49 protein-coding genes (2 of these 49 only partly in view) are annotated in these 56844 nt (G+C 68.4%); 28 read left to right on the top strand and 21 right to left on the bottom strand.

Annotated elements, in window-relative coordinates; genetic code table 11:
- From GVY41_RS16180 to GVY41_RS16225, 10 genes are all read right to left on the bottom strand, one after another.
- Positions 1-551, bottom strand: the 5' end (the start) of a protein-coding gene (locus GVY41_RS16180; protein ID WP_161348222.1) for a PQQ-dependent sugar dehydrogenase. The gene continues 748 nt to the left of window position 1, outside the view; 551 of the gene's 1299 nt are visible here — the first part of the coding sequence; its start codon is at positions 549-551; its stop codon lies off the left edge, out of view.
- Between the two features lie 428 nt (positions 552-979).
- On the bottom strand, positions 980-1357 hold the full coding sequence (locus tag GVY41_RS16185; protein ID WP_161348221.1) for a DUF1850 domain-containing protein: 378 nt from the start codon (positions 1355-1357) through the stop codon (positions 980-982).
- Positions 1354-3453 carry a TRAP transporter permease gene (locus tag GVY41_RS16190; protein WP_161348220.1) on the bottom strand — a complete coding sequence of 700 codons (2100 nt, stop codon included), beginning with the start codon at positions 3451-3453 and terminating at the stop codon, positions 1354-1356. Before GVY41_RS16190 ends, GVY41_RS16185 begins: the two co-directional genes overlap by 4 nt.
- A gap of 119 nt (positions 3454-3572) precedes the next feature.
- Positions 3573-4532 carry a TAXI family TRAP transporter solute-binding subunit gene (locus tag GVY41_RS16195; protein WP_161348219.1) on the bottom strand — a complete coding sequence of 320 codons (960 nt, stop codon included), beginning with the start codon at positions 4530-4532 and terminating at the stop codon, positions 3573-3575.
- 210 nt (positions 4533-4742) lie between these two features.
- Positions 4743-6071, bottom strand: a complete 1329-nt coding sequence (locus GVY41_RS16200; RefSeq protein ID WP_161348218.1) for a sigma-54-dependent transcriptional regulator — start codon at positions 6069-6071, stop codon at positions 4743-4745.
- Positions 6068-7861, bottom strand: coding sequence for a sensor histidine kinase (locus GVY41_RS16205; protein WP_161348217.1), 1794 nt, complete (start codon positions 7859-7861; stop codon positions 6068-6070). The genes GVY41_RS16200 and GVY41_RS16205 overlap by 4 nt, the downstream gene beginning before the upstream one ends.
- Positions 7862-7932: 71 nt before the next feature.
- Positions 7933-8592 carry a sulfite oxidase-like oxidoreductase gene (locus GVY41_RS16210; protein WP_161348216.1) on the bottom strand — a complete coding sequence of 220 codons (660 nt, stop codon included), beginning with the start codon at positions 8590-8592 and terminating at the stop codon, positions 7933-7935.
- A gap of 57 nt (positions 8593-8649) precedes the next feature.
- The gene (locus GVY41_RS16215) at positions 8650-9696 is read right to left on the bottom strand and encodes a YeeE/YedE family protein (RefSeq protein WP_161348215.1); all 1047 of its coding nucleotides are present in this window, start codon (positions 9694-9696) and stop codon (positions 8650-8652) included.
- 46 nt (positions 9697-9742) lie between these two features.
- A complete protein-coding gene (locus GVY41_RS16220) occupies positions 9743-10063 on the bottom strand; it encodes an ArsR/SmtB family transcription factor (RefSeq protein ID WP_161348284.1) in 321 nt (106 codons plus the stop codon).
- 77 nt (positions 10064-10140) lie between these two features.
- Positions 10141-10542 carry a thioredoxin fold domain-containing protein gene (locus GVY41_RS16225; protein WP_161348214.1) on the bottom strand — a complete coding sequence of 134 codons (402 nt, stop codon included), beginning with the start codon at positions 10540-10542 and terminating at the stop codon, positions 10141-10143.
- Between the two features lie 111 nt (positions 10543-10653).
- Here GVY41_RS16225 and GVY41_RS16230 point away from each other — a divergent pair, with 111 nt between their 5' ends.
- The 13 genes from GVY41_RS16230 to GVY41_RS16290 all read left to right on the top strand — a co-directional run bounded on the left by GVY41_RS16230 (position 10654) and on the right by GVY41_RS16290 (position 22626).
- Positions 10654-11397, top strand: coding sequence for a cytochrome c biogenesis CcdA family protein (locus tag GVY41_RS16230; protein WP_161348213.1), 744 nt, complete (start codon positions 10654-10656; stop codon positions 11395-11397).
- Positions 11398-11415: 18 nt separating this feature from the next.
- Positions 11416-11976, top strand: coding sequence for a SoxW family protein (locus GVY41_RS16235; RefSeq protein WP_161348212.1), 561 nt, complete (start codon positions 11416-11418; stop codon positions 11974-11976).
- Positions 11977-12087: 111 nt separating this feature from the next.
- Positions 12088-12573 carry a sulfur oxidation c-type cytochrome SoxX gene (gene soxX, locus GVY41_RS16240; protein ID WP_161348211.1) on the top strand — a complete coding sequence of 162 codons (486 nt, stop codon included), beginning with the start codon at positions 12088-12090 and terminating at the stop codon, positions 12571-12573.
- A 34-nt stretch (positions 12574-12607) separates the two neighbouring features.
- Entirely contained in the window at positions 12608-13024 is a 417-nt protein-coding gene (gene soxY / locus GVY41_RS16245) for a thiosulfate oxidation carrier protein SoxY (RefSeq protein ID WP_161348210.1), read from the top strand.
- Between the two features lie 22 nt (positions 13025-13046).
- Entirely contained in the window at positions 13047-13376 is a 330-nt protein-coding gene (gene soxZ, locus GVY41_RS16250; RefSeq protein ID WP_161348209.1) for a thiosulfate oxidation carrier complex protein SoxZ, read from the top strand.
- Positions 13377-13478: 102 nt separating this feature from the next.
- Complete coding sequence (soxA, locus tag GVY41_RS16255) at positions 13479-14342, top strand: sulfur oxidation c-type cytochrome SoxA (RefSeq protein WP_161348208.1); 864 nt, start codon at positions 13479-13481, stop codon at positions 14340-14342.
- A 159-nt stretch (positions 14343-14501) separates the two neighbouring features.
- The gene (gene soxB, locus GVY41_RS16260; RefSeq protein WP_161348207.1) at positions 14502-16193 is read left to right on the top strand and encodes a thiosulfohydrolase SoxB; all 1692 of its coding nucleotides are present in this window, start codon (positions 14502-14504) and stop codon (positions 16191-16193) included.
- A 91-nt stretch (positions 16194-16284) separates the two neighbouring features.
- Positions 16285-17571: a sulfite dehydrogenase gene (gene soxC, locus GVY41_RS16265; protein WP_161348206.1), complete on the top strand. Its 1287-nt coding sequence runs from the start codon at positions 16285-16287 to the stop codon at positions 17569-17571.
- Positions 17555-18676: a c-type cytochrome gene (locus GVY41_RS16270; protein WP_161348205.1), complete on the top strand. Its 1122-nt coding sequence runs from the start codon at positions 17555-17557 to the stop codon at positions 18674-18676. The genes soxC and GVY41_RS16270 overlap by 17 nt, the downstream gene beginning before the upstream one ends.
- A gap of 1 nt (position 18677) precedes the next feature.
- Complete coding sequence (locus tag GVY41_RS16275; protein WP_161348204.1) at positions 18678-19394, top strand: c-type cytochrome; 717 nt, start codon at positions 18678-18680, stop codon at positions 19392-19394.
- Positions 19395-19457: 63 nt separating this feature from the next.
- Positions 19458-20717, top strand: a complete 1260-nt coding sequence (locus GVY41_RS16280) for an NAD(P)/FAD-dependent oxidoreductase (protein ID WP_161348203.1) — start codon at positions 19458-19460, stop codon at positions 20715-20717.
- A 50-nt stretch (positions 20718-20767) separates the two neighbouring features.
- Positions 20768-21685, top strand: coding sequence for an MBL fold metallo-hydrolase (locus GVY41_RS16285; RefSeq protein WP_161348202.1), 918 nt, complete (start codon positions 20768-20770; stop codon positions 21683-21685).
- Positions 21685-22626, top strand: a complete 942-nt coding sequence (locus GVY41_RS16290) for an MBL fold metallo-hydrolase (RefSeq protein ID WP_161348201.1) — start codon at positions 21685-21687, stop codon at positions 22624-22626. The genes GVY41_RS16285 and GVY41_RS16290 overlap by 1 nt, the downstream gene beginning before the upstream one ends.
- Positions 22627-22628: 2 nt before the next feature.
- Here GVY41_RS16290 and GVY41_RS16295 read toward each other — a convergent pair whose 3' ends face one another.
- The 6 genes from GVY41_RS16295 to GVY41_RS16320 all read right to left on the bottom strand — a co-directional run bounded on the left by GVY41_RS16295 (position 22629) and on the right by GVY41_RS16320 (position 32330).
- Positions 22629-23690, bottom strand: coding sequence for a YeeE/YedE family protein (locus tag GVY41_RS16295; RefSeq protein ID WP_161348200.1), 1062 nt, complete (start codon positions 23688-23690; stop codon positions 22629-22631).
- 73 nt (positions 23691-23763) lie between these two features.
- The gene (locus tag GVY41_RS16300) at positions 23764-25119 is read right to left on the bottom strand and encodes a cytochrome c (protein WP_161348199.1); all 1356 of its coding nucleotides are present in this window, start codon (positions 25117-25119) and stop codon (positions 23764-23766) included.
- Positions 25120-25131: 12 nt separating this feature from the next.
- On the bottom strand, positions 25132-26901 hold the full coding sequence (locus GVY41_RS16305; RefSeq protein WP_161348198.1) for a GMC family oxidoreductase: 1770 nt from the start codon (positions 26899-26901) through the stop codon (positions 25132-25134).
- 2 nt (positions 26902-26903) lie between these two features.
- Positions 26904-27599 carry a gluconate 2-dehydrogenase subunit 3 family protein gene (locus GVY41_RS16310; RefSeq protein WP_161348197.1) on the bottom strand — a complete coding sequence of 232 codons (696 nt, stop codon included), beginning with the start codon at positions 27597-27599 and terminating at the stop codon, positions 26904-26906.
- Between the two features lie 291 nt (positions 27600-27890).
- Positions 27891-31154, bottom strand: a complete 3264-nt coding sequence (locus GVY41_RS16315) for an efflux RND transporter permease subunit (RefSeq protein ID WP_161348196.1) — start codon at positions 31152-31154, stop codon at positions 27891-27893.
- A 9-nt stretch (positions 31155-31163) separates the two neighbouring features.
- Entirely contained in the window at positions 31164-32330 is a 1167-nt protein-coding gene (locus tag GVY41_RS16320; protein ID WP_161348195.1) for an efflux RND transporter periplasmic adaptor subunit, read from the bottom strand.
- A gap of 244 nt (positions 32331-32574) precedes the next feature.
- Between GVY41_RS16320 and ku the strand changes: the two genes are divergently transcribed.
- Both ku and ligD read left to right on the top strand, forming a co-directional pair.
- The gene (gene ku, locus GVY41_RS16325; protein WP_161348194.1) at positions 32575-33465 is read left to right on the top strand and encodes a non-homologous end joining protein Ku; all 891 of its coding nucleotides are present in this window, start codon (positions 32575-32577) and stop codon (positions 33463-33465) included.
- Positions 33466-33470: 5 nt separating this feature from the next.
- Complete coding sequence (gene ligD / locus GVY41_RS16330) at positions 33471-35903, top strand: DNA ligase D (protein ID WP_161348193.1); 2433 nt, start codon at positions 33471-33473, stop codon at positions 35901-35903.
- A 3-nt stretch (positions 35904-35906) separates the two neighbouring features.
- Here ligD and GVY41_RS16335 read toward each other — a convergent pair whose 3' ends face one another.
- Positions 35907-36611: a ribonuclease activity regulator RraA gene (locus GVY41_RS16335; RefSeq protein ID WP_161348192.1), complete on the bottom strand. Its 705-nt coding sequence runs from the start codon at positions 36609-36611 to the stop codon at positions 35907-35909.
- 19 nt (positions 36612-36630) lie between these two features.
- Positions 36631-37323 (bottom strand): fumarylacetoacetate hydrolase family protein, encoded by a 693-nt coding sequence (locus GVY41_RS16340; RefSeq protein ID WP_161348191.1) that lies wholly within the window; start codon positions 37321-37323, stop codon positions 36631-36633.
- Between the two features lie 397 nt (positions 37324-37720).
- On the opposite strand from GVY41_RS16340, the gene GVY41_RS16345 reads away from it, so the two are divergent.
- From GVY41_RS16345 to GVY41_RS16355, 3 genes are all read left to right on the top strand, one after another.
- Entirely contained in the window at positions 37721-37909 is a 189-nt protein-coding gene (locus GVY41_RS16345) for a zinc-finger domain-containing protein (protein ID WP_161348190.1), read from the top strand.
- Positions 37910-37998: 89 nt separating this feature from the next.
- Entirely contained in the window at positions 37999-40836 is a 2838-nt protein-coding gene (gene polA, locus GVY41_RS16350) for a DNA polymerase I (protein ID WP_161348189.1), read from the top strand.
- 327 nt (positions 40837-41163) lie between these two features.
- Positions 41164-42093, top strand: a complete 930-nt coding sequence (locus GVY41_RS16355) for a cation diffusion facilitator family transporter (RefSeq protein ID WP_161348188.1) — start codon at positions 41164-41166, stop codon at positions 42091-42093.
- Here GVY41_RS16355 and GVY41_RS16360 read toward each other — a convergent pair.
- The gene (locus GVY41_RS16360; protein ID WP_161348187.1) at positions 42090-42851 is read right to left on the bottom strand and encodes a hydroxypyruvate isomerase family protein; all 762 of its coding nucleotides are present in this window, start codon (positions 42849-42851) and stop codon (positions 42090-42092) included. The genes GVY41_RS16355 and GVY41_RS16360 overlap by 4 nt on opposite strands.
- Positions 42851-43468: a DUF1285 domain-containing protein gene (locus GVY41_RS16365; RefSeq protein WP_161348186.1), complete on the bottom strand. Its 618-nt coding sequence runs from the start codon at positions 43466-43468 to the stop codon at positions 42851-42853. The genes GVY41_RS16360 and GVY41_RS16365 overlap by 1 nt, the downstream gene beginning before the upstream one ends.
- Positions 43469-43528: 60 nt before the next feature.
- Here GVY41_RS16365 and GVY41_RS16370 point away from each other — a divergent pair, with 60 nt between their 5' ends.
- From GVY41_RS16370 to GVY41_RS16385, 4 genes are read left to right on the top strand one after another with little or no spacing between them, the layout of a single operon-like run.
- A complete protein-coding gene (locus GVY41_RS16370) occupies positions 43529-44551 on the top strand; it encodes an AAA family ATPase (RefSeq protein ID WP_161348185.1) in 1023 nt (340 codons plus the stop codon).
- A 53-nt stretch (positions 44552-44604) separates the two neighbouring features.
- Positions 44605-45441, top strand: coding sequence for a DUF58 domain-containing protein (locus GVY41_RS16375; protein ID WP_161348184.1), 837 nt, complete (start codon positions 44605-44607; stop codon positions 45439-45441).
- Positions 45441-48218, top strand: a complete 2778-nt coding sequence (locus tag GVY41_RS16380) for a DUF4159 domain-containing protein (protein ID WP_161348183.1) — start codon at positions 45441-45443, stop codon at positions 48216-48218. Before GVY41_RS16375 ends, GVY41_RS16380 begins: the two co-directional genes overlap by 1 nt.
- Entirely contained in the window at positions 48218-50308 is a 2091-nt protein-coding gene (locus GVY41_RS16385; RefSeq protein ID WP_161348182.1) for a hypothetical protein, read from the top strand. Before GVY41_RS16380 ends, GVY41_RS16385 begins: the two co-directional genes overlap by 1 nt.
- Here GVY41_RS16385 and GVY41_RS16390 read toward each other — a convergent pair.
- On the bottom strand, positions 50305-51012 hold the full coding sequence (locus GVY41_RS16390; protein WP_161348181.1) for a DUF599 domain-containing protein: 708 nt from the start codon (positions 51010-51012) through the stop codon (positions 50305-50307). The genes GVY41_RS16385 and GVY41_RS16390 overlap by 4 nt on opposite strands.
- 97 nt (positions 51013-51109) lie before the next feature.
- On the opposite strand from GVY41_RS16390, the gene GVY41_RS16395 reads away from it, so the two are divergent.
- From GVY41_RS16395 to GVY41_RS16420, 6 genes are all read left to right on the top strand, one after another.
- A complete protein-coding gene (locus GVY41_RS16395) occupies positions 51110-52543 on the top strand; it encodes an FAD-linked oxidase C-terminal domain-containing protein (protein ID WP_161348180.1) in 1434 nt (477 codons plus the stop codon).
- A gap of 12 nt (positions 52544-52555) precedes the next feature.
- Complete coding sequence (locus GVY41_RS16400) at positions 52556-53650, top strand: FAD-binding protein (protein ID WP_161348179.1); 1095 nt, start codon at positions 52556-52558, stop codon at positions 53648-53650.
- A complete protein-coding gene (locus GVY41_RS16405) occupies positions 53647-53964 on the top strand; it encodes a hypothetical protein (protein WP_161348178.1) in 318 nt (105 codons plus the stop codon). Before GVY41_RS16400 ends, GVY41_RS16405 begins: the two co-directional genes overlap by 4 nt.
- Positions 53965-53971: 7 nt before the next feature.
- Positions 53972-55255, top strand: a complete 1284-nt coding sequence (glcF, locus tag GVY41_RS16410) for a glycolate oxidase subunit GlcF (protein ID WP_161348177.1) — start codon at positions 53972-53974, stop codon at positions 55253-55255.
- 424 nt (positions 55256-55679) lie between these two features.
- Positions 55680-56504 (top strand): trypsin-like serine peptidase, encoded by an 825-nt coding sequence (locus GVY41_RS16415; RefSeq protein WP_161348176.1) that lies wholly within the window; start codon positions 55680-55682, stop codon positions 56502-56504.
- Positions 56505-56641: 137 nt separating this feature from the next.
- On the top strand, positions 56642-56844 hold the 5' portion of the coding sequence (locus GVY41_RS16420) for an Hsp20 family protein (RefSeq protein ID WP_161348175.1). The gene runs 286 nt beyond the window's last position; only the first 203 of its 489 coding nucleotides appear in the window; its start codon is at positions 56642-56644; the stop codon falls past the right edge of the window.

Raw genomic sequence — 56844 nt, forward strand, 5'->3', positions numbered from 1 at the left:
CCTTCCTCATCGGGCACCAGCGTCGCCGATGCGACCGAGGTGCCATTGCCGCCCTCGCGGGGCTCGGCGTAGGAGAAGTAGATGCGGCTGCTTTCCTCGAAGTCGGGGGCCAGCGCCACGTCCAGCAGGCCGCCCTGACCGCTCGCCTCCACCTCTGGCACACCCTCGATGGCGGGGCCGGCCTCGCCCTCGGCGCTGACGATATGCAGCGCACCTTCCTTGGCGGTGACCAGCATCCGTCCTTCGGGCAGGAACTCCAGCGCCCAGAGCTGGGGCAGCCCCTCTGCCACGACCTCTTGGGCAACGCCGGGCATTTCGGCCGGTTGCGGGGCGCGGGTCTGGCCGATGAAGGCGGGTTCCTGATCGGGCGCATTCGGTTCGGCGGTTTCCACCGGCAGGCCCGAGGGCGTGCCCTCGTCGCCCTCGGCGGGCGGCGTGCCCTCGACCTGATCGGCGGGGGTGGTGTCGTCGGCGGTCTGCGCAAAGGCGGGAAGCGCAACAAGGCTGGTGGTAAGCAGGGCGCTGGTCAGCAGCTGTGGCAATCGGGTCATCTGGAACTCCCTCCGGGATATGCGCCCCGAACGGCCGCGATTGCCGCCAAGGCAAGGCGGCACCATCGCCCCCTTGCACACATAACCCGTGGCTACGCCCTGGGTTACGTGAAAGCGGTTCAAGATGAAGTTATCTGGGGCATCCGGGGCATCCGGGGCATCTGGCGCGCCAGGGCGCGGATGCCGGGACCCAAGAAAACGCCCGCGGCAAACGGTACCGCGGGCAGCACTCTTTACGCGTCCCATTCGGTATATCGTATATGAACGGATGGCGAAAAAGGAACAATAATGCGAGCTGCGCGGTATTGTCGGCCCGAATGTGGCAGCCCCCGCGTCAATATTCGCGCCGGGGTTGAGCGAGCGCATCGGGATCTTCTCAAAGTTGTCAGTGCGGCCGGCTGGTGCTGCGCAGGCGCGCGGCAACAGGCTCAGCCATCCGCCCCGCATGCGTCCGCCTGCCACAGCCGCAGGGGCTCGCCCTCTGTTGTGCCGAGGGTCCGGCAATCCTCATCCACGCACAGCCGCCAGCCGCCCCCCGTCGCGCCGGATGCGGCAAGGAACACCTCACGCTGCGGCGGCAGATCAGGCCGGTAGTGCCAGCCATCGGCCTTCAACACCGCATCCGGGGGCGGTTCCATCCCCGCGCCAGCGCCCAAGATGCGCGCTTCGACCGGGCGCAGGCCCTCCGCCGTCACCTCCCATCGCTCCCACCATTCGGTATGGGCGGTGGAGTGGGACCAACTGAGGGTGAAGCTGCTGGCGACAAGGGCGATGACCTTGCCGCCGGCAGCGATGCACAGGCTCATGCCACGGTCGGGGTGGCGCGCCGCGCCCGCAGCCAGTGCTGCAGCACGAAGAGCGCGGCCAGGGCAAAGCCGATCTCATCGGTCAGCGGCAGCGCCACGATCAGCGACACCCCCGCGGCGAAGGCCAGCAGCCGCTCCCACCACTGCGCCGGGCGCAGGAAGTAGCCGACGACGGCGACCCCCCAGAGCCCGATGCCAAGGCAGGCCTTGGCGAAGATGAAGATCACCTCGACCGGGTAGCCATAGGCCTCGGCGATGGGGCCGGCGTCCTGCAGCATCAGCGCCGGGGTATAGACCGCCATGAACGGGATCACGAAGCCCGCTGCCGCCAACCGGATCGCCTGCAGCGAGATTTTCAGCCCCGACGACTTGGCAATCGGCGCTGCCGCGAAACAGGCCAGCGCCACCGGCGGCGTCAGGTCGGCCATGATGCCGAAGTAGAAGACGAACATGTGGCTGACCAGCAGTGGCACGCCCAGTTCCAGCAGCGCCGGGCCAGCCAGCGACGAGGTGATGATGTAGTTGGGGATCGTCGGGATGCCCATCCCCAGCACCAGGCAGGTCAGCATGGTCAGCACCAGCGACAGGAACAGGTTGTTCTCGCCGATGGCAATGATCGCGCCGATGAAGGTCGAGGCGATGCCGGTCAGCGTCAGCGTGCCGATGACGATGCCGACGATGGCGCAGGCGATGCCGACCGGCAGCGCGTTGCGCGCGCCCTGGGCCAGCGCATCGCGGACGATGCCAAGCGTGGGGCGGGTGCCTTGGAAGACGGCGCAGGCCAGCACCAGCGCGCCGATCACCAGCGCGAGGAAGTTCACCCCCAGCTCAAGGAACGCCGCCGAGGCAAGGCCAAGCGCGATCCAGAACACCACGCGGAAGGCAATCGGCCCGATCATCGCCGCCAGCGGCGTGCCAAGGATCAGCACCGTGACCAGCGCCAGGCCCATCGTCCCGGCAAAGATCGGCGTGTAGCCGGCGAACAGCAGGTAGACCAGCGCCGCCAGCGGCAGGATCAGCGGCCATTGCTCGCGCACCGCCTGCCAGGGGTTCGGCAGTTCGGCCTTGGGCAGCCCCTTCAGCCCGGCGCGCCCGGCCTCCAGATAGACCATCCAGAACACCACGCCGAAATACAGGATTGCCGGCAGGATCGCTGCCTTGACCACGGCGGCATAGGGCACGTTCAGCGTTTCGGCCATGATGAACGCGACCGCGCCCATCACCGGCGGCATGATCTGCCCGCCCATCGAGGCCGTCGCCTCGACCCCGCCGGCAAAGGACGACCGGAAGCCGAAGCGCTTCATCAGCGGGATGGTGAACTGGCCCGAGGCGACCACGTTGGCGACCCCCGACCCCGAAATGGTGCCCATCAGCGCCGAGGACAGGATCGCCACCTGCGCCGGCCCTCCGCGCACGCCGCCGACAAGCCCAAGCGCGAAATCGTTGAACAGGTTGAGCATCCCGGCGCGTTCGAGGAAGGCCGCGAACACCACGAAAATGAAGATATAGGCGCTGCTGACATAAACCGGCGTGCCGTAGATGCCCTCGGTCCCGAACGAGAAATGCTCGATGATCTGCGCGAAGTCATAGCCGCGATGGATGAAGGGCGAGGGCAGATGCTGGCCAAGGAAGCAATAGGCCAGGAAGATCCCGGCGATGATCGCCAGCGGCCAGCCCATCAACCGCCGCGCCCCGATGAACACCAGCACGATCAGCGCGGTGCCCGCCACGAAATCGGCCGTGGTCAGAAAGCCGGTGCGCTGGATGATATCCTCGTAGAACACCCATTGGTAGATCCCGGTGGCGAAACCAAGCACGCCAAGCGTCCAGAAATAGACCTGCCCGATGCGGTTCTTCGCGATCAGGTTGCCGACCAGCCCCAGCCCCAGCAGCAGCAGGAAGCCCACATGCATCGCCCGCACGATCTGGCTGGGCAGGGTGCCATAGGCGGCGACCCACAGCTGGAACAGCGAGAAGACGACGGCGAGCCAGAAGGCGACCGATCCCATGATGCCGGTGCCGAAACCGGGGGGAAGGCCCTCGACGGCCTCTTCGGCCTCGCGCGGATCCTGGGTGGCGTGGAGCGTGGCGGACATAGGGGAAACTCCGGGGAAAATGGAACAGCGCGCCCTGCGCCGGGGGCGCTGAACGGGGCGGCAAAATGGGGGGGCTGGCGGGTCCGGGCGGCAGGGCGCCGCCCGGACAGCTTTGCCGGTTACTGGATCAGGCCGATTTCGCGGTAATAGCGCTCGGCGCCCGGATGCAGCGGGATCGACAGGCCTTCCAGCGCGGTTTCCGGGCTGATGTTGGCCGCGGCGGAGTGCGAGGCCTTCAGCCGCTCGAGGTTGTCGAACATCAGCTTGGTCATCTGGTAGGCGGTTTCCTCGGACACGTCCTCATGCGTCACAAGGATGTTGCCCACGGCAGCGGTCGGCACATCGGCTTCCTGCCCGGTATAGGTATTGGCCGGGATGACGGCGGGCACATAGGGCGCGCCGATCGATTCCACCACTTCCGCCGGGATGCCGACAAGGGTGATCTCATGGGTGGCCGACAGATCCTTGATGAAGGCAACGCCAAGGCCCGAGGATTGCAGCGTCGCCTGCAGCTGGCGGTTCTTGATCAGCTCGGCCGATTCCGCATAGGGCAGATATTCGACCTTGCCGAGGTCGTCATAGGTCATCCCCGCCGCGGCGAAGATCGCCCGCGCGTTCAGCTCGGTGCCCGACGCGGGCGCGCCGACCGACAGGGTCTTGCCGCGCAGGTCTTCCAGCGTGGTGGCGCCGGCCGAGGCTTCGGCGACGATCTGGATGTAGTTCGGATAGATTGCCGCGATGGCACGCAGGTTGGTCAGCGCGCTCGGGAAGCCGGCTTCGGCATTGCCCTCCCAGGCAAATTTCACGGAATCGCCAAGCGCGAAGGCCAGCTCGCCCTTGCCCTGCGCCAGAAGGTTCAGGTTCTCGACCGAGGCCTTGGTGGCCTGCACCTGGGTGCGCGCGCCCTCGATGTTCTCCGCATAGATCTCCGACAGGCCGACGCCGAGCGGATAATAGACGCCCGAGGTGCCCCCCGTCAGGACGTTGATGAACTCCTGCGCCAGCGAGGCTTGCGGCGCAAAGCCGAGCGTCGCCCCGAGGACGGCAGCAGGCACGAATTTCCCGGTGAAGTTGAACATGCAGTTTCCTCCCGTAGCATGGTCGATGATCGCAAAAGCCTGCACCGGGGCGGCGCGTGGGCAAAGCACTTCCGGCGGAAGGCCGCGCATTTCGGGAATGTAAAATTTTCGTTTATCACATGGGCGTTACGCGGAAGAAGGTGGCAATCGGCGGACGTGGTCTGGCGAGATGTTGCCAGGATGCGCGAACTGCAGGCGAATTTTCGCCAGCTATTCGTCGCCCCGCAGCCCGTGGCGCGCGATTTTCTCGTTCAGCGTCCGGCGCGGCACCCCCAGAAGATCGGCCGCCGCAGCCGAGGATCCGCCCGCCTGCCGCAGCGCCTCGGCGATGGTTTCGGCCTCGAACCGCGCCATCCGCTCGGGCAGCGTGCCGCCCGCCGCCTCTGCATCGCCCGGCGAGACGCCACGCCGCAGGCCCAGCACATGCCGTTCCGCCGCCGCCTTCAGCTCGCCGACATTCCCCGGCCAGTCCTGCCCCTGCAGCAGCCGCAAATCGCTCTCCAGCAGGTCCGGCACCGCCCGGCCAAAGCGCTCCGCCGCATCCTCGGCAAAGCGGGTGAACAGCAGCGGGATATCCTCGCGCCGGGCGCGCAGGGGCGGCAGCGCCAGCTCCACCGTCGCCAGCCGGTAGAACAGGTCGGCCCGGAACCGCCCCGCGCCAACCTCGGCCCGCAGGTCCAGCCGTGTGCCGGCGATGATCCGCAGATCCACGGGGCGCGCGGCGTTGGACCCGATGCGCTCCAAGCTCCGGTCCTGCATCACCCGCAGCAGCTTGGACTGCAGCGCCAGCGGCAGGCACTCCACCTCGCCCAGAAACACCGTGCCGCCATTGGCATGTTCCAGCTTGCCGATGCGCGCCGCGGCCGTGCCGGCCAGAAAGCCGCGCTCATGTCCGAACAGCTCCGCCTCGAACACCGGCTCGGGGATACCGGCGCAGTTGATCGCCACGAAGGGCCGCCGCGCCCGCCGCCCGAAATCATGGAAGGCGCGGGCCAGTTCTTCCTTGCCGGTGCCGGTCTCGCCGCGCAGCAGCAGATCGACGTTGATGTCGGCCAGCTGCCGCACCGCATCGCGCAGGGCGGCAATGGCGGGGGCGGTGCCGGCCAGCCGCGCCTCCAGCCGGGCCGAGGCGATATCTGACCAGCGGGTGCTGCGCAGCTCGCGCCGCATCCGCCGCAGCTCCACCGCACGGTCGAGCACGGCCACCAGATGCTCGGCGCCGTAGGGCTTTTCGATGAAGTCATAGGCGCCCTCGCGCATCGCCTCCACCGCCACCGGCACGTCGCCATGCCCCGAGAGCAAGATTACCGGCAGGTCGGCATCCGCGGCCCGCAGCTGCGCCAGCACCTGCTGCCCGGTCACCCCCGGCATCCGCAGATCCGTCACCACGCAATCGCAGCGGGCGGGGTCGATCTCGGCCAGCGCGCGGGCCGGATCGGGATAGGTGGTGACGCGGAAGCCCGAGGCGCCGAGCCAGTCGGCCGCCGCCTCGCAGAGCCGCGGCTCATCGTCGATGAAGGCGATGGTGCCGCGGGTCATCGGGCGGCCTTGCTGGCGGCGGCGGGATGCAGCGGCAGATCGACCAGCGTGAGGGTGCCGCCGCCCGGGCGGGGGGCGAAGGTCAGGGTGCCGCCGGTCTGCTCCAGGATGGTGCGCACGATCGACAGGCCAAGCCCCAGCCCCTCGCCGGTGACGCGGGTGGTGAAGAACGGCTCCATGACCTTCTCGCGCATGTCCTCGGGGATGCCGGGGCCGCGGTCGGCAATGGTCAGGCGCAGGCCATTGGCGTGCCGGTCCAGCGCGGCGGTGATCGTCACCGGCCCCGTCCCCGCGCTCGCCTCGGCAGCGTTCAGCAGCAGGTTGGTCGCCACCTGCTCCAGCCGCACCGGGTTGCCGCTGACGGGGGGCAAGCTGGCCGGCGCGGGCAGCGCCAGCCCTACCCCCAGTTCGCGCAGCCGCGGCTCCAGGATCTCGGCCGAGGCTGCCAGCACGGCGGCCATGTCCACCGGCTCGGGCGGAGTCAGCTTCTGTTTCGCCCCGAAGGTCTTCAGGTGCCGCACCATCGTCTGCATCCGCCGCAGCAGGCCCCGCGCCGACCCGAGGCTGTTCGCCGCCCGCTCCGTATCCCCGCGGCTGAGGTGCAGTTCCGCCGCCGCAAGGGTGTTGTCCAGCGCCGACAGTGGCTGGCTGACCTCATGCACGATGGCCGCCGACATCCGCCCCAGCACCGCCAGCTTGGCGGCATGGACAAGGCTTTCATGGGTCTGGCGCAGCTCATCCTCGGCCCGCCGCCGCTCTTCGATCTCATGTGCCAGTTCCACCGTGCGCTCTGCCACCCGCCGTTCCAGCACCGCGTTCTGGTTCAGCTTCAGCCGGATCAGCTGCCGCCGCTGCCACAGGATCAGCGCCCCGACCGAGGCCAAGAGCCCCGCCAGCGCGGCAAGCCCCGCCACCTGCCACGCGCTGCGCAGCACCGGCGCGGAGGGCAGGCCGACGACGATCTGCCAGCCATCGGGCTCCAGCGCGGCGCGGGCAATCCGCAAGGGCTCGCGCGTGTCCGAGGTGATCGCGCCGGTCAACGGCTCGGCCGCCGCGATGTCGAGCCCGTCATAGCGCCGCTCGGCCAGCATCCGCTCCAGCGCCGGGGCGGCCAGCGGCTCCAGCGGCCGGTATTTCCAGTTGCGCAGCCCGGAGAGGAAGATCACCCCGTCGGGATCGGCCAGCGCCACATGTTCGTTGGCGCGGACCCATGTGCCCTCCAGCGTTGCCATGTCGACCTTGACCACGGCCACGCCCGTGGGCGCGATGGCGGGGCCAAGCCGCGCCGACAGGAAATAGCCGGGTTTGCCGGTGGTCACGCCCACAGCGTAATAGCGCGCGGCACCCTCCAGCATCGCGCCCTGAAAATAGGGGCGGAAGGCGTAGGAATGGCCCAGAAAGCTGCCGGGCTGGTTCCAGTTGCTGGCGGCGACCGTCAGCCCCTGCGCGTCGGTCACGTAAAGCTCATCCACCCCCGACAGGTCACGCACCGTCTGCAGATAGGCATTGGCCGCATCCGCCGCCGCGGCATTCCCCGGATCGGCCAGCAGGGCGCGCACCCTTGCATCCTGCCCCACCACGGCGGGCAGGTAGCGGAAGCGCTCGATCTCGGTCACCACGCTGTGCCGGGTCACGGTCAGCCGGTCGCGCAGCTCTGCCTCCAGCCGGGCGCTGGCGGTGTACTGTGCCAGCGCGAAGGCCGCCGCCGACAGCAGCGCCGTCATCGCCAGCAGCCCCGCGATCAGCAGGGCCGGGCGGGGAAGGCTCGCAAAGGGCAGGGGGCGCGACATCGCGGCTCCGGGTCAGGGTGCGCCACCATCGCAAACCAGGGGGAGGGGTTGCAAGCCCACAGAGCCTGCGCTCAGTCGTCGGAATAGCGCTGCTCGCGCCAGGGGTCGCCATACATGTGATAGCCGTTCCTCTCCCAGAACCCCGCGCGGTCGGCCCCGATCAACTCGATCCCCTTCAGCCATTTGGCGCTTTTCCAGAAGTAGAGGTGGGGCACCACCAGCCGCATCGGCCCGCCATGCGCGCGGGTCAGCGGCTGGCCCTGCCAGTGGGTGGCAAGCATCGCATCCTCACTGGCGAAATCCTCCAGCGGCAGGTTGGTGGTGTAGCCGTCATGCGAGGTCAGCAGCACGAAAGCCGCCATCGGCAGCGGCTGCACAAGGTCCAGCAGCGCCCGCACCGGCACGCCCTGCCAGTCGTTATCATAGCGCGACCAGGTGGTGACGCAGTGAATATCGCTGCGACGGGTGTGCTGGGTCAGGGCGGTGAACTGCTCCCATGTCAGCGTCAGCGGGCTAGCCGCAAAGCCGCCGACGCGCAGCTGCCAGGTGGCCAGCGGCACCTCCGGCTCCACCCCCAGATCCAGCACCGGCCAGTCGGTGACCAGATGCTGGCCGGGCGGCAGCCTTTCCGCCTCGGGCCGCGCCGCCCGGCCGGTCAGGAACTTGCCCGCCCCGGCCCAGGCCCGTTTGGTGCGGGTCAGCTTGCTGTCTTCGGGCAGGTCGTCTTGCATGGGGTATCCTCGTCGCTGCCCGTGCAAGGTGGCAGGACGGCGGCTGGCGTCAAGGCGTCAATCCGGCTGAAACCCCAGCATCAGCTGCCGCAGCCCCAGCAGCGCGCCGGCGACGATGGCGGCCAGCGTCACCGGCCCCGACCACGCCAGCGTGGCAAAGGCGGTGACGCCCTGCCCGACCGAACAGCCCACCGCGACCACGCCGCCCACCCCCATCAGCGCCGCGCCGCTGACCTGGCGGCCAAGCTCTCGCGGGTCATCGCAGGCCTCCCAGCGGAACAGGCCGCGAATGGTGGACCCGGCCAGCGAGCCCAGAAGCACCCCGGCGACGGAGCCGACGGAAAAGGTGATCCCGCCAGCGGTGGAGGTCATCAGGAAGATCAGCGTGCGGCCGATGGGGGCGGTGAAGGACGGCCCCTCGACCTGCACCGCGCCAAAGCTCTGCTGGTTGACCCAGGTGGTGCCCGCCAGCGTCCAGACCACGGCCACCCCGGCGATCACCCCCCAGGCCAGCATCCGCGGCGAGCGGCGCAGCGGGTCATGCGCCAGCGCCCAGACCATCAGCCCGGCGGCGAGCGCGGCGGCGGCCAGCGTCGCGGGCAGGCCGGTCAGCGCGGTGAAGCTTGCGCCGATGCCCTGCGGACCCGAGGACATGTCCTGCGGGAACAGCCAGATCCGCAGCGGCGCCAGCGGCCCCGACAGCGCGATAAACCCGGCGATGGCCATGACCACCACCACCACCATCGACCGCAGATCGCCGCCGCCGAACCGCACCAGCGCGCCAAAGCCGCAATTGCCCGCCAGCGCCATGCCATAGCCAAACACCAACCCGCCAATGATGCTGGCCCATGGATTCCAGGCGATCTGATGGTAGTAGCTTCCCGCCAGGTCGATGGCGCCCGCCGCGGCCCCCAGCTGGGTGCCGAGAATCGCCGTTCCCAGCACGACGCCCCACAGCCGCAGCCGTCGCTGATCCTCGCCGTACACCGCGCTTTCGATGGCGCCGAGCGTGCAGAAATTCCCCAGCCGCGCGGCCAGGCCAAGCGCGATGCCGCCTACGAGGCCCACAAGGGCGGCAATCGCCCCGTAATTCAGCTCGTCCATGTCGTCTCCCCCCTCGTCCGCGCCCCGGCAGCGTGCAGTGGGCCTGTCAGGGCTCCGCTGGCGGATCGCGGAACATGTCGGCGACCAGCGCCACGGTCCGCAGCACCTTTGGATCGGCGATGGCATAGTAGATCGCCTGCCCCTCCCGGCGATAGGTGACCAGCCCCTCATGCCGCAGCCGCGCCAGATGCTGGCTGACCATTGCCTGCCGGGTGGAGAGCAGCTTTTCCAGCTCCGTCACACTGCGCGGCCCGCCCGACAGATGGCACAGGATCATCAGGCGGCCTTCATGCGCAAGCGCTTTCAGGAACCCGGCGGCATCTTCGGCGCGCAGCCCCTCGATCGGCGCGGGCCGACCGTCGCACATGTCCAGCGGCAGGTCTTCGGGCGCCGCGGCGCTCTCGCTCGCCCGCTGGCCGGCGCCGGTCCAGACAGATGCCGTGGTCACTCGGTCGCTCCTTCCTCCACCGCCGTTGCTTCGGCGATCATCTGCCCCAGCAGCCCCCAGAAGAAGGCCTCGCCGGGATATCCCGTGATCCGCGACAGCTCTACGCCATCCTCCGCCAGAACGAAGGTCGGCGTGAATTGCGGCTGCGAGGCCACCGTCAGATCGGGCGGCAAGGGGTCCCGAATGTCAAGGTGAACCAAAGGTGCAGCCCGGCCCTCGGCGGTGTTGGGATAGGCGGGGCCGACCTCGCGCTCCCATTGCAGGCAATAGGGGCAGCCGGGGCGGTCGAACATGTAAAGCTGCAGGTCCGCCAGCGCGGGGCCGGCCCATGCCAGAAGCGCCGCCGCGGCGAGGGCAGGGCGCAGGGGCCGGAAGGGACGGGACAGGACGCGAAGCATGTTGACGGATACCTTGATATATCGAAATATCGTAAAGTGTTCTTGCCGACGTGCAAGAGCGTTCGGCGCCCGGGGAGGGGTGCCCGAGGAAAGACGTCCCGGGAGGACCCAATGCTCGACATCACCTATGGCGGGGCGGCGCTGGCCGGCCTGCTGTCGTTCCTGTCACCCTGCATCTTGCCGATGGTGCCGTTCTACCTGTGCTACATGGCCGGCATCTCGATGCAGGAACTGCGCGGGGATGGAACGGGCGGCCTGCGCCCCGGCGCGCAGCGGCGGCTGGTGATCTCGGCCATCGCCTTCGCGCTCGGGGTCACCACCATCTTCGTGCTGCTGGGGCTGGGGGCAACCGCGCTTGGCCAGGCCTTCATCCAGTGGAAACAGCCGCTGTCCTATGTTGCGGCCGCCGTCCTGATGGTGTTCGGCCTGCATTTCCTCGGTGTGATCCGGGTGCCGTTCCTCTACCGCGAGGCGCGGATCGAGTCGAAATCCGAGCCCACCACCCTTCTGGGCGCCTATGTCATGGGCCTCGCCTTCGGCTTTGGCTGGACGCCCTGCGTCGGCCCGGCGCTGGCGGCGATCCTGTTCGTCGCCTCGGGCAGTGGCGATCTGGTGCGCGGCGGCCTGTTGCTTCTGGTCTACGGCCTGTCGATGACGCTGCCCTTCGTGATCGCGGCGCTGTTCGCGCGGCCCTTCCTTGGCTGGGTCGGCCGCAACCGCCGCTATCTGGGCTTCGTCGAAAAGGCGATGGGGGTGATGCTGATCGTTTTCGCCATCCTGATCGCCACCAATTCCGTCAACTACATCGCTGATTTCATGATCCGCAATTTCGACTGGAGCGGCACCCTCAAGTGACCGCCGGAAGGAGAGACCATGCGCCATCTGCTGACGACCCTCGCCACCCTGCTGGCCCTCGCGCTTCCCGCCGCCGCCGTCCCGATGGGCGATGACGGGCTGCACAAGCCGGACTGGCTGCGCGATACCTTCAAGGACATGCGCGAAGACCTTGCCGAGGCCAATGCCGAGGGCAAGCGCCTGCTGATCACCTTCGAACAGCGCGGCTGCATCTATTGCGCCGAGATGCATGAGAAGGTGTTCCCTGATCCGAAGATCGACTCGCTGATCCGCGAGAAGTATTTCGTCGTGCAGATGAACCTGTTCGGTGACGTCGAGGTGACCGATTTCGATGGCACAGTGCTGCCCGAAAAGGACATGGCGGTGCGCTGGGGCGTGGTGTTCACGCCGACGCTGATCTTCCTGCCCGAAGAGGTGGCCGAGGACACGACCGCCGCCAAGGCGGCCGTGATGGTGATGCCCGGCGCCTTCGGCACAGGCACGACCGAGGCGCTGCTGACTTGGGTCGCGGACCACGGCTATGACAGCGGCGAGCATTTCCAGAAGTATCTCGCCCGCCATCTGGCCGAGCAGAACTGAGGCATCGGAAAATGCTGCACCTGCGAGACATGCAATAATCGCAATATAACGATTGCGCGACATGTCGTCTCTCGCCTACAGTCCGAGTCGGGAGAATTCAGGGAGGATCACATGAAGCGCCACGTTGCGCACTGGGCCATGGCCCCCGCGCTCGCAGCCACGCTTGCAGCCCTGCCCGTAGCCGCCGAGACGGCTCCGGGCACGATCGCCTTTGACGGGGGCGCTGTCGCGGCCTCGCTGACCGGCGCGCCGGGAGATGCCGCCGCCGGAGCCAAGGTCATGACCACGGCTGCCTTGGGCAACTGCGTTGCCTGCCACGAACTGGCTGCGATGCCCGACGTGCAGTTTCAGGGGAACATCGGCCCCGCGCTCGACGGCGCGGCCGACCGTTGGACCGAAGCCGAACTGCGCGGCATGGTCGTCAATGCCAAGATGACCTTCGACGGAACGATGATGCCGGCCTTCTACAAGACCGACGGCTTCATCCGGCCTGGCGACGGTTACACCGGCAAGGCCCCCGAGGCCGAGCTTCCACCCGTCCTGACCGCACAGCAGGTCGAGGATGTCGTGGCCTATCTCCTGACGCTCAAAGAGTGACAGGCGCAGGCCCAACCAGTTCGAGGAGGACATGATGAACATTACCAGACGCAACGCCCTCGCGCTCGGCCTTGGCGGCCTTGCCGTCGCGGCGCTGCCGCTGCCGGCCCGCGCCGCTGTCGAGGATGCGGTCGCGGCCTTTACCGGCGGAGCCGCACCCGGCACCGGCGGCATTACCCTGACCGCGCCCGAGATTGCCGAGAACGGCAACACCGTGCCGGTGGCCGTCGATGCCCCCGGCGCCGTGTCGATCATCGTTCTGGCGGCCGGCAACCCCGAGCCGGAAGTGGCGACCTTCACCTTCGGCCCCGCCGCGGGCTCGCAGATGGCCTCGACTCGGATTCGCCTTGCCCAGACGCAGGACGTGATCGCCATCGCCAAGATGCCCGATGGCAGCTTCGTGCAGGCGCAATCCACCGTGAAGGTCACCATCGGCGGCTGCGGCGGCTGATCCCGGTTATTGGAGAGAAACAATGGCAAACGATGTAAAACCCCGCGTCAAGGTGCCGAAATCGGCCGCCGCCGGCGAGGTGGTGACGCTCAAGACCCTGATCAGCCACCCGATGGAATCCGGCCAGCGCAAAAATGCCGACGGCACGCTGATCCCGCGGTCGATCATCAACCGTTTCACCTGTGATTTCAACGGTGTGAACGTGATCGACATTGCCATCGACCCGGCGGTTTCGACCAACCCCTACTTCGAATTCGACGCCAAGGTCGATGCGGCAGGCGAGTTCAAGTTCACCTGGTATGACGATGACGGCTCTGTCTACGAGGACGTGAAGCCGATCGAGATCGCCTGACGGGCAAGCGGGCCACGGCCTGCGGCGCGAGGGAGCGCGCGACCAAGGACAGACCATCCGCGCCGGGGGCGCGGGCGGTCCCACCCAGGGAGGATGAGAAAGATGCGACTGCCTTACCGCAGCAAACTTGCCGCCGCCTCCGTGCTGGCCGTACTGGCCGCCGGTGCAGCGTTTGCCGACCCGGTCCCGGATGCGGAACTGGTCGTGAACGAGGAAATCGAACTGGTGACGCGCGTCGCACCCGGGCCCGCCGTGGCCGATGTGCTGACCGAGGTCTATTCCGGCTGGCTCTACCGCGAGTCGGAAACCCGCGCGATGCAGATGGACGATTTCGACAACCCGGCGATGGTGTTTGTCGATCAGGGCCTTGACATGTGGGACACGGTTGACGGAACCGAGGGCAAGAGCTGTGCCTCTTGCCATGAGGGCATCGAAAGCATGAAGGGTGTGCGCACCTCGATGCCGAAGATGAATGGCGCCGCGACCGACCTGTGGTCGCTCGAGAACTTCGTGAACGATTGCCGCACCGAACGGATGGGCGCCGAAGCCTGGAAGTGGAACAGCAACGACATGAAGAACATGACCTCGGCCATTTCGCTGCAATCGCGCGGCGAGCCGATGAAGGTCTCGGTCGAGGGCGCCGCGGCGGATTGGTGGGAGCGGGGGAAAGAGATCTACTACACCCGCTACGGCCAGCTCGAACTCGCCTGCGCCAACTGCCACGAGGCCAATGCCGGCTACATGATCCGGGCCGACCACCTCAGCCAGGGCCAGATCAACGGCTTCCCGACCTACAGGTTGAAGGATGCCGGCGTGGTGTCGATCCACCAGCGCTTCGTGGGTTGCGTGCGCGATACCCGCGCCGAAACCTTCGCCGCCGGCTCGGAAGAGTTCCGCGCGCTGGAGCTTTACGTCGCCTCGCGCGGCGAGGGGCTTTCCATCGAGGGCGTCTCGGTCCGCCCGTGATCCCCGGCGCCCGGCGGCACTTCGCTGCCGGGCGCACCTGACACCCGGCGGCGCGCCGCAGCGCCGCCCCCGCCAGCCTTACGACCCTTGGGCCACCGGCCCGGCGCGCAGCTTGCGCGGCCGCCACCGGCTTGCCTATGATGATGGAGCGACACCAAGATGATTTCCCGCCGCGAGTTCCTTCAGGCCAGCATGGCCGCCTCGGCCCTCTGGGGCGCGTCAGGCTTTGGCAACTGGTCGAAACTGGCGGCGCAGCAGGCGCTGACCCAGGACCAGCTGCTCCAGTTCGACGATTTCGGCAACCTGACGCTGATCCACATCACCGACATCCATGCCCAGCTGAAGCCGATCTGGTTCCGCGAGCCCGAGATCAACATCGGCGTGGGTGAGGTCTCGGGCAAGCCGCCGCATGTCACCGGCAAAGACTTCCTGCAGATGTTCGGTCTGCCCCCCGGCTCGCCCGACGCCTATGCGCTGACCCATGACGACTTCACCGCGCTGGCCCGGACCTATGGCCGCATGGGCGGCATGGACCGGGTGGCGACGGTGGTGAAGGCAATCCGCGCTGCGCGCCCCGACTCGATCCTGCTCGATGGCGGCGATACCTGGCATGGCTCGATGACCTCGCTGGCCACCAAGGGCCAGGACATGGTCGATGTGATGAACGCGCTTGGCACCGAGGCGATGACCTCGCATTGGGAATGGACACTCGGCCAGGACCGCGTGAAGGAAATCGTCGAAGGCCTGCCCTTCCCGTTCCTCGGCGCCAACATCTTCGACGTGGAATGGGACGAACCCGCCTTCGAGCCCTACCACATCTTCGAAAAGGCCGGCCTGCAGGTCGCCGTTATCGGCCAGGCCTTCCCCTACATGCCCATCGCCAATCCCGGATGGATGTTCCCCGACTACTCCTTCGGCATCCGCGAGGAACGGATGCAGGAGATGGTGGACGAGGTCCGCGCAATGGGCGTCGATCTGGTGGTGTGCCTGTCGCATAACGGCTTCGACGTCGATCGCAAGATGGCCGGCCGGGTGAAGGGCATCGACGTGATCCTGACCGGCCACACCCATGACGCCATCCCCGAACCGGTGGTGGTGGGCGAGACGATCCTCATCGCCTCGGGCTCCAACGGCAAGTTCGTCAGCCGCGTCGATCTCGACGTGCGCGACGGTCGCATGATGGGCTTCCGGCACAAGCTGATCCCGATCTTCTCGGATGTGATCCAGCCCGATCCCGAGATGGCCGCGCTGATCGACACCGGCCGCGCGCCCTTCAAGGATCAGCTGGAAGAGGTGGTCGGCCAGACTGAAAGCCTGCTCTACCGCCGCGGCAACTTCAACGGCACCTGGGATGACCTGATCTGCGATGCGATCCGGTCCGAACGCGACACCCAGATCGCCATGTCGCCGGGCGTCCGCTGGGGCACCACGCTGCTGCCGGGCGACCCGATCACCCGCGAGGATATCCACAACGCCACCTCGATGAGCTATGGTGCGTGCTACCGGACCGAGATGACCGGCGAGACGATCCTGACCATCCTCGAGGACGTCGCCGACAACATCTTCAACACCGATCCCTACTACCAGCAGGGCGGCGACATGGTCCGCGTCGGCGGCCTCGGCTACCACATCGACATCTCCAAACCCATCGGAAGCCGGATTTCCAACATGACCCTGGTGGATACCGGCGAATCCATCGAGGCGTCGAAATCCTACACCGTCGCCGGCTGGGCCAGCGTCAACGAGGGCACCGAAGGCCCGCAGGTCTGGGACGTCGTCGAAGCGCATCTGCGCAAGATCGGCACCGTGAAACTGACCCCCAATACCTCGGTCGTCGTCACCGGCGCCTGAGGCAGCAGCCTTGCGCCGCTGCCTCAGGGCGGCTGGCGTGTTCCGCAACCCGGCCCGCATAGGGGGCCGGAGACAGCAAGGAGAGTTTGTCATGACTGACGAACCCGAAATCACGAAGGCGCCGCAGATCGCCACCACGCGCCGGGGATTCCTCGGTGCCGGTGTCGCGGCCGGCGGGGCCCTGCTTGGCGCCGGTGCGGCCCGCGCCGCGGGGCCAGACCCGCTGATCACCGAGGTGCAGCCCTGGGCGCAGGGCCTCGGCGACGGGGTCGATGCCAGCCCCTATGGCCTGCCGATCCGGTTTGAGGGCGACGTGGTGCGCCGCAACGTGGAATGGCTGACCGCCGACACCATCTCGTCGATCAACTTCACCCCGATCCACGCGCTCGACGGCACCATCACCCCGCAGGGCTGCGGCTTCGAGCGGCACCATTCCGGCGCCATCGAGCTTTCCAAGGACGATTACCGCCTGATGATCAACGGGCTGGTCGATACCCCGCTGGTCTTCACCTATGCCGATCTGGAGCGGTTCCCGCGGGAAACCCGCACCTACTTCCTGGAATGCGCCGCCAATACCGGGATGGAATGGGCCGGCAGCCAGCTGAACGGTGCGCAGTTCACCCACGGCATGATCCACAACATGGAATATACCGGCGTGCCGCTGCGGCTGCTGCTGGAAGAGGCGGGGGTCAAGACTGAGGGCAAATGGGTGCTGGCCGAGGGCGCCGATGCCTCATCGAACGGCCGCTCGATCCCGCTGGAAAAGGCGATGGACGATTGCCTCGTCGCCTTCAAGGCCAATGGCGAGGCGCTGCGCAAGGAACATGGCTATCCCGTCCGGCTTTGCGTGCCGGGCTGGGAGGGCAACATGTGGGTGAAATGGCTGCGCCGCATCGAAGTCGGCGACCAGCCCTGGGAGCAGCGCGAGGAAACCTCGAAATACACCGACACGCTGGCCGACGGCACCTCGCGCAAATGGACCTGGGTGATGGACGCCAAGTCGGTCGTCACCAGCCCGAGCCCGCAGATGCCGATCAAGCACGGCCCCGGCCCGCTGGTCATCACCGGCCTCGCCTGGTCGGGGCGCGGCTCGATCACCCGCGTCGATGTCACCGTCGATGGCGGCAAGACCTGGATGCCCGCCCGCCTTGCCGCGCCGGGGCAGGACATGGCGGTCAGCCGCTTCTACTTCGACCATGTCTGGGACGGGTCGGAAATGCTGGTGCAATCGCGCGCCATCGATTCCACCGGCTATGTGCAGCCAACCAAGACAGAGCTGCGGGACTTCCGCGGCCTGAACTCGATCTATCACAACAACTGCATCCAGACCTGGTGGGTGAAGGCGAACGGGGAGGCGGAGAATGTCGAAGTTTCGTAAACGGGTGATCGGCACCACGCTGCCCTCGATCCTTCTGGCCTCATCGCTGCTGGCCACCCCGGCGCTGGCCGACAAGCTGGGTATCGGCCGTGCCGCCCTGCCCGAAGAGGTGGCCGCCTGGGACCACGACGTGCGCCCCGACGGGCTCGGCCTGCCCGAAGGCTCGGGCGATGTGCTGACCGGCGAGGAGCTGTTCTCGGAATCCTGCGCGGTCTGCCATGGCGAATTCGCCGAAGGGGTGGACAACTGGCCCGAACTTGCCGGCGGGTTGGGCACGCTCGACCGCGAAGACCCGGTCAAGACCGTGGGCTCGTTCTGGCCCTTCCTTTCGACCACCTGGGACTATGTCCACCGCTCGATGCCCTACGGCAATGCCCAATCCTTGAGCGATGACGAGGTCTATGCCATTCTGGCTTACATCCTCTATTCCAACGATCTGGTCGATGACGATTTCGTGCTGTCGAAGGCCAGCTTCGCCGAGGTCGAGTTGCCCAATGCCGGTGGCTTCATCCTGGATGACCGCGACAGCACCGAGCTTCCGGTGTTCATCCGCGAGCCCTGCATGACCGATTGCAAGGCCACGGTCGAGATCACCGCCCATGCGACGGTGCTGGACGTGACGCCGAACGACACCACCGACGACGGTGCCGCCGTGGCCGAGGTAGCCGAAGCGGTGGCCGATGCCACCGGCGACGCGCCTGCCCCGGAAGCTGCTGCCGCCGAGGCTGCCCCTGAGGCTGTGGAACCGGCTGTCGCGGCACCCGTCGAGACCGCCGCGGCCGATCCCGAACTGGTCGCGGCCGGCGAGAAGGTGTTCAAGAAATGCGCCGCCTGCCACAAGGTCGGTGACGGTGCCAAGAACGCCGTCGGCCCGGCACTGAACGGCATTGTCGGCCGGCCCGCCGGTACGGTCGAGGGCTTCAAGTATTCCAAGCCGATGCTGGATGCCGGGGCCGGGGGCCTTGTCTGGACGCATGACGAACTGTCGGGCTATCTCGCCGATCCCAAGGGATACATGCCGAAGAACAAGATGTCCTTTGCCGGCCTGAAGAAGGACAGCGACCTTGAGGCGGTGATCGCCTACCTCTCGACCTTCGGTCAATGACATGGGCGGCGCAGGACGGCTCCTTGCGCTCCTCGCCCTCCTCGCCGCCGCGGTCTTCTCCCCCGCGGCGGCGAACCCAATCGGCGATGCCGAACGCGGCGCCACGCTGTTCCAGCGCCAGTGCTCTGCCTGCCACCGGATCGGCCCGGATGCCGTCAACCGTGTCGGCCCGCAGCTGAACGGCCTCTACGGGCGCCGCGCCGGCGCGGTAGAGGGGTTCAGCTATTCCAAGAGCATGGCGCGCATGGGCAGCGACGGGCTGACCTGGACGCTGGAAACCCTTGATGCCTATGTGGAAAACCCCAAGGCGCTCGTCTCGGGCACCCGCATGGCCTACAAGGGCCTGAAGGACGCGGGCCAGCGGGCCGACCTTCTGGCCTTCCTGCGCGACTATTCCGACCGCCCCCGTGACATCCCCGAGGCAGAGCCGACCGCGCGCAAGACCCTCCCCGACCTCGCGCCCGAGATCCTGGCGATCGAGGGCGATGCCGAATATGGCGCCTACCTGTCCAGCGAATGTTCCACCTGCCACCAGCGCGACGGGTCCGATCAGGGAATCCCGTCGATCACGCAGTGGCCGGCGGAAGATTTCGTCATCGCCATGCATGCTTACAAGGAGAAGCTCAGGCCGCATCCGGTGATGCAGATGATGGCCGGGCGCCTCTCGAACGAAGAGATCGCGGCGCTGGCCGCGTATTTCGCCACGCTGGAGGAGTAGCGGGGCAAGGCCGAAGCGGCGCCGACAGACGCGCCGTGGAACGATAAAAAGGGAGGAATTACAATGCTTAACAGACGGATCTTTATCGGGACTGCCGCGGCCGCCACCGTGGCCCTGTCGGCCCCCCGGGTTCTGGCCCAGACCAAGCCGCGCGTGGTGGTGATCGGCGGCGGCGCGGGGGGCGCAACCGTTGCCCGCTACCTGGCCAAGGACGCGGCCGGCGCGCTGGAGGTGACGCTGATCGAGCCAAACGCCACCTATTACACCTGCTTCTTTTCCAACCTCTACCTCGGCGGCTTCCGGGAGTTTGACAGCCTCGCCCATGGCTATGATGCCATCGCCGCCGGCGGCGTGACCGTGGTGCAGGACATGGCGGCGGGGGTGGACCCCGCGGCCCGCACCGTCACCCTCGCTGGGGGCGGGGTGCTGCCCTATGACCGGCTGGTGATCTCGCCGGGCATCGATTTCGTGGATGGCAGCGTGCCGGGCTGGAGCCTCGAGGCCGCCGAGATCATGCCCCATGCCTACAAGGCCGGCCCGCAGACCCAGCTGCTGAAGGCGCAGATCGAGGCGATGCCGCAGGGGGGCCTGTTCTGCATGGTCGCCCCGCCGAACCCCTATCGCTGCCCGCCCGGCCCCTATGAGCGGGTGTCGATGGTCGCGCATATGCTGACGCAGATGAATCCGACCGCCAAGATCCTGGTGCTGGACCCCAAGGACAAGTATTCCAAGCAGGCCCTGTTCGAGGAGGGCTGGCAGAAGCACTATTCGGGCATGGTCGAGTGGATCGGCCCCGACATGGGCGGCAATGTCGTCGAGGTCCGCCCCGAGAGCATGGAAGTGCTGATCGACGGCGAGGCGCAGAAGGTCGATGTCTGCAACGTCATCCCCGGCCAGATGGCGGGCGCCATTGCGGCGGCGGCGGGTGTGACCGACGCCACCGGCTGGGCGCCGGTCGATCCGGCGACGATGCAGGCGAAGGCCGATCCGAACATCTGGGTTCTTGGCGATGCCAGCGCGCAGGGCGACATGCCGAAATCGGCCTTTTCCGCCAACAGCCAGGCCAAGGTCGCGGCGATGGCGATCCGGGCAGAGCTGACCGGATCGAAGCAGTTCCCGGCCAAATACTCCAACACCTGCTGGTCGCTGATCGCGCCCGAGGATGGGGTGAAGGTCGGCGCGTCTTATGAGCCGACGCCGGAAAAGATCGCCAGCGTCGAGAGTTTCATCAGCCAGACCGGCGAGGATGCGGCCCTGCGCAAGGCGACCTACGAGGAAAGCCTTGGCTGGTACGAAGGCATCACCGCCGACATGTTCGGCTGAACGCTTGGGCCGGGGCCTTGCGCCCCGGCCCTTCCCCAAGGGAGAGAGACATGACCATCACCCGCCGCACCCTGCTGACCTCGGCCACCGCTGCCGGCCTGTTGCCGCTGCTGCCCCGCCGCAACTGGGCCAGCTCGACGCTGGCGCTTGGCCCCATGCAGATCGACACGCTGTCGGACGGGCATCTGGTGCTGCCCGGCGATTTCATCCTTGGCGGGATGCCGCAGGCCGAGATGCAGGACATCCTGACCCGCCATGCGCTGCCGACCGACCGGCTGGAGCCGCCCTGCAACGTGACGCTGCTGCGGGATGGTACCCATACCGTGCTGTTCGACGTGGGCGCCGGCCCCGATTTCATGCCCACCGCCGGCAAGCTGGCCGAGGCGATGGACGCGCTTGGCCTGACGGCGGAAGAGGTGACGCATGTCGCCTTTACCCACGGCCATCCCGATCACCTGTGGGGGCTGCTCGACGAGTTCGACGAGCCGCTGTTCCCGAATGCCACCTACCTGATGGGGCAGGCAGAGTTCGACTACTGGACCGACCCCGCCACCGTGGACAGCATCGGCGCCGAGCGCATGAGCTTCGCCGTGGGCGCGGCGCGGCGACTCGAGGTGCTGGCGGACAGCATCACCCTGATCGGCGATGGCGAGGAGATCCTGCCCGGCATCGCCGCGCGGCTGACCCCCGGCCATACGCCGGGACATATGGCGTTCGAGTTGCGCGGCGGAAGTGACTCGGTGATGGTGGTGGGCGACGCGCTTGGCAACCACCACGTCGCCTTCGAGCAGCCGGGCTGGCGCTCCGGCTCGGATCAGGACGCCGAGACGGCCGCCGCCACGCGTGGCCAGTTGCTGGACCAGATCGCGGCAGGGCAGATGCGGCTGATCGGCTTTCACTTGCCGGGGGGCGGCATCGGCCATGCCGAACGGCAAGGCGACAGCTACCGTTTCGTGGAGGAGGCATGATGCGCCGCCTTGCCCTGATCGCCCTGATGGCGGGCCCCGCCTTCGCGTCGGAGGACATTCCCGACCAATATCCCGGCTCGGTGCTCTACGCCAAGCCGGTGGAGGTGGCGCCGGGCGTGTATTCGGCCATCGGCGCCACCGCGCCGCCGACCTATGAAAACGCCGGGCACAACAACAACCTCAGCTTCATCGTGACCGGGGACGGGGTGGTGGTGGTCAATTCCGGCGCATCGTTCCTGCTGGCCAAGGCCCTGCATGAGGAAATCCGCGCCGTGACCGATCAGCCGGTGCGGCTGGTTATCGTGGAGAACGGGCAGGGCCATGCGATGCTGGGCAACGGCTACTGGACCGCGCAGGGCGTGCCGGTGCTGGCCCATGTCGATGCCGCCGAAGAGTTTGCCGATGGCAACGGGCAGGATCTCGCCTCGCTGCAATCCTACGCGCGCGAGAATGCGGAAGGCACGGTGCCCACGGCCCCGACCGAGACCTTCGAGGACCGGCGCGAGATCGTGATGGGCGATACCCACATCGAGGTGCTGCACCTTGGCCCCGCGCACAGCCCCGGCGATACGCAGGTCTGGCTGCCCGATCAGGGCGTGATGATCGCCGGCGACATCGCCTTTCACGAAAGGATGCCGCCGATCTTCGAGGGCACCTGCACGCTTTGCTGGATCGAGACCTGGGAGACGGCCTTCATGCCGCTGGACCCGGCGCTGGTGATCCCCGGCCACGGGCACCCGACCGACCTGGCCGAGGTCACGCATGAGACGCGTGACTACCTTGTGGACCTGCGCGCCAAGATCGGCGCGCATCTGGAGGCGGGGGGCGACCTGGCGGGGGCCTATTACGTCGATCAGTCTGAGTGGGCCTATCTCGATACCTTCGAGGAACTGGCGACGAAGAATGCCGGCGTGGTCTTTGCCGAAATGGAGTTCGAGTAGGCTCAGGCCGGCGCGGCTGCGCCCCGCGGCTCCAGCAGCCGGTCGGTCGCCATGCCGCCGATCCACATGCAGAGCAGCGCCAGCCAGGCGGTGCCGACAAAGATCGACCCGCCGGTGACGCCGGCGCCGATGGTGCAGCCGCCGGCGAGCATCCCGCCAAAGCCCATCAGCACCGCGCCGGCCATCGACCGGCGCATGGTGGCGGCGTCGTCAAAGCCCTGAAGCCGCAGCTCTCCCTTCAGCGCCGCGGACAGGAAGGCGCCGAGGAACACGCCGGGCACAAGGCCGACATCGAATTCCAGCACCGGCGCGGGGATCAGGAAGAACATCAGCGTGTTGGCGGACGGGCCGGTGAAGGTGGCCGAGGTCACCGCCATCGGCTCGAAGCTCGATTGCGCCAGGGTCCAGGTCAGCACCCAGCCAAGCGCCACCGCAAAGCCGACGCCCGAGGCGAAGACCATCTGCCGGACACCGACCTTGTTGCGCCAGGACAGCACCAGCGCGAAGGCCGAGAGCAGCAGGCCAAGCGCAAGGCCCGCGCCGCCCGGCAGGCCAAGGACCGCCAGCAGATCGACATTGCGCCCGCCCGGGGTGACGGCCAGCCCGGCCAGATATTCGCGGACCGGGGCGAGCCAGCCATGCAGGCTCATCTGCGCGACGACGGCGAAGATCAGGCCGGACACGACGGAGCGCAGGTTGCCGGTGGCGGCCAGCACCAGCAGGCGCCCGGAACAGCCGCGCGCCATCACCATGCCGGCGCCGAACATCAGGCCCCCGATGATGGCACCGGACCAGGACCCGGCGACCGCCATCATCCGCGCGTCGGTCGCCCGGAACAGGCCGAGAACCTGCGCGCCCTGCACCCAGGCCATCGCGGTCGAGAAGGTGAGGAACCAGACGGTGACCTTGGGGCCAAGACTGCCGCGGGCGAATTCCACCGCAGCGGCGCGCAGGCAGAAGGAGGATCGCTGCGCGGCAATGCCGAACACGGCGCCGGTCAGCAGCCCGAACAGCGCCGCGGTGGGGCCTTCGCCAAGCCGGTCGATAAGGGGTATGATGTCCATGCGCGCCTCCCTGCGGGCAAAGATGCCGCAGGGAGGTGCAATTTTCCTTGATCTGGGTCAGGTCAAGGTCGGGTCACTCGGCGGCGGCACGCTCTTCCGCCGTCTCGCGCCGCGCAGTGACATCGGCCGTGGTGACCGCATCGGCGCTGTTGGACCAGGCGCTGCGCAGGAAGGTCGCCAGTTCCGCCACCTCTTCATCCGACAGGCGATGGCCGAAGTCCGGCATCCGCAGCGAATAGGGGCGCACGGTGGTCGAGGGAACTTCCGCCCCGTTCAGGATCGTGTCGATCAGTCCGGTGGCAGAGGGGGCGGTCACCAGAGGGTTGCCGTCCAGTTCCGGGAACACCTGATCGGCGCCGCGGCCATCGACGAAGTGGCAGGCGTTGCAGTTGTCGAGGTAGAGCCGCGGGCCAAGCGCCATCCCCGGTTCGGCAGCGGTCAGCACCGCCTGAGTGCCGCCGGCCGACGGGTCGAGCCGGTCTGCGGTGCGGGGCGGATCGACCGGCGGGGCGTTGTCGCCAGCCGCCGGGTCCCCCAGGGCGCGCAGATAGGCGACCACTGCGTCCAGATCCTCGTTGGTGAAGTATTGCAGCGAATCGCGCACCACCAGCTGCATCTCGCCATTGACGCCGGCATGGTTGTTGCGGCCCGAGGCGAGGTAGAGCTTCAGATCCTCGGCCGACCAGTTGCGGATGGCGCTGTCCGGCCCGCGCAGCGGCGGCGCGGTCCAGCCGTCGATCTCGCCGCCCATCAGGAAATCGCCGTCCATCGCGGTATAGCCCGCCTCGCCCATCACCAGGTTGCGCGGGGTGTGGCAGGCGCCGCAATGGCCCGGCGCCTCGACCAGGTAGGCACCGCGGTCATAGGCTGCATCGCCGGTGGACGAAAGCTCGCCGGGCTCGCTCAGGGCCGCCCATTTCCAGGTGCGGATGCCCCAGCGTTGGTTGAACGGGAAGGGCAGGGCGGTTTCCGGCCCGGCATTGCTGACCGGCTCCACCTCGTCCATGAAGAAGGCATAGAGCGCGCGGACGTCTGCTTCCGACATCTTGCGATAGTTCGCATAGGGCATGGCGGGATAAAGATGCGCGCCATCCTGGCGGATCCCGTCATAAAGCGCGGCGCGGAACTCATCGAGGCTGTAGCTGCCGATGCCTGTGTCCTCGTCGGGCGTGATGTTGGTGGAATAGATCGTGCCGAGCGGGCTTTCGATCTTGCGGCCCCCGGCGAAGGGCACGCCGCCCTCGGCGGTGTGGCAGGCGGAGCAATCGGCCAGCCGCATCGCATATTCGCCCGAACCTTCGGGCGGGGTATAGTCCTCGGGCAAGGCGGCCAGCGCCGGCGTGGTGCGGACCGGCATGAAGAGGATGGCGGCCAGAACGACAAGGCCCAGAAGCACGAGGCCGGTGAGGATGCGCAGGAAGGTGATCATGATTGCGTCTCCTCAGACCAGGGGCCGGGGGTTGGGCAGGTAGTCCCTGGTGATCGCATCGGCGGCCCAATAGGCCAAGGCTCCCACCACCCCGGTCGGGTTGTACTGGATGTTCTGCGGGAAGGCCGCGGCCCCCAGCGAGAACAGGTTGTGCTGACCCCAAGCCTGCAGGTAGCGGTTCACGACTGATGTGTTCGGATCATCGCCCATGATCGCGCCGCCCACATTGTGCGTGGTCTGGTAGGGCCGCACGTCATACTGCGCGCCCTCGCCCTTGTAGGAGGATTGCCATGTGTCGGGGTTCATCGACTCGGCAATCGGCTCGATCTTGCTGCGCATGAACTGCGTCATGCGGATGTCGTTCGGCTTCCAGTTGAAGGTCATCCGCATCAGCGGGCGGCCATGCCGGTCGGTATAGGTGGGATCGAGGTCGAGGTAGCAATCGCGGTAGGCCATGTTCGACCCATGCGAGCCGATGGACATGGAGTGGCCATACCATTCGGTGATCGCGGTCTTCCACTCCTCGCCCCAGCTTGCCGTGCCCGAGGGCAGCCCGATGCCGCGGATCGGCTGGCCATTGGTGACTCCGGCGGTGATGTAGCTGCCGCCGATGAAGCCCTCGGCCGCGAAGTCGATCTGGTTGATGGCGAAATCATCCATCGACATGCCGTTGGCACCCGCGCCGATGAACGGGTTGAACAGCTTGTCCTTGAAGAACAGCGTGGTGCCGCCGTTCATCTGATAGGCATAGTTCTTGCCGGTGACGCCCTCGCCCGTCGCCGGGTTGTAGGGCTCGCCGATGCCCGACAGCAGCATCAGGTGGACGTTGTGCAGGGAATAGGCGCAGAGCATCACGATGTCTGCGGGCTGGAACACCTCTTCCTGCGCTTCCTCGTCCCAATAGGTCACGCCGGTCGCCGTTTGCCGGTCTTCGGCCAGATCGACGCGCAGCACCTCGGAATTGGTGCGGTAGCTGAAGTTCGGCATCCGGCGCAGCGCATCGAGGATACAGGTTTGCGGCGAGGCCTTGGAGTAGTTCAGGCAGCCATAGCGCTCGCAAAAGCCGCAATAGTTGCAGGGGCCAAGCTGCATCCCGTATTCGTTGGTCCAGACGCCCGAGGCATTGGCGGCCGGGCGCGGGAACGGGTGGTAGCCCATGGCGCGGGCCGCGTCGGCAAAAAGCGTGGCGTCATAGGTCTGCTTCAGCGGCGGCAGCGGGAAGTCGCGGCTGCGCGGCGCCTCGAACGGGTTGCCGCCCTCGATGATCTGGCCATTGACGTTGCCGGCCTGGCCCGACAGGCCAAGCATGTATTCGAAGCGGTCGAAATGCGGCTCCAGCTCGGCATAGGTCACGCCCCAGTCCTGGATCGTCATGTCCTCGGGGATGATGTCGGCGCCAAAGTTGTCCTCGACATAGCTGCGCAAGATGAATTCATTCTCCATCGCGCGCCAGTTGTGGCCGTTCCAGTGGATGCCGGCGCCGCCGACGCCGTCGCCGGGCAGAAAAGACCCCAGCTGCCGGTAAGGCAGCGCGGTTTCCTGCAAGGTGCGGCGGATGGTGACGGTGGAGTTGCGGGGCTTTTGCATGAAGCCGAAGCGCACCCCGTATTTCAGCTCGTCGATGACATCGGGGTAGCGGAAGTCCGGCACGGTATAGCGGTCAGCCCCGCGCTCCAGCGCCAGAACCTCCAGCCCCTGCTTGGCCATCTCGATCCCCATGATCGAGCCGGTCCAGCCAAGGCCGACGATGACGACGTCTTTTTTCGGTTCGGTTCTTGCCATGGTCAGCCCCTCTCGCCGGAAATCGCCACCGGCCCCAGCGGGTAGGGCACATTGTGCTTGTCCACCCATTCCAGAAAGCTCGCCCGCGCGCCGGGGAAGCCGATATGGGTCCAGCCGGCCATGCGGTGGTTGCCGCCGTATTTCGGGTCGGCGAAGAAGCCTTCCTTGGTGTTCTGCAGCAGCAGATCGAACAGGCCGCGCAGTTCGGGCGGCAGCGGCACCTCGTCTTCGCTCAGCGCCGTCATGACCTCTTGTTGCGTCTGGGGCAGCAGGTCGGCAAACGGGGCCTCATGCGTCTGCTCGCACCAGGCATTCACCGCGGCGATCCCCTCGCGGTAGATCTCGGCCGGGGTCAGCGGCGATTGCCAACCCAGCAGGGGATCGGCATCAGCAATATGGGGGCCGGCCATGTACCAGTCATCCGCGCTGCCAAATCCGCTGGCCAGTTGCAGGTCGATGAACACCGGCACCCGCGCCTCGATGGCGCCCGGGGTTGGGCCCGAGGGGATCAGCAGCGCGGTGGCCGACATCACGAACTGCCATTCTTCGGCTGTGAAATATTCGGGCGCGTAGTTTTCCAGCGGCTCCGGCTCGGGCGATTGCGCGTGAAGCGGCACGGCCATTGCTGTCAGCGCGGCGGCACCGGCGCCGCCTCCCAAGAATCCGCGGCGGGTTGTCTTCCAGTCTGGCAATGGCATCTGTGGGTCCTCGATCTTGTCCGTGGCTGTCAGGGGAACACGCGTTCCCAGGCGCTGCTGCGGCAGCGCGGATCATCCCGGATTGAGGAAGGGCAGGGCGGGGAAGGGCAGCGACAGGCGATGCACCGGCGGCCGTGAGGGACCCGGATGGGGCGCACCGCAAGCCATGGTTGCGGGCCGTGCTGTCGCGTGCTGCATCCTGCGGACTCCCGCCTTGTTCACGGGGTCAACGAGGCAGTTGCGGGATCGTTCCGCAAAAAGTGACTGCGGGATGCGGAACCGCTATGCGGGCTACTCGGCCGCGTGGCGCAGATCGCCGCCTTTGGCCGGGGCGCCGCCGGTTTCCAGCTTGTCGAGCCGGGACGCCAGCGCCTTCAGGTCGGCATCGGTGCGGGCCGGGTCGGGCGCCTCCGGCTCCTCCTCCTTCTTGCCGACGAGCCCGCCAAACAGCCGACCCAGCAGCCAGGAGATATCATCCATGATCAGGAAGAACGAGGGCACGATCACCAGGCTCAGCACGGTGGACACGATGATGCCGCCGATCACCGCCGTCGCCATCGGCGCGCGGAACGACCCACCCTCGCCCACGCCAAGCGCCGAGGGCAGCATCCCGGCCGACATGGCGATCGAGGTCATCACGATCGGCTGCGCGCGCTTGCGCCCGGCCTCGACCATCGCGTCGAAACGGTTCATCCCCTGCGCCCGCATCTCGATGGCGAAATCCACCAGCAGGATGGCGTTCTTGGTCACGATCCCCATCAGCATCAGGATGCCGATCAGCACCGGCATCGACACCGGGCTGCCGGTGACGATCAGCGCCGCCGCGACCCCGCCGATGGCGAGGGGGAGCGAGAACAGGATGGTGAAGGGCTGGATCACGCTTTTGAACAGCAAGATCAGCACCGTCAGCACCAGCATCAGCCCCAGGATCATCGCGTTGCCAAAGCTTGCGACCAGCTCCTGCTGCACCTCGGCATCGCCCGATTCCGCGATCCGCGCCCCCACCGGCAGCTCCACCCCCGCCGCGATCTCGCGGAAGCGGGCGCTGGCGGTATCCAGCGCCACGCCCTCGGGCAGGTTGGCGCCGATGGTGGCGCGCCGCTCGCGGTTCAGGCGGTTGATGGCGCTTGGCCCCTGCGACACGGTGATGTCGGCCACCGCGTTCAACGGCACGCTGCCACCCGCGGCGGTGGGCACCCGCAGCGCGCCGATGCTGGCCAGATCGTCCTTGATCCGGTCCGTCAGCTGCACACGCACCGGGATCAGCCGGTCATCGACCGCCACCTTTGCCAGCGCCGCATCATAGTCGCCAATCGTCGCCACCCGCACCGTCTCGGCAATCGCCGCGGTCGAGATGCCAAGCCGCGCCGCCTCGTCGCTGCGCGGGCGGATCTGCACCTCGGGCCGTGGCAGCGCTCCGGTGGCGGCGACATTGGCCAGCAACGGATCGCCGCGCAGCGCGGTTTCCAGCCGGGCGACGGCGATGTTGAGGTCAGCCTCGTTCTGGGCCAGCACCGAGAAGGTCAGGTCGCGCTCGCCGCGGTCATTGAGCTTGTAGGTGCGCAGGTCGGGGATGGCGGCCAGTTTGGCGAAGATCTCTGTCTCGATCTCGGCCTGCACGCGGGTGCGGCCATCCGATTGCACCGGCGGGATCATTCGGCCAAGGCCGGGAATGTCATGGCCGATCTCGGCCAGACGGTTCAGCAGCGAATGGTCCAGCCGGTCCAGCAGCACAGAGACGGCGGCGCGGCGGATGTCCATCTCGCCCGTCGGCGAGGAGCCTCCCAGGACGAACACGTCGCGCACGCCTTCGACCTCGGCAATCACCGCGCGCATCGCCTCGGTGCTGCGGTCGGTATCTTCCAGCGAGGATCCGGGCGGCAGTTCGACGCTGATGGAAATGCGGCTGACATCCTCGGGCGGCAGGAAGCTGCCCGGGATCCGCAGCATGAAGAAGATCGACACCGCCAGAACGCCAAGCGCGGCCAGCAGCGTCAGGTAGCGCATCCGCATCGTCGCCTTCACCACGGCGGTATAGCCGCGCATGATCGCGCCCTCGCGGTCGTCGCCGTGATGGGCGTCCGAGGGGCGCATCAGATAGGCGGCCATCATCGGGGTGATCAGCCGCGCCACCAGCAGGGAAAACAGCACCGAAATGGCGACGGTCATCCCGAACTGGCTGAAATACTGCCCCGGAATGCCGGGCATGAAGGACACGGGCACGAAGACCGCCACGATGGTCAGCGTGGTGGCAATCACCGCGAGGCCGATCTCATCCGCAGCGTCTATCGAGGCGCGGTAGGGCGTCTTGCCCATCTGGATATGGCGGGCGATGTTCTCGATCTCGACGATGGCGTCATCGACGAGGATGCCGGTGGCCAGTGTGATGGCGAGGAAGCTGACGAGGTTCAGCGAGAACCCCAGAAGGTCCATCACCCAGAAGGTCGGCACCGCCGACAGCGGCAGCGCCACCGCGGCGATCAGCGTGGCGCGCCAGTTGCGCAGGAAGGCCAGCACCACCAGCACCGCGAGGATCGCGCCCTCGATGAGGGTGTGCAGGGCGGATTCGTAATTGCCATAGGTGTAGTGGACGGTGTCATCGACGGGGGTGATCTGGATGCCCGGGTTCTCGGCGCGCAGGGCGGCGAGGTTTTCCTCCACGATCTCGGCCACGCTGACCTCCGACGCGCCCTTGGCGCGGAACACCGCGAAGGTCACCACCTGCTCGCCGTTGAACCGGCTGAACGAGCGGAGTTCCTCATAGGTATCCACCACTTCGCCAAGGTCCGACACCTTCACGAACCGGCCCGAGGGCAGCGCAATGGTGGTATCTGCCAGCGCCGCCGCGGCCTGTGCATCGCCTAGCAGGCGGATCGCCTGCTCGCCGCCGCCAAGCTCGCTGCGCCCGGCGCCCAGATCGGCATTGGTGGCGCGCAGCTGCTGGCTGACGGTGGCGGCGGTGATGCCGAGGCTGTTCAGCCGCGCGGGGTCCAGCTCCAGCCGGATCTCGCGGTCGGCGCCGCCATAGCGGTCGATGCGGCCCACGCCAACCTGACCTTGCAAGGTGCGTTTCACCCGGTCATCGACGAACCACGAAAGCTCCTCGATGGTCAGGCCCGGCGAGGCGACGGCAAAGGTCATGATCGCCTGCCCCTCCACGTCGATGCGGGTGACGATGGGCGCATCGACATCGCCGGGCAGGTCGCCGAGGATCTGGTCGATGGCGTCCTTGGTGTCCTGCACGGCCTTGTCGGTCGGCACTTCCATGCGGAACTCGACCGAGGTGGTGGACACGCCATCCGACACTGTGGACAGGATGTTCTTCACCCCGGTGATGCCCGCCACGGCATCCTCGATCTCCTTGGTGATCTGGGTTTCCAGTTCGGCCGGGGCGGCTCCGGCTTGCGCCACTGTCACGGCGACCAGCGGCACGTCGATGTTCGGAAAGCGGGTGATGGGCAGCGCGTTGAAGGATTGCCATCCCAGCACCATCAGCAGCACGAAGGCCAGCAGCGGCGCGATGGGGTTGCGGACGGACCAGGCGGAGAAGTTCATCGCGCGCCCCTATTGCGTGGCACGTGCCGGTGCCTCGGCTGGCACCGGGTTGATCCGGTCGCCCGGCCGCACGAAGGCCCCTGCGCGGGCCACGATCACCTCGCCCGCGAACAGGCCCGAGGTGATCTCGATCAGCCCGCCATCGCGGATGCCGGTGGTGACGGGGGCCTGCTCCACCGTGCCGCCTGACGTGACGCGCAGCACTTCGGCGGCGCCCATGGCGGCGACCGGCACCGCCAGCGCCTCGCGTTCAGCCACCAGAACCTCGGCCTCGGCGAACATGCCGGCGCGCAGGCGGTCGGGCATGTCGATGGCGATCCGCACCCGGCCGAGGCGCGAGGCGGTATCGACCGTGGGCTCGACCAGCCGCACCGTGCCGGTGAGCGGCTCGGCGAGCCCCGCAGCGCGCAGGCTGGCCGGTTGCCCCGGCGCCAGCCGCAGCACGTCGCGTTCCGCCACATCGGCGTGCAGCTCCAGCAGGCCATCGCGGATCAGGGTGAACATCGGCTGCCCGGCGGCGCTGGCGATGGCGCCAACCTGCGCGTTGCGGGCGGTGACCAGCCCCGCCACCGGCGCGATGACCAATGTGCGTTGCAGCTGCAGGTCGATATCGGCGATCTGGGCGATGACCTGATCGCGCTGCGCCTCGGCCGCCCGCGCGCCCTGTTCCGCCGCCGTCACCCGCGCCAGCGCCGAGGCCGCCTGCGCATTGGCCTGATCGGCCAGCGCCTGGGTGCCAGAGCCCTGTGCGCGCAGCTGTTCGGCGCGATTGCGAACGCGCACCGCCTCATCCGCCGTGCTTTGCGCCTCGATCTGCTGTGCCTCGGCCTGGGCGATGGCGGCCAGCGCCGCGGCGCGGCTCGCCTCCAGCTGGCCCTTGCGCAGGGTCAGCGCGGTCCCCGAAAGGCGGGCGAGGGGCTGGCCCTTTGCCACGGTGTCGCCCACGTCGACCAGCAGCGCATCAATCGGCTGCCCCTCGATCAGCGGCTGCACCTGAACCACCTCCACCGGGGTGACGAGGCCCGAGGCGATCACCCGGTCGCGCAGCACCGCCGTGCCCACCGTGGCGACGGTGATCGACGGCAGCGCGATCTCGGGGGAAGCCTCTTGCGCCGCGACCGGCAGCACGAACCCGAATGGCAGCAGAGCAAGAACAACAAGGGACAGTCGCGGCATGGGGGGTCCTGGGCAACGGAGGGCGGGCAACGACAGCAAAAAACATCATATAGCGGAGGCGAGCCGATAGTCAGCGGGAATGATTGTCACAGCGTTGCACCGTGCAAGCTTTCTTGTGCCGTATGGTCCCGTGGGCGGGGGCGACGTAGCGTCATCTCGGCATCAGGTTCGGGAATAACGAGTCCCCGCCGGACCCAGCGGCCGGGCAGCTGCGTTGAGGCCGATCTTGCACCCGGAGGATGGCATGGCATCGCGCGCAGTGTGGAAAGGCCAGTTGCGGCTGTCGCTGGTGTCTATCGCGGTGGAGATTCACAGCGCGACGCAGCCCGGGGCGCGGGTCAGCTTCCGCCAGATCCACGGGCCCTCGGGCAAGGCGGTGAAATATGAGAAGACCGTGCCGGGCATGGGGCCGATCGACACCGCCGATATCCTGAAGGGCTATGAGCTGCCGGGGGACGAGTACCTGCTGCTGCAGCCCGAAGAGATCGACGCGATCAAGCTGGAGACGAAGAAGACCTTCGAGCTGGTGCAGTTCGTCGGCGTGGATGAGATCCCGCCGCTGTATTACGACAAGCCCTATTACGTCGTGCCGACCGATGAACTGGCCGAGGATGCCTACCGCGTGGTGCGTGACGCGCTGCGCAAGGCGGGCAAGGTCGGGCTTGGCCAGTTGACCATGCGCGGCAAGGAGGCGCTGTGTGCCATCCGCCCCTGCGGCGACGGGCTGTTGATGGAGACGCTGTATTATGCCGATGAGATCCGGTCTGCCGAACCGCTGTTCTCGCAGATCGAGGATGCGCCGGCGGATGCGGATCTGCTGGCGGTCGCCACCCAGCTGATCGACCGCAAGACAGCCCCCTTCGATGCCAAGGCCTTCAAGGACCATTATGACATCGCCCTGCGCGCCCTGATCGAGGCCAAGCGCAAGAACAAGAAGACCCCGCGTTCGGCCGCGGGCGAGGATGCGGCGCGGCCGAAGGGCGAGAACGTGGTCGACCTGATGGAGGCGCTGCGGCAGAGCCTGAAGGCCAGCGGCGGCAAGGACGAGGGCAAGGCCCCCGCCAGGAAGGCGCCGGCGCGCAAGGCACCCGCGAAACCTGCCGCCAAACCTGCGCGCAAACCCAAGTCGGCCTGACGGCGATGGGCCTGCTTGACACATATCACGGCAAGCGCGATTTCGCGCAGACGCCCGAGCCTGCCGATGCGGGCCAGTCCAGCGCCACCGCCCTGCGCTATTCGATGCAGAAGCACGATGCGACCCGCCTGCATTGGGACCTGCGGCTGGAATGGCAAGGCGTGCTGCTCAGCTGGGCCGTGACACGCGGCCCCTCGGCCGACCCCGCCGACAAGCGGCTGGCGGTCAGGACCGAAGACCATCCGCTCAGCTACCTGACCTTCGAGGGCGTGATCCCGAAGGGGAACTACGGCGCGGGCACGGTGATGCTGTGGGATGTCGGCCACTGGCAGCCCTTCCACGATGTCGCGGACGGGCTCGCCGAGGGACACCTGCATTTCGCGCTGCACGGGCGCAGGAACACCGGCAACTGGTCTCTGGTACGGATGAAGGGCAAGCGCGCGGGCGACAAGGGGCGCGAGAACTGGCTGATGGTTAAGGACCGGGATGCGGCTGCCATCGAGAGCCAGCTGGTGGAGCGGCACCTGACCAGCGTCGCCACCGGCCGCGACCTGCCCGGGATCACGAAGGATGGCCCCGCCATCCCCTTCGGCCCGGCGCGCAAGGCCGCGATGCCGCGCTTCCGCGCGCCGCAACTGGCCACCGCGGTGAAGGGCCTGCCCGAGGGCGAGGCCTGGCTGCATGAGGTCAAGCATGACGGCTACCGCGCGCAAATCGCCATCGGGCGCGGCGGCGTGCGGATCTACACCCGCAGCGGGCTGGACTGGTCGGACAGGTTCGCGCCGCTGCTTCCTCCGATGGCCGAGCTTCCCGCCGAGACCGCGCTGATCGATGGCGAGATCGTGGCGGGCGCGGGGTTGCAGGGCTTTGCAACCTTGCAGGCGGCGATCAAGGAGGGCGGGCCGTTCGTGTTCTACGCCTTCGACCTGCTGCACCTGAACGGCACCGACCTTGCGCCGCTGCCGCAGGCAGAGCGGCGGGCTGCACTGGAAGGGTTACTGGAGGACGTCCCGGCCCGCGGCCTCGTGCAGCTCTCCCCCGCCATCGAGGGCGATGCGGCGCCGGTGCTGGAGGCGATCTGCGCGGCCGGGGGCGAGGGGATCATCTCCAAGCTCGCCAACGCCCCGTGGCGCGGGGGGCGCTCCAGCGCGTGGCTGAAGGTGAAGTGCAGCCGCCGGGCGGAGTTCGTGATCTGCGGCTGGCAACCCAGCGACAAGCGCGGGCGGGCGTTTTCCTCCTTGCTGCTGGCGACGCGCGAGGGCGGCGGGCTGGTCTACCGCGGCAAGGTCGGCACCGGCTTCGACGATGCCGCGCAGCAGGATATCGCGGAGCTTTTGGCCGCGCTGGCCCGTGCCAGATCGCCGCTCGAAAAGGCTCCGGCCGAGACGCGCGGGGCCAAGTGGGTCGCGCCCAAGCTGGTGGCAGAGGTGGTCTATGCCGAGATCACCCCCGAAGGCCGCCTGCGCCATGCGCGGTTCATCGCGCTGCGCGAGGACAAACCGGCGAAGGAGGTGCAGATGGAAACCGAAATGCCCTCGGGCGACCGCACCCTTGTGCGCGGTATCGGGATCAGCAGCCCGGACCGGGTGATCTTTCCGAAACCCAAGACCACCAAGCTCGACCTCGCCCGCTATTACGACGCGATGGCGGACCGCATCCTGCCGACGCTGGCGGATCGGCCCGCGTCCTTGCTGCGCCTGCCAAGCGGGTTGGAGGGCGAGCGGTTCTTCCAGAAGCACGCCGGCAAGGGCTTCCCGAAGGCGATCCGCAGCCTGCCCATCGAGGAGAAGGATGGCGGGACCGAGGAGTATATCTACCTGTCGGATGCCGAGGGGCTGGTGGGTGCAGCGCAGATGGGCACGGTGGAGTTCCACCCCTGGGGCGCGCGGCGCGACCGGCTCGACCGGCCCGAACGGCTGGTCTTCGACCTGGACCCCGATGAGGGGCTCGGATTTGCCGCCGTGCGCCGCGGGGCGTTCGATCTGCGGGACAAGCTGGAGGATCTGGGGCTTGGCTCCTGGCCGATGGTGTCGGGCGGAAAGGGGGTACATGTGATCGTGCCGCTGCGCCGCACCGCCGGCTGGGACACGGTGAAGCTGTTCGCGCAGCTGTTCGCCACGCTGCTGGCGACGGGCCAGCCGGACCGCTACACCGCGACGATGGCGAAGGCGGCGCGCAAGGGGCGGATCTTCATCGACTGGCTCCGCAACGAGCGCGGCGCGACGGCGATTGCGCCCTTCTCGGTCCGCGCCCGCCCCGGCGCGCCGGTGGCGGTGCCGGTCAGCTGGGATGAGCTGGCCAAGCTGCGCCGCGCCGATGGCTTCGGCATGAAGGCGGCGCAGGACCGGTCATGGTCCGACCTGACCCTGCCCGCCGATGCCACGCTGGGGGAGCCGGTGCTGGCCCGGCTCGAGGCGCTGCGCGGCAAGCAGGGCTGAGGATTACTGCGCGTCTTTCCAGGCCTGATAGCGCGCCTTGGTCCCCTCGTTCATCGGGTAGAGGCCGGGCAGGGGCACGCCGCGGTCCACTTCCGTCATGATCCAGGCCTCCATCTGCTCCTGCTCCGGCGCCTCGGCCAGAACCGCGTCCAGATAGGCGGCGGGGATCAGCACCGCGCCATCCTCATCCACCACCACCACATCGCCGGGGAACACCGCGACGCCGCCGCAGGCGATGGGCTCCTGCCAGCCGACGAAGGTGAGGCCTGCGACCGAGGGCGGCGCAGCGATGCCGTCGCACCAGACCGGCAGGCCGGTTCCCAGCACACCCACCGCGTCGCGCATCACCCCGTCCGTCACCAGCGCGGCCACGCCCCGCTTTGCCATCCGGGCGCAGAGGATGTCGCCGAAGATCCCCGCATCCAGCACGCCCATCGCATCGGCGACCGCGATGCATCCCTCGGGCATCGCCTCGATGGCGGCGCGGGTGGAGATCGGCGAGGCCCAACTGGCGGGGGTCGCCAGATCCTCACGCGCCGGGACAAAGCGCAGGGTGAAGGCCTCGCCCACCACCCGCGGCTGGCCCGGGCGGATCGGTTTCGTGCCGCGCATCCAGACGTTGCGCAGGCCCTTCTTCAGCAGCACGGTGGTGAGCGTGGCGGTGGAGACGCCCTTGAGGATCTCCACGGTCTTGGGGTCGAGTGCCATCTGGGGGCTCCTTCTTGGATTACACGACTTCGACGCGCAGCGACGCGAGCCCATCCACCCGCGCCTCCATCACGTCGCCGCGCTGCACGGCGCCGACACCGGCGGGGGTGCCAGTCAGGATCACGTCGCCGGGCGCGAGGGTGAAGAGCCGCGAGAGATGCGCAATGATGCCCGCCACCGGCCAGATCATGTCGGCCAGCGGGGCCTGCTGCCGCCGCGTGCCGTTCACGTCGAGGGTGATCGCGGCGCCGTCCAGATGGCCGACGGCTTGCACGGGGCTGAGGGGGCCGATGGGGGCGGAGTGCTCGGCGGCCTTCGCAGCCTCCCACGGGCGGCCGGCCTTCTTGGCCTGCGCCTGCAGGTCGCGGCGGGTCATGTCGAGCGCTGCGGCATAGCCGAAGACGCAGTCGAGCGCGGTTTCGGCCGGGATACTGTCGCCGCCGGTGTGGAGGGCGACGGCCAGCTCCACCTCGAAATGCAGGTCGGTCGTGAGGCTGGGGTAGGGGAATCGCCCATCGGTCAACAGGTTGTCCGGGTTCTTCTGGAAGAAGAATGGCGGTTCGGCATTCGGGTCACCGCCCATCTCGCGGGTGTGTTCGGCGTAGTTGCGGCCGACGCAATAGACGCGGCGGACGGGGAACAGGAGGTCGCTGCCGGCGACCGGCAGCGCCACTGGCGCGGCAGGCGCGAAGATGTAGGGGGTGTTGGCCATGGCGGGACTCCGGCGGGCAAATCGGTTGAGGGCCAGTTGCGGGGAAGGGCGGGGGGGAGTCAACCGGGTGGGAGGAAACTGATGTTTCAGTTCAAGCTACGGCCGACCTCCTTCCCTTGCCCGGAACAAGGCGCTTCAGCGCCGCCGGGCAGCGCCCGTCCGCCCCCTCGGGCGGGCGCTACTCCACCGTTCCGCGCAGAACAACGGGGGAGGTGAGCCGCACCATAAAGCGCCTAGAACCACCGTCGCTCGCCCACCCGGCGGACGAGCGCTGCCCTCTGGCAGTGCGGGTTAGTGCGCCGAAACACCGTCGCGTCTTGCCCGCGCCCCGCCAATCGCTATTCTGCGGCACAAGTTACGCGCGCGCCGCGCGCCCAGCCAAGGAACGGACCGGCAGATGACCATCGACGCCCCGGAAACACAGATCGTCACCACCTGGAAGGTCGCCTGCGACGGCGGCGAGGGCGCGCTGGGGCATCCGCGCGTCTGGCTGACGATTCCCTATGAGACCGGCTATGTCGAATGCGGCTATTGCGACAAGAAGTTCGTGATCGACCGCGAACATGCCCATCACGACGACCATTAGGGCGCCCGCAAGCGATTGAATGCCGGGCCCGTCTTGTGCGATGACGGGTGCCCGCGCCGCGGGGCGCAGACAAGCATGGAGGCACCGCGATGACGTTCAGCAAAGGGTGCCACCTGCACCTGATCGACGGGTCGGCCTTCATCTTCCGGGCCTATCACGCGCTGCCGCCGCTGACGCGCAAGTCCGACGGCATACCGGTCGGCGCCGTGGCGGGGTTCTGCAACATGCTGTTCCGCTATGTCGCCAACAACAGCGGCGCCGATGCGGCGACCCATGTGGCGGTGATCTTCGACTATTCGTCGAAGACCTTCCGCAACGAGATCTATGACCAGTACAAGGCCAACCGCCCCGACCTGCCCGAGGACCTGAAGCCGCAATTCCCGCTGACGCGCGAGGCGACGCGGGCCTTCAACATCGCCTGCATCGAGACCGACGGCTATGAGGCCGATGACATCATCGCCTCCTATGCCTGCCGGGCGCGCGAGGCGGGGGGGCGGGTGACCATCATCTCTTCCGACAAGGACCTGATGCAGCTGGTCGGCGACGGGGTCGAGATGCTGGACCCGATGAAGAACAAGCGCATCGGCCGCGAGGAGGTGCTTGAGAAGTTCGGCGTTTATCCTGAACGGGTGGTGGATGTGCAGGCGCTGGCCGGCGACAGCGTCGACAACGTGCCCGGCGCGCCCGGCATCGGCATCAAGACCGCGGCGCTGCTGATCAACGAATTCGGCGATCTGGAAACCCTGCTGGCGCGGGCGAGCGAGATCCCGCAGCCCAAGCGCCGGCAGGTGCTGCTGGACCATTCCGAACAGATCCGCATGTCCAAGCGGCTGGTCGAGCTGGATTGCGACACCCCGCTGACCGAGACGCTGGAGGAGTTGGAGATCCAGCCCTCGGACCCCGAAAAGCTGATGACCTTCCTGAACCTTATGGAGTTCCGCACCCTGACCAAGCGGGTGGCCGACAGCCTTGGCGTCGCCCCGCCGGTGCCGGTGGAGCCTGTGGCGACGCCGCCGCATCCGGATGAGGCGGCGACGACCCCGCCCGAGCCCGAACGGCTGCCCTTCGACCATGCCGGGTATGAATGGATCCGCGACGAGGCCACACTCGCCCGCTGGATCGACGCGATCTATGCCCGTGGCCATGTCGCCGTCGATACCGAGACCACCGCGCTCGATGAGATGCGCGCCGATCTGGTCGGCATCTCGCTGTGCATCGAGCCGGGGAAGGCCGCCTATCTGCCGATCTGCCACCGGGAGGGCGGGGGCGATCTCTTCGCATCGGACAAGCTGTGCGACGGGCAGATGCCGGCCGAGCAGGCGCTGAGGATGCTGAAGCCGGTGCTGGAGGATCCCTCGATCCTCAAGATCGGCCACAACATGAAATACGATGCCAAGATCTTCGCCCGCCAGCGCGGCGAGGGCTATGCGCAGGGTATCACCGTCGCGCCTTACGATGACACGATGCTGATGTCCTATGCCATGCATTCGGGCATGCACAACCATGGCATGGACGAGCTGGCCGACCGCTACCTCGGCCATACCCCGATCCCGATCAAGTCGCTGCTGGGGTCGGGCAAGGGGGCCACCACCTTCGACCGGGTGCCGATCGACGAGGCGGTGAAATACGCCGCCGAGGATGCGGATGTGACCCTGCGCCTGTGGCAGCTGTTCAAGCCGAAGCTGCATCAGGTGCAGGTGACGACCGTCTATGAAACGCTGGAACGCCCGCTGGTGGCCGTGCTGGCGCGCATGGAAATGGCGGGCGTGCTGGTGGACCGTGACACGCTTTCCCGCATGTCCAACGCCTTCGCGCAGAAGATGGCGGGGCTGGAGGCGGAAATTCACGAGCTTGCGGGCGGGCCGTTCAACGTGGGCTCCCCCAAGCAACTGGGCGAGATCCTGTTCGACCGGCTGGAGCTGCCCGGCGGCGTGAAGGGCAAGACCGGCGCCTATGCCACCGGGGCCGATGTGCTGGAGGATCTGGCGGCCGAGGGCGCGGTGCTGCCCGCGCGGGTGCTGGACTGGCGGCAGCTGTCCAAGCTGAAATCCACCTATACCGATGCGCTGCAGACCCATATCCACCCGGACACGGGGCGCGTCCACACCTCCTATTCCATCACCGGGGCCAATACGGGGCGCATCGCCTCGACCGATCCGAACCTGCAGAACATTCCGGTGAGGACCGAGGAAGGCCGCCGCATCCGCGAGGCATTCGTGGCCGCGCCCGGCAACCGGCTGGTCAGCCTCGACTACAGCCAGATCGAGCTGCGGATTCTGGCGCATGTGGCGGATATCCCGGCGCTGAAGGAGGCGTTCCGCGAGGGGATCGACATCCACGCGATGACCGCCAGCCAGATGTTCAACGTACCGCTGGAGGGGATGGACCCCTCGGTACGCCGACAGGCCAAGGCGATCAACTTCGGGGTGATCTATGGCATCTCCGGCTTTGGCCTTGCCCGCAACCTGCGCATTCCGCGGGCTGAGGCGCAGGCCTTCATCGACACCTATTTCGCGCGCTTCCCCGGCATCCGCGAATACATGGACGCGACGGTGGCCTATGCCAAGGAACATGGGTTCGTGCAGACCCTGTTCGGCCGCAAGATCCACACGCCCGAGATCAACTCGCGCGGGCCGACTGCAGGCTTCGCCCGCCGTGCCGCGATCAACGCGCCGATACAAGGGGCTGCGGCCGACATCATCCGCCGCGCGATGATAAGGATGCCCGCCGCCATCGAGGGGCTGCCGGCCAAGATGCTGCTGCAGGTGCATGACGAATTGCTGTTCGAGGTGGCCGAGGATGCGGTGGACACACTGATCACCCGCGCCCGCGAGGTGATGGAGGGCGCGGCCGATCCGGCGGTGTGGCTCGACGTGCCGCTGGTGGTGGATGCCGGGCACGGGATGAACTGGGCCGAGGCGCATTAGGGGGGCGTCGGCGGGGGATCGCGGGAGGGACGCAACTCGACTGCCTGTCTTTGCCCGGAACAAGGCGCCTTGGCGCCGCCGGGCAGCGCCCGTCCGCCCCCTCGGGCGGGCGCTCCTCAACGCCGGTGCCTAGAACGACGGTGGGAGGTGCCGCACCATAAAGTGCCTAGAACCAGCGTCGCAGCGCCCACCCGGCGGACGGGCGCTGCCCTCCGACTGTGTTGTTAACCGACCTGCGCACCTGACAGGCCCCCCACCGCGACCCTGCGCCGCTTGACCTTCCCGCCCGCCCGGCAGAGGCTGCGCGCGCAGGACCGGAGCGCCCCCATGCCGCATGACCATTCCCATCACCGCCATTCCCACGACCATGGCCACAGCCAACTCTCCGCCGATGCCGGCGACCGCAAGGTCGCTGCCGCCGTCGCGGTCAACCTGCTGCTGACGGTGGCGCAGATCGCGGGCGGCGTCGTCTCCGGCTCTGTCGCCCTCATCGCCGATGCCGTCCACAACCTGTCCGACGCGGTATCGCTGATCATCGCCTTTGCCGCCCGCCGCGTGGCGCGCCGCCCTGCCGATGACGCGATGACCTTCGGCTATGCCCGCATCGAGGTGGTGGCGGCGCTGATCAACTACACCACACTGATCATGATCTCGCTGTGGCTGGGCTACGAGGCGGTGATGCGGATGCTCGATCCGCAGCCGGTTCTGGGCTGGATCGTGGTGATCCTGGCAGGCGTGGCGCTGGTGATCGACGTCGCCACCGCGGCGCTGACCTGGCGGCTGTCGAAGGACAGTGTCAACATCCGCGCCGCATTCCTGCACAATCTGGCCGATGCGGGCTCGTCGGTGGCGGTGATGATCGGCGGCACGCTGATCCTGCTGTACGACTGGTGGCTGGTCGATCCGATCATCACGCTGGGGATCTCGGCCTATATCCTGTGGCATGTGCTGTCGGATATCGCCCCGGTGCTGCGGATCCTGATGCTGGGCGCGCCGCCCGGCCTGCTGCAGGCCGAGATTGCCGCCGCCATCGCCGCCGAGGACGGGGTGGAGGAGGTGCATCACCTGCATCTGTGGCAGATCGACGAGCGGCGCACATCGGTCGAGGCGCATCTGGTGGTTGCCGAAGGCCGCGACTTTGCCGAGGTGGTGGCGCGCGTGAAGGCGATGCTGCGCGCGAAGTTCGGGCTGGCCCATGCGACGCTGGAGGCCGAGACGCGGCTTTCGGGTTGCGCAGGCGGCTGCGCCCCCGCCTAAGCCCGCGCGGCGGCGAGCCAGCCAAGCCCCTCGGCGGTGCTGGCCTCTGGCGTATATTCGGCGCTGACCCAACCGGCATAGCCCGACCCGTCCAGCGCCGCGAAGAACCCTGGCCAATCCACCGCGCCGCCCGTGGGCTCATGCCGGCCCGGCACCCCGGCGATCTGCACATGCACGGCGCGGGGGCCGTAAGCCTCCCACGCGGCGGCAACATCCTCGGTGAGGATCTGCGCGTGATAGGCGTCGAATTGCAGGCCGAGGTTCGGTGCGCCGACCTCATCCAGAATCTCCGCCGCCAACGCGAAATCGTTCAGGAAATAGCCCGGCATGTCGCCCTCGTTCAGCGGCTCGATCGTCAGGCTGGCCTGCGGCGCCCGTTCGCAGGCCCATCGCAGGTTGCGCAGATAGGTCGCCCGCGCCACCGCGCCCTGCGCCCGCCCCGCCATCACGTGGATATGCAGCGGCTTCAGCACGCCCGCATAGCGCAGGCAGCGGTCGAAATCGCTGCGAAAGCGCGCCTCGGACCCCGGGACCGCCGCAAAGCCGCGCTCGCCCCCCGCCCAGTTTGGCGGCGGGGTGTTTTGCAGCACGAAGGTCAGATCATGCCGGATCAGCTGCGCCCGCATCTCCTGCGCGGCGAAGTCATAGGGGAACAGCACCTCGACCGCGTCGAAGCCCGCCTCCTTGGCTGCCGCGAACCGCTCCATGAAGGGCAGCTCGGTGAACAGGAAGGTCAGGTTCGCGGCAAAGCGGGGCATTAGCCGTCCCCCAGCTCCGCCGAGGGGATCAGCTTGAAGAACACCCCGCCCGACCACAGGCCGAACCAGCGTGTGCCGCCCTGATCCGCGTGCTCGCCAAGCTCCACCAGCCGGTAGAAGGTCTTGCGGTCGATCAGCGCCTCGAGGTTGGCGCGCACCAGCACATAGGGCGAGGGCTCGCCGGTTTCCGCGTCCCGCTCTACCCTTATCGGATGGTCCGGCCCGGCGGTGACGCTGTCGCCGACATGGGTGGTAAAGGTCAGATCCTGCGCGCGGCCCTCCCCCGAAACCTCGGCATCGACGGCGACGAAGGGCGCATCCTCGACCCTGATCCCGACCTTTTCCACGGGGGTGACCAGAAAATAGGCATCCCCATCCTTGCGCAGGATCGACGAGAACAGCTTGACCAGCGCCGGCCGGCCGATGGGAGTGCCCAGGTAGAACCATGTCCCGTCCCGGCGGATTTCCATGTCGAGATCGCCGCAGAACGGCGGATTCCACAGGTGAACCGGCGGCGGACCCTTCTTGCCGGCGCCTTTCGCCGCGGCTGCCAGCCCTTCTGCGGTTGGTCCGGATGCTGCGCTTGCGTTCACTTCTGTGTCAGGTCTTTTTGCCATTGGTGCCTGCCCGGCTATTTGCGGTAAGGTCAGACTATGACCCATCAAGGAGGCGATGTCATGACCGGGCTTTCCGATGCCGAGGGCGCTGAACTGATCGCCGAGATCGAACAGCTGGCGGAACGCCTGGCCGAGGCGCGTGCCTCGGTGGACCGCCGCTTCATCGGCCAGGACAAGGTGGTGGAGCTGGTGCTGACCGCGCTGCTGTGCGGTGGCCACGGGCTGCTGGTTGGCCTGCCGGGCCTTGGCAAGACCATGCTGGTGGATACGCTGTCCACCGTGATGGGCCTCAAGTCCAGCCGCATCCAGTTCACGCCCGACCTGATGCCGGCCGATATTCTGGGGTCGGAGGTGCTCGACACCGCCGCCGATGGCACCCGCGCTTTCCGGTTCATCGAGGGGCCGGTGTTCTGCCAGCTGCTGATGGCGGATGAGATCAACCGCGCCAGCCCGCGGACCCAGTCGGCGCTGCTGCAGGCGATGCAAGAGAAAGAGGTGACCGTGGCCGGCATCCACCGCCCGCTTGGCCGCCCGTTCCATGTGCTGGCCACCCAGAACCCCATCGAGCAAGAGGGCACCTATCCGCTGCCCGAGGCGCAGCTGGACCGGTTCCTGGTGCAGATCGACGTGGACTATCCCGACCGCGCGACCGAGCGCGACATCCTGCTGGCGACCACCGGCACCGAGACCGCCGAGGTCCATCAGGTGTTCGACGCCGACAGCCTGATCGCCGCGCAGCAGACGGTGCGGCGGATGCCGGTCGGCGAAAGCGTGGTCGAGATGATCCTTGATCTGGTGCGCGCCTGCCGTCCCGGCGAGGCCGAGGCGGGCGAGAGGGTCAAGGCCGCCGTCGCTTGGGGCCCGGGCCCCCGCGCGGCGCAGGCGCTGATGCTGGGTGTTCGGGCGCGCGCGCTGCTGAACGGCCGGCTTGCGCCGGGGGTCGAGGATGTGGCGGCGTTGGCCCGCCCTGTCATGAGCCACCGCATGGCGCTGTCCTTCGCGGCCCGTGCCCGCGGCGAGGATCTGGGCCGGCTGATCGACGGCGTGACCGAGACGGTGACCCGGATCGAGGCGGCGGCGTGAGCGCAGCCGCGCCTCAACACGCATCCGCGGGCCTGCGCCGCCGCGCCGAGGAGATGTCGCATATCCTGCCGCCGCTGCTGGCCGCGGCGCGGCAGCTTGCGGCGACGGTGCAGCTTGGCGCGCATGGCCGCCGGCGGGCGGGGCTTGGCGATGAGTTCTGGCAATACCGCGCCGCGCATCAGGGGGATGAGGCGCGGATGATCGACTGGCGCCGCTCGGCCCGCGCCGATGCGCATTTCGTGCGCGAACGCGAATGGCAGGCGGCGCAATCGGTGCATCTGTGGGTCGATGACGCCCGGTCTATGGAATTCACCGGCGACGACAGCCGCCCGGTCAAGGCCGACCGCGCCCGCCTTCTGGCGCTGGCGCTGGCGGTGCTGCTGATCCGCTCTGGCGAGCGCGTTGGCCTTTCCGATCCGGCAACCCCGCCCCGCGCGGGTGAGGTGCAGCTGATGCGGCTGGCGGCGCGGCTGACCGCCCCGGCAGGCGAGGCCGATTATGGCGCGCCTGAAGGCCGCGCGATGCAGCCCCATGCCCGCGCGGTGTTCATCTCCGACTTCATGGGCGACCCGGTCGCCGTGGAAACCGCGCTGACCGAGGCCGCCGACCGCGGCGTGACTGGCGCGTTGCTGCAGGTGCTGGACCCGGTGGAGGAGGCCTTCCCCTATCAGGGCCGCACGATCTTCGAGAGCATGGGCGGGATGCTGGCCCATGAAACCCGCAAGGCCGGCGATCTGCGGGATCGGTATCTGGAGCGGCTGGCCGAGCGCAAGGACCGGCTGGCGACGCTCGCCGCGCGCACTGGCTGGCAATATTCCTGCCATCACACCGGCGACCCGGCCCCCGGCGCGCTGCTGTGGCTGTTTCACGCGATGGAGCGGCTGGCCTGATGCTGATCCTTGGCCCCATCGGATTTGCTGCGCCCTGGCTGCTGCTGGGGCTGGTCGCGCTGCCGCTGCTGTGGATCTTGCTGCGCGCCGTACCGCCCGCGCCGATCCGGCGGCGCTTTCCGGGCGTGGCGCTGCTGCTGGGGCTGACGGATGCCGAGCAGGTGACGGACCGCACCCCGTGGTGGCTGCTGCTGCTGCGGATGCTGGCGGTGGCCGCCGCGATCCTCGGATTTGCCGGGCCGGTGCTGAACCCCGCCGCGCCGACGGGTGGCAGCGGGCCGCTGCTGATCGTCGCCGATGCCAGCTGGGCCTCGGCCCGCGACTGGTCGCGCACCGAGGCGCGGATCGAGACGGCGCTGGATGCGGCGGAGTCCGATGGCCGCCCGGTGGCGCTGGTGAATCTGTCGATGCCCGACGCCGATGTTCCGGTCTTCCAATCCGCCGGCGATGCCGCCCCGCGCGTCGGCAGCCTCTCCCCCCGCGCCTGGGAGCCCTCGGCCGAGGCGATGGCGGCGCTTGCCGCCGCGCTGCCCGAGGGTGGGTTCGACACGCTCTGGCTGTCGGACGGGCTGGACCGTGAGGGGCGCGAGGCTCTGCTGGACGCCATGCAGGACCGCGGCAGCGTGACGGTGCAGCAAAGTCCCCGCGTCATCCGGGCGCTGGCCCCGGCGACCTATGCCGATGGCGCGCTGCTGGTGCCGGTGGTGCGCATCGCTACTGCCACCGAGGCGCAGGCCGAGGTTGCCGCCATGGGCCTCGACCCGCTTGGCATCCCGCGCGAACTGGCGCGCGAGGCCGTGACCCTGCCCGCGGGCGAGGCGCGGGCCGAGGCGGTGTTCGACCTGCCGCCGGAACTGCGCAACCGCATCACCCGGTTCGAGATCGTCGGCGAGTCGACGGCTGGATCGGTTTCCCTCGCCGGAGACTCCCTGCGCCGGCGCGAGATTGCGCTGATCGACGGCGGCGGCGCATCGCGCGAGGGGCTGGAGCTGCTGGCCCCGACCCACTACCTGCAACAGGCGCTGGAGCCCTCGGCCGACCTGATCGGCGGCACGCTGGCCGATATCCTGCTGGCCGATCCCGATGCGATCATCATGGCCGATGTGGCGCGGGTGACGGAGACCGAATCCGATGCGCTGCAGGACTGGATCAGCGATGGCGGCCTGCTGATCCGCTTTGCCGGCCCGCGGCTGGCGGCCAGCGAAGAGGGCCGCAACGTCATGGACCCGCTGCTGCCGGTGCGGCTGCGCGCCGGGGGCCGCAGCGTCGGCGGTGCGATGAGCTGGGGCGAGCCCAAGGCCCTGCAACCCTTCCCGGAAAGCTCGCCCTTCCATGGGCTCGCTCTGCCCGGCGACGTGACGGTGCGCGCGCAGGTGATGGCCGAACCCGACCCGCAGTTGACCGAAAACACCATCGCCGCGCTGGAGGATGGCACGCCGCTGGTTACGGCCCGCACATCGGGGCAGGGGCAGGTGATCCTGTTCCACGTCACCGCCAATGCCGAATGGTCGTCCCTGCCGCTGTCGGGCCTCTTCGTGCAGATGATGGAGCGGCTGGCGCTGGCCACCCGCCCCGCCGCGCCCGAAGCGGCAGAGCTGGAGGGCACGACCTGGGTGGCCGAACGCACGTTGGACGCCTTCGGCGCGCTGCAGGAGGCGGGCGACCTGGCCGGCATCCCGGGCGAGAGGATGGCCGAGCCGGTGCCGGCGGTCGACCTGCCGCCCGGTATCTACGCCTCGGGCGACCGGCGGCTGGCGGTGAACGCGGTGGCGGCGGACAGGGTGCTTACGCCTGCTGCATGGCCTGCGGGCGTGGCGGTCGAGGGCGGCGCTGCGCGGGCGGAACTGCCGTTGCAGGGCCCGCTGCTGGCCGTGGCGCTGGCGCTGCTGCTGGTCGACCTGATCGCCTCGCTGGCGCTGGCGGGCCGGCTGTCGCGGATGCGGCGCGGCGGGGCTGCGGTCTCTGTCGCGCTGGCGCTGCTGCTGATCGCGCCGCAGGGCCTGCGCGCGCAGGAAACGGCGGACACGCTCGCCCTCCGTGCCTCCTCGGAAGTGGTGCTTGGCCATGTGATGACCGGCGATGCGCAGATCGACCGGGTGGCGGCAGCGGGGCTGAAGGGGTTGGGGCAGGTGCTTTACCAGCGCACCTCGGTGGAACCCGGCGCGCCGATGGCGGTGAACCTGGAAACCGACGATCTGGCGGTGTTCTCGTTCCTCTACTGGCCCGTCACCGCCGACCAGCCTGCACCTTCGCCCGAAACCTACCTGAAGCTCAACCGCTTCCTGCGCACCGGCGGAATGATCCTGTTCGACACCCGCGATGCCGATGTGGCCGGCTTCGGCGCCGCCAGCCCGGCGGGCCGCAAGCTGCAGGCGCTGGCCGCGCCGCTGGACGTGCCGCCGCTGGAGCCGATCCCTGAGGATCATGTGCTGACCCGCACCTTCTACCTGCTGCAGGACTTTCCCGGCCGTTACCAAGGCCGCGGCATCTGGGTCGAGGCCTCGGCCGCGGGCGCCGAACAGGCAGAGGGGATGCCGTTCCGCAACCTCAACGATGGCGTGACGCCAGTGGTCATTGGCGGCAATGACTGGGCCGCCGCCTGGGCGGTGGATGACCGGGGCCTGCCGATGTTCCCTGTCGGGCGCGGGTTCGCCGGGGAGCGGCAGCGCGAGATCGCCTATCGCTTCGGCGTCAATCTGGTGATGCATGTGCTGACCGGAAACTACAAATCCGATCAGGTGCATGTGCCGGCGCTGCTGGAAAGGCTGGGGCAATAATGGTGCAGCGGATCGTGTTCGACGCGCTTCTGCCCTGGCCGCTGATCTGGGCGGCTGCGGTGCTTGCCGCGCTGATGGTGGCACTGGCGCTGTGGCGCGGGCTGCCCGGCTGGTGGCTGCGCGGGCTTGCCGCCGTGGCGCTGCTGGCCGCTCTGGCCGGCCCGGCGCTGGAGACGGAGGACCGCCAGCCGCTGTCGGACATCGTGCTGATGGTGGTGGATGGCAGCGCCAGCCAGTCGCTGCCCGGCCGCGCCGAGCAGACCGCCGCCGCCGTCGCGCGGGTCGAGGCGGAGGTTGCCGCCCTGCCCAACACCGAGCTGCGCCGCATCGACGTGGGTGACGGCGCCGAGGATGCCGGCACCCTGCTGATGACCGCCCTTTCGGCCGCGCTGGCCGAGGAACCGCGCGCCCGGGTTGCGGGCGCGATCCTGATTTCCGACGGGCAGGCGCATGACCTTGCCGCCGCGCCCGACATGCCCGCCCCCCTGACCCTGCTGCAGACCGGCCGCGCCGCCGACTGGGACCGGCGCCTCGTGGTCCGCACCGCCCCCGCCTTCGGCATCATCGGCGAGCCGCTGTCGGTCGTGGTGCGTATCGAGGAGATGGGCGCCATGCCCGCGGGGGAGGCGGGGCGCGATGTCGATGTGACGCTGGCCATCGATGGCGGCGAGCCCGAAGCCTACCAGGTGCCGGTCAACACCGATCTTGAACTGGCGCTAACGCTGGAGCATGGCGGCCAGAACGTCGTGCAATTCGACCTGGCCGCGTCCGAGGGCGAGCTGACCACGCGCAACAATGCCGCCGTGGTGCAGATCAACGGCGTGCGCGACCGGCTGCGGGTGCTGCTGGTGTCGGGAGAGCCCCATGCTGGCGAGCGCACCTGGCGCAACCTGCTGAAATCCGATGCCTCGGTCGACCTCGTGCATTTCACCATCCTGCGCCCGCCCGAAAAGCAGGACGGGGTGCCGGTCACCGAACTGTCGCTGATCGCCTTCCCGACGCAGGAGCTGTTTGTCGAAAAGATCGACGAGTTCGACCTGATCATCTTCGACCGCTACAGCCAGCGCGGGATCCTGCCGCCGAGCTATTTCGACAACATCCGCGATTATGTGACCAATGGCGGCGCGGTGCTGGTCAGCGCGGGCCCGGAATTTGCCAGCGTCGAAAGCGTCTATCACTCCTCGCTGGCCGAAATCCTGCCCGCCCGCCCCACCGCGCGGGTGCTGGAGCGCGGCTTCCTGCCAACCGTGTCGGAACTTGGCCAGCGCCATCCGGTGACCGAGGGGCTGGACGAGTTCACGCCGGAGGGTGCGGACGCTCCCGAACGCGCCGAGGGCGAACCCGCCTGGGGCCGCTGGATGCGGATGGTGGATCTTGAGGACACCACCGGCGAGACGGTGATGGAGGGCGCCGACGGCCGCCCGCTGCTGGTGCTCGACCGCGCCGGCGAGGGGCGGATCGCGCTCTTGGCCTCGGACCACGCCTGGCTCTGGTCGCGCGGCTATGAGGGCGGCGGGCCGCAACTGGAGCTGCTGCGCCGGCTCGCGCATTGGATGATGAAGGAGCCCGAGTTGGAGGAAGAGGCGCTGACCGTCACCGCCGAAGGGCAGGACATGACGATCACCCGCCGCACCCTCGGCACTGGCCCGCGCGAGGTGACGATCACCCATCCCGACGGGACCGAGACGGTGCTGCCGATGCGCGAGCTGTCCCCCGGCCGCCACATCGCCGAGTTCGCTGCGCCGGAGATCGGCCTCTACCGGATGCAGGAGGGCGACCAGGAACGGGTCTTCGCCGTCGGCCCCTCGGCCCCGCGCGAGTTCGAATCCACCATCGCCTCGGCCGAGCCGCTGACGCCCGCGATGGCGCCGGTCAACGGCGGCGCGGTGCGGCTGGAAGAGGGGATGCCCGACATCCGCACCGTGCGCGAGGGCCGCCCCGCCGCGGGCCGTGGCTGGATCGGCATCACCCCGCGCGAGGCCCATGCGACGGTGGGCCTCAGCGTCGCGCCCTTGCTGCCGGCCTGGGTATTCCTGCTGCTGGCATCCGGCCTGATCCTCGGCGCCTGGCTGCGCGAGGGGCGGCGCTAGCCTTCCGTTCCCGGCAGGTGCCGCATCATCACCATCCGCGATTGCGAGGCGAATTCGCGCCGCCACAGCACATAGATCGTGGCGGTGGCCGAGATCAGCAGCGGCACCGACCCCAGCAGCCAGGGCAGCGCGCCGAGCGAGAAGTAGACCGACCGCAGCCCCGCGTTGAAATTCTTGGCGGCCTGGATGTTGACCTCTGCCGCCTGCGCCGCGCGGGGTAGGGCGGCCGGATGCTCGGGATCGTTCGGCACTGCCGCCATCAGGATCGCACAATAGCCGAACAGCCGGTGCGCCCAGACGAATTTCAGGAAGGCATCGACCACGAACAGCAAGATCACCAGGATCTTGATCTCCCACACCCCGGCCGGGGCCTCGGCCTGCGCCAGATCGCGGGCCAGCCCCGACAGCTGGTCGGCATTGCCGATCAGGGCAATGCCGCCGCCGATCGACAGCATCGTCGCCGACACGAAGAAGGTGGTGCCCTGCCGCAGGCTGCCGATGATGTTGCCATCGAAGATGCGCGGGCTGCGGGTCACGAACTCCACCATCCACGCCTTGCGGAAGTCGCGCATCAGCACCGAGACCGAGGGCTTGCCTGCCGGCGGACGCTCGATCACGCGCCCGACCACCCACCAGCCCACAAAGAGCCAGAGAAGCGCGACGGCATCGAGCGGGCCGAAATGGAACAGGTGGTTCAGGATCATCCGTGCAGCGTAGCGGGCGAGGGATCGCTTGCCAAATGCCAAAATTGGTCATATTACCTTACCGCATCGCCAGCCATGCCACCGGAGGATTCCCCCCGTGCAGATGCCCGCCCCAGATGCCCGCACCCTTGGCCGCAAACCCGTCATCGTCGCGCGGCTGCGCGAGGTCTTGCCCGCCGATGCGGTGATCGACGATCCGGTGGAGCTGCGCGCCTATGAATGCGATGCGCTGGCCGCCTATCGCTGCCCACCGCTCGCCGCCATCCTGCCGCGCAGCACCGCCGAGGTCGCCGCCGCGCTGAAGGTCTGCCTCGCCGAGGGCGTCAAGGTGGTGCCGCGCGGGGCAGGGACCAGCCTTGCGGGCGGCGCGATGCCGTCAGAGGACAGCGTGATCCTTGGCATCGCGCGGATGACCCGGGTGCTGGAGGTGGACTATGCCGACCGCATCATCCGGGTCGAGGCGGGGCGCACCAACCTCTCGGTGACCGGGGCGATCGAATCCGATGGCTTCTTCTACGCCCCCGACCCTTCCAGCCAGCTTGCCTGCGCCATCGCGGGGAACATCGCCATGAACTCCGGCGGGGCGCATTGCCTGAAATACGGGGTCACGACCAACAACCTGCTGGGCGTCACGCTGGTGACAATGGCGGGCGAGGTGCTGGAGATCGGCGGCGCGCATCTCGATGCGCCGGGGCTGGACCTTCTGGGGGTGATCTGCGGATCGGAAGGCCAACTTGGCGTGGTGACGGAGGCGACCCTGCGCATCCTCGCCAAGCCCGAGGGCGCCCTGCCGGTGCTGATCGGGTTCGACTCCTCGGAAGTGGCGGGCGCTTGCGTCGCCGACATCATCCGCGCCGGGGTTCTGCCCGTCGCCATCGAGTTCATGGACCGCCCCTGCATCCGCGCCACCGAGGATTTCGCCCATGCCGGCTATCCCGATTGCGAGGCGCTGCTGATCATCGAGGTCGAGGGCTCCCCCGCCGAGATTGACGAGCAGCTGGGCCTGATCCGCACGATTGCCGAGCGGCACTCGCCCGTAGAGTTCCGCGAAAGCCGGTCCGAGGAGGAATCCAAGCGCATCTGGCTGGGCCGCAAGTCGGCCTTCGGCGCCATGGGGCAGATCAACGATTACATGTGCCTTGACGGCACCATCCCGGTGTCGGCCCTGCCCCGGGTGCTGCGCCGCATCGGCGAGCTGTCCGCCGAATACGGGCTGGAAGTGGCCAATGTCTTCCATGCCGGCGACGGCAACATGCATCCGCTGATCCTCTACCACGCCAACACGCCCGGCCAGCTGGAGCTGTGCGAGAAGCTGGGCGCCGAGATCCTGACGCTGTGCGTCGAGGTCGGCGGTTGCCTGACCGGCGAGCATGGCGTGGGCATCGAGAAGCGCGACCTGATGACCGTGCAGTTCACCCCCGCGGATCTGGAGGCGCAGATGCGCGTCAAGGATGTGTTCGACCCGGCCTGGCTGCTGAACCCGGCCAAGGTGTTCCCGCTGGCGGCCAGCGCCGGCCGCCGCGGCAACTGACAGGAGACCGGCGTGCGCCCCACAACCGAAGACGATCTGGCGGCCCTTGTGCGCGGCGCCACAGGCCCCTTGCGCGTGCAGGGCGGCGGCACGCGCGGCCCCTTGGCCGAGGGTGATGTGCTGGAAACCGCCGGCCTGAGCGGCATCGTGCTCTACGAACCCGCCGCGCTGACGCTGGTGGTCCGCGCCGGCACCCCGCTGGCCGAGGTTCAGGCGGCCCTTGCCGCCGAAGACCAGCGCCTGCCGTTCGAGCCGGGGGAGATGGGCGGACTGCTGGGCCGCCCCGGCGACTCCACCATCGGCGGCGTGGTCGCCACCAACGCCTCCGGCCCGCGCCGGGTGCAGGCGGGCGCCTGCCGTGACAGCCTGATCGGGGTGCGCTTTGTCGATGGCCGTGGCACGGTCATCAAGAACGGCGGCCGGGTGATGAAGAACGTCACCGGCTATGACCTCGTCAAGCTGCTGGCCGGCAGCCACGGCACCCTTGGCGTGCTGACCGAGGTCGCGTTCAAACTGCAACCCATCCCGCCCGCCACCGCCACGCTGATCCTGCCGGGCCTGACGCCGGCCCGCGCCGTGGCGGCGATGTCGGCCGCGCTCGGCTCGCCCTTCGACGTGACCGGCGCCGCGCATCTGCCGGGCACCGGCACCCTGATCCGGCTGGAGGGACTGGCCGCCTCCATCGCCTACCGGGTGGACCGGCTTCTGGTGGCGCTGGCGCCCTTCGGGCAGGCGGTGGTCGAACGTGATCCCGCCGCCGCTGCCGCCCTGTGGCAGCAGGTCCGCGACGCCGCGCCCTTCCACGGGCGCGAGGGCGATGTGTGGCGCATTTCGGTGCGCCCTTCCGATGGCCCCGAAGTCGCGGCCCGGCTGGGGGGCGAGGTGGTGATGGACTGGGGCGGCGGGCTGATCTGGGCCCTCTACCCCGCAGGTATGGACGCACGCGCGCAGCTGGCGGGGATTGCTGGCCATGCGACCCGTGTGCGCGGCGCCTCCGCCAACGTGCCCGCCGCAGCGCCCGAACCTGCCCCCGTAGCGGCCCTGACGGCCGCCCTGCGCGCGCAGTTCGACCCGCGCGGGATCCTGAACGGGGAAGCAAGCCAATGATGGTGGGTATCTATCTGGGCCTGCCAGCGGCGGTCTTCCTCGCGCTCGCCGCGATCCCCATGCGCCGGACGCTCATTGGCTTCGGAGTGGCGCTGCTGGCGCTCGCAGCCCTCTGGTGGGTGGCGAAGGATGACACCACCGAATACGGCAGCGCCCTGGCGATCATGCTGACCATCGCGTTCATCGCAGCGGCGCTGGCGCAGGGCATCCGCCGCCTGCTGCCCACGGGCCGCCCGGTCTGGGTCTATCCGCTGCTGGTGATCGCGGTGCTGGCGGGCGCCGCCATGCCCGCCAAGACAATGCTGGGATTGTGAGGGGCTGATGCAGACGAATTTCACGCCAGAGCAGCTGCAAGACCCCGGCATCGCCCGGGCCAACGAAATCCTGCGGGCCTGCGTGCATTGCGGGTTCTGCACCGCGACCTGCCCCACCTATCAGGTGCTGGGGGATGAGCTCGACAGCCCCCGCGGCCGCATCTACCTGATCAAGGAGATGCTGGAATCCGGCCGCCCCGCCGATGAAAAGACCGTCAAGCATATCGACCGCTGCCTGTCCTGCCTTGCCTGCATGACCACCTGCCCCTCGGGCGTGCATTACATGCATCTGGTGGACCATGCCCGCGCCCATATCGAGGCGACCTACAAGCGCCCGTTGATGGACCGGATGCTGCGCCGGGTGCTGGCCGCCGTCATCCCCTATCCGGGCCGCTTCCGCCTTGCGCTGCTGGGGGCCAAGATGGCCCGGCCTTTCGCGCGGCTGCTGCCCGACGCAAGGCTGCGCGCGATGGTGGCGATGGCGCCCAGACAGGTGCCCCCGGTCAGCCGCAACGACGATCCGCAGACCTTCCCGGCCACGGGCGCGCGCAAGATGCGCGTCGCGCTGCTGACCGGCTGCGCGCAGAAGGCGCTGAACACCGACATCAATGACGCCACCATCCGCCTGCTGCGGCGGCTGGGATGTGAGGTGGTGGTGGCCCGCGGCATGGGCTGCTGCGGGGCGCTGACCCATCACATGGGCCGGGTCGATGACAGCCACCACCAGGCCGCGGCGAACATCCATGCCTGGATGGGCGAGAAGGCGGCGGGCGGGCTCGATGCCATCGTGATCAACACCAGCGGCTGCGGAACCACGGTCAAGGATTACGGCCACATGTTCCGCAATGACCCCCTGGCGGCGCAGGCGGCCGAGGTCTCGAAGCTGGCTTGCGACATTTCCGAATTGCTGGTGCGGGTCGGGCTCCCCGCGGGCGCGCCGCAGGGGATGCGCGTCGCCTATCACGCCGCCTGTTCGCTGCAGCACGGCCAGCAGGTCAAGACCGCGCCCAAGGATCTGCTGAAGGCGGCGGGGTTCGAGGTGGTGGAACCGGCGGACAGCCATCTGTGCTGCGGCTCGGCCGGCACCTACAACCTGCTGCAGCCCGAAATTTCGGGCGAGCTGCAGCGCCGCAAGGTGCAGACGCTGGAGGCGAAGGCGCCCGACGTGATCGCGGCGGGGAATATCGGCTGCATGATGCAGATCGGCTCGGCCACCGGCATCCCGGTCGTGCATACGGTCGAGCTGCTGGACTGGGCGACAGGGGGACCACGGCCGCGCGCGCTGGCGTAAGCTGGCTGGGGGCTGGCGGCAGAGTGGCGATGCTGGCGCGAGGGCTGGCGTGGCGATCTGCTGGCGGGCTGCTGCTGGCGATGGGCTGGCTGCGGGCTGGCACAAAGGCTGGCTGGCGCTGGCAAATGCTGGCGGTGCGGCGGTGATCTGCCTTGCGGTCTTGCGCGCTGCCTGACCCCTCAAGGTCGGTGGCTGGCTGGATCGCAGGGAAAGTGCACTGGCGGGCTGGCGGTGGCTGGCTTGCTATGCTCGGTACTCTGATATCCTGCGCGCCCCGCCGCGCCCATGCGACACCCGCGCCCGACCGAAACGCTAAGGCACTGGCGCCGGACGGCAAAACCAGCGCTCGCAGACAGCCCCGCCCGCGGCCATAATCTTGCCTCACGCCGCCGGTAACCCGGAAGCAAGCCAGCCCGGATTCCCCATGCCCCTGATCGCCCGTCTGTCCCTGCCTGCCCTCTGTGCCCTGCTGGCCTTGGCTCTGCTTGGCCCGGCCACGGCAAAGGACTCTGCCCTGCGTTCGCTGACCACCGGCGACGATACCCGCGGCTGGGAGGCGGTGGGGCGCATCGACCTGGGCGGGCGCGGCTTCTGCACCGGCGCGCTGATCGCGCCCGATCTGGTGCTGACCGCGGCGCATTGCCTTTTTGACAAGACCAACGGCCAGCGGTTCGAGGCGGCGGATATGGAGTTCCTCGCCGGCTGGCGGCAGGGCCGCGCGGCGGCCTATCGCAAGGTGCGGCGCGCCGTCGCCCATCCCGACTACATCTACCAGACCAGCGCCGATCTGGACCGCGTCGGCCATGACCTTGCGCTGCTGGAGCTGGAGCAGCCGATCCGCCTGCCCTCGATCCAGCCCTTCGCCACCGACCTGCAGCCCCGCCGCGGCGATGAGGTGGGCGTGGTCTCCTACGCGATGGACCGGGCCGAGGCGCCCTCCTTGCAGGAATATTGCGAGGTGCTGGACCGGCAGGGCGAGGTGCTGGTGCTGGGATGCGAGGTCGATTTCGGTGCCTCGGGCGCGCCGATCTTCAGCATCAGGGACGGCGTGGCCCGCATCGTGTCGGTCGTCTCGGCCAAGGCCGAGGTCGAGGGCCGCCCCGTCGCGCTTGGCACCGCGCTTGCCGGCCCGCTGACCCAGCTGCGCGCGGTGATGGCGGGGGCGGTGCTGCCGGTCTCGGGCCAGGTCTTCCGCCGCGGCGCGGGCGAGGGCGCCGTCTCGGGCGGCGCGAAATTCGTGCGGCCCTGAGCCGCGGCAGCCTCTTGAACGCGCCTGCCCACGATCCCATTTTTGCGAAGTCGGGATGCCGCAATCGGGTTCCGGCACTGCAACCGTCCCTGCCGCCAGATGCGGTGGGGCCCAGCATCGCTCAATGGAGGATGACTATGCGTAACGTTGATATGGCGCCGCTTTACCGAGCAACCGTCGGTTTCGACCGGATCGCCGACCTGATGGACCGGGTTCTGGCCGCCGATGTCGCCCAGCCGACCTACCCCCCCTACAATATCGAAAAGACCGCCGAGAATGCCTATCGCATCTCGATTGCCGTCGCGGGCTTCGCCGCCGATGAACTGGCGGTCGAGGTCAA

The organism is Frigidibacter albus, assembly GCF_009908165.1.
Classification (GTDB): domain Bacteria; phylum Pseudomonadota; class Alphaproteobacteria; order Rhodobacterales; family Rhodobacteraceae; genus Frigidibacter; species Frigidibacter albus.

Excerpts from the sequence above, each read along its gene's own strand:
- GVY41_RS16185 (WP_161348221.1), bottom strand. The coding sequence starts at position 1,357 with ATGAGCCTGTGCATCGCTGCCGGCGGCAAGGTCATCGCCCTTGTCGCC.
- GVY41_RS16190 (WP_161348220.1), bottom strand. The coding sequence starts at position 3,453 with ATGTCCGCCACGCTCCACGCCACCCAGGATCCGCGCGAGGCCGAAGAG.
- GVY41_RS16195 (WP_161348219.1), bottom strand. The coding sequence starts at position 4,532 with ATGTTCAACTTCACCGGGAAATTCGTGCCTGCTGCCGTCCTCGGGGCG.
- GVY41_RS16200 (WP_161348218.1), bottom strand. The coding sequence starts at position 6,071 with ATGACCCGCGGCACCATCGCCTTCATCGACGATGAGCCGCGGCTCTGC.
- GVY41_RS16205 (WP_161348217.1), bottom strand. The coding sequence starts at position 7,861 with ATGTCGCGCCCCCTGCCCTTTGCGAGCCTTCCCCGCCCGGCCCTGCTG.
- GVY41_RS16210 (WP_161348216.1), bottom strand. The coding sequence starts at position 8,592 with ATGCAAGACGACCTGCCCGAAGACAGCAAGCTGACCCGCACCAAACGG.
- GVY41_RS16215 (WP_161348215.1), bottom strand. The coding sequence starts at position 9,696 with ATGGACGAGCTGAATTACGGGGCGATTGCCGCCCTTGTGGGCCTCGTA.
- GVY41_RS16220 (WP_161348284.1), bottom strand. The coding sequence starts at position 10,063 with ATGTGCGACGGTCGGCCCGCGCCGATCGAGGGGCTGCGCGCCGAAGAT.
- GVY41_RS16225 (WP_161348214.1), bottom strand. The coding sequence starts at position 10,542 with ATGCTTCGCGTCCTGTCCCGTCCCTTCCGGCCCCTGCGCCCTGCCCTC.
- GVY41_RS16230 (WP_161348213.1), top strand. The coding sequence starts at position 10,654 with ATGCTCGACATCACCTATGGCGGGGCGGCGCTGGCCGGCCTGCTGTCG.
- GVY41_RS16235 (WP_161348212.1), top strand. The coding sequence starts at position 11,416 with ATGCGCCATCTGCTGACGACCCTCGCCACCCTGCTGGCCCTCGCGCTT.
- soxX (WP_161348211.1), top strand. The coding sequence starts at position 12,088 with ATGAAGCGCCACGTTGCGCACTGGGCCATGGCCCCCGCGCTCGCAGCC.
- soxY (WP_161348210.1), top strand. The coding sequence starts at position 12,608 with ATGAACATTACCAGACGCAACGCCCTCGCGCTCGGCCTTGGCGGCCTT.
- soxZ (WP_161348209.1), top strand. The coding sequence starts at position 13,047 with ATGGCAAACGATGTAAAACCCCGCGTCAAGGTGCCGAAATCGGCCGCC.
- soxA (WP_161348208.1), top strand. The coding sequence starts at position 13,479 with ATGCGACTGCCTTACCGCAGCAAACTTGCCGCCGCCTCCGTGCTGGCC.
- soxB (WP_161348207.1), top strand. The coding sequence starts at position 14,502 with ATGATTTCCCGCCGCGAGTTCCTTCAGGCCAGCATGGCCGCCTCGGCC.
- soxC (WP_161348206.1), top strand. The coding sequence starts at position 16,285 with ATGACTGACGAACCCGAAATCACGAAGGCGCCGCAGATCGCCACCACG.
- GVY41_RS16270 (WP_161348205.1), top strand. The coding sequence starts at position 17,555 with ATGTCGAAGTTTCGTAAACGGGTGATCGGCACCACGCTGCCCTCGATC.
- GVY41_RS16275 (WP_161348204.1), top strand. The coding sequence starts at position 18,678 with ATGGGCGGCGCAGGACGGCTCCTTGCGCTCCTCGCCCTCCTCGCCGCC.
- GVY41_RS16280 (WP_161348203.1), top strand. The coding sequence starts at position 19,458 with ATGCTTAACAGACGGATCTTTATCGGGACTGCCGCGGCCGCCACCGTG.
- GVY41_RS16285 (WP_161348202.1), top strand. The coding sequence starts at position 20,768 with ATGACCATCACCCGCCGCACCCTGCTGACCTCGGCCACCGCTGCCGGC.
- GVY41_RS16290 (WP_161348201.1), top strand. The coding sequence starts at position 21,685 with ATGCGCCGCCTTGCCCTGATCGCCCTGATGGCGGGCCCCGCCTTCGCG.
- GVY41_RS16295 (WP_161348200.1), bottom strand. The coding sequence starts at position 23,690 with ATGGACATCATACCCCTTATCGACCGGCTTGGCGAAGGCCCCACCGCG.
- GVY41_RS16300 (WP_161348199.1), bottom strand. The coding sequence starts at position 25,119 with ATGATCACCTTCCTGCGCATCCTCACCGGCCTCGTGCTTCTGGGCCTT.
- GVY41_RS16305 (WP_161348198.1), bottom strand. The coding sequence starts at position 26,901 with ATGGCAAGAACCGAACCGAAAAAAGACGTCGTCATCGTCGGCCTTGGC.
- GVY41_RS16310 (WP_161348197.1), bottom strand. The coding sequence starts at position 27,599 with ATGCCATTGCCAGACTGGAAGACAACCCGCCGCGGATTCTTGGGAGGC.
- GVY41_RS16315 (WP_161348196.1), bottom strand. The coding sequence starts at position 31,154 with ATGAACTTCTCCGCCTGGTCCGTCCGCAACCCCATCGCGCCGCTGCTG.
- GVY41_RS16320 (WP_161348195.1), bottom strand. The coding sequence starts at position 32,330 with ATGCCGCGACTGTCCCTTGTTGTTCTTGCTCTGCTGCCATTCGGGTTC.
- ku (WP_161348194.1), top strand. The coding sequence starts at position 32,575 with ATGGCATCGCGCGCAGTGTGGAAAGGCCAGTTGCGGCTGTCGCTGGTG.
- ligD (WP_161348193.1), top strand. The coding sequence starts at position 33,471 with ATGGGCCTGCTTGACACATATCACGGCAAGCGCGATTTCGCGCAGACG.
- GVY41_RS16335 (WP_161348192.1), bottom strand. The coding sequence starts at position 36,611 with ATGGCACTCGACCCCAAGACCGTGGAGATCCTCAAGGGCGTCTCCACC.
- GVY41_RS16340 (WP_161348191.1), bottom strand. The coding sequence starts at position 37,323 with ATGGCCAACACCCCCTACATCTTCGCGCCTGCCGCGCCAGTGGCGCTG.
- GVY41_RS16345 (WP_161348190.1), top strand. The coding sequence starts at position 37,721 with ATGACCATCGACGCCCCGGAAACACAGATCGTCACCACCTGGAAGGTC.
- polA (WP_161348189.1), top strand. The coding sequence starts at position 37,999 with ATGACGTTCAGCAAAGGGTGCCACCTGCACCTGATCGACGGGTCGGCC.
- GVY41_RS16355 (WP_161348188.1), top strand. The coding sequence starts at position 41,164 with ATGCCGCATGACCATTCCCATCACCGCCATTCCCACGACCATGGCCAC.
- GVY41_RS16360 (WP_161348187.1), bottom strand. The coding sequence starts at position 42,851 with ATGCCCCGCTTTGCCGCGAACCTGACCTTCCTGTTCACCGAGCTGCCC.
- GVY41_RS16365 (WP_161348186.1), bottom strand. The coding sequence starts at position 43,468 with ATGGCAAAAAGACCTGACACAGAAGTGAACGCAAGCGCAGCATCCGGA.
- GVY41_RS16370 (WP_161348185.1), top strand. The coding sequence starts at position 43,529 with ATGACCGGGCTTTCCGATGCCGAGGGCGCTGAACTGATCGCCGAGATC.
- GVY41_RS16375 (WP_161348184.1), top strand. The coding sequence starts at position 44,605 with ATGTCGCATATCCTGCCGCCGCTGCTGGCCGCGGCGCGGCAGCTTGCG.
- GVY41_RS16380 (WP_161348183.1), top strand. The coding sequence starts at position 45,441 with ATGCTGATCCTTGGCCCCATCGGATTTGCTGCGCCCTGGCTGCTGCTG.
- GVY41_RS16385 (WP_161348182.1), top strand. The coding sequence starts at position 48,218 with ATGGTGCAGCGGATCGTGTTCGACGCGCTTCTGCCCTGGCCGCTGATC.
- GVY41_RS16390 (WP_161348181.1), bottom strand. The coding sequence starts at position 51,012 with ATGATCCTGAACCACCTGTTCCATTTCGGCCCGCTCGATGCCGTCGCG.
- GVY41_RS16405 (WP_161348178.1), top strand. The coding sequence starts at position 53,647 with ATGATGGTGGGTATCTATCTGGGCCTGCCAGCGGCGGTCTTCCTCGCG.
- glcF (WP_161348177.1), top strand. The coding sequence starts at position 53,972 with ATGCAGACGAATTTCACGCCAGAGCAGCTGCAAGACCCCGGCATCGCC.
- GVY41_RS16415 (WP_161348176.1), top strand. The coding sequence starts at position 55,680 with ATGCCCCTGATCGCCCGTCTGTCCCTGCCTGCCCTCTGTGCCCTGCTG.